General features: G+C 67.0%; 50 protein-coding genes and 3 tRNA genes (1 of these 53 cut by a window edge). 18 read left to right on the top strand and 35 right to left on the bottom strand.

Annotation, left to right across the window (positions count from 1 at the left end):
* Positions 1-101: 101 nt before the first annotated feature.
* The 3 genes from tuf to XM1_RS09685 form a co-directional block, all read right to left on the bottom strand.
* Positions 102-1,292 (bottom strand): elongation factor Tu, encoded by a 1,191-nt coding sequence (gene tuf / locus XM1_RS09695; protein ID WP_068433039.1) that lies wholly within the window; start codon positions 1,290-1,292, stop codon positions 102-104.
* A 73-nt stretch (positions 1,293-1,365) separates the two neighbouring features.
* A tRNA-Gly gene (locus XM1_RS09690) sits at positions 1,366-1,439 on the bottom strand.
* Between the two features lie 103 nt (positions 1,440-1,542).
* Positions 1,543-1,628: transfer RNA gene (locus XM1_RS09685), tRNA-Tyr, on the bottom strand.
* A 113-nt stretch (positions 1,629-1,741) separates the two neighbouring features.
* Here XM1_RS09685 and rlmB point away from each other — a divergent pair.
* The 3 genes from rlmB (at position 1,742) to XM1_RS09670 (ending at position 4,496) form a co-directional block, all read left to right on the top strand.
* A complete protein-coding gene (gene rlmB / locus XM1_RS09680) occupies positions 1,742-2,539 on the top strand; it encodes a 23S rRNA (guanosine(2251)-2'-O)-methyltransferase RlmB (protein WP_068433037.1) in 798 nt (265 codons plus the stop codon).
* Complete coding sequence (locus XM1_RS09675; protein ID WP_068433035.1) at positions 2,536-4,371, top strand: hypothetical protein; 1,836 nt, start codon at positions 2,536-2,538, stop codon at positions 4,369-4,371. The genes rlmB and XM1_RS09675 overlap by 4 nt, the downstream gene beginning before the upstream one ends.
* Before the next feature lie 49 nt (positions 4,372-4,420).
* A tRNA-Thr gene (locus XM1_RS09670) sits at positions 4,421-4,496 on the top strand.
* A 122-nt stretch (positions 4,497-4,618) separates the two neighbouring features.
* Here XM1_RS09670 and XM1_RS09665 read toward each other — a convergent pair.
* Entirely contained in the window at positions 4,619-6,871 is a 2,253-nt protein-coding gene (locus XM1_RS09665) for a DEAD/DEAH box helicase (protein ID WP_068433034.1), read from the bottom strand.
* Between XM1_RS09665 and XM1_RS09660 the strand changes: the two genes are divergently transcribed.
* A complete protein-coding gene (locus XM1_RS09660; RefSeq protein ID WP_156428688.1) occupies positions 6,849-7,913 on the top strand; it encodes a hypothetical protein in 1,065 nt (354 codons plus the stop codon). The genes XM1_RS09665 and XM1_RS09660 overlap by 23 nt on opposite strands.
* A gap of 636 nt (positions 7,914-8,549) precedes the next feature.
* Here the strand turns inward: XM1_RS09660 and XM1_RS09655 are convergent.
* Both XM1_RS09655 and XM1_RS09650 read right to left on the bottom strand, forming a co-directional pair.
* Complete coding sequence (locus XM1_RS09655; protein ID WP_068433031.1) at positions 8,550-9,464, bottom strand: VacJ family lipoprotein; 915 nt, start codon at positions 9,462-9,464, stop codon at positions 8,550-8,552.
* Positions 9,465-9,555: 91 nt separating this feature from the next.
* The gene (locus XM1_RS09650; RefSeq protein WP_231920761.1) at positions 9,556-11,124 is read right to left on the bottom strand and encodes a PAS domain-containing sensor histidine kinase; all 1,569 of its coding nucleotides are present in this window, start codon (positions 11,122-11,124) and stop codon (positions 9,556-9,558) included.
* A gap of 252 nt (positions 11,125-11,376) precedes the next feature.
* Here XM1_RS09650 and XM1_RS23930 point away from each other — a divergent pair, with 252 nt between their 5' ends.
* Positions 11,377-11,538, top strand: coding sequence for a hypothetical protein (locus tag XM1_RS23930; protein WP_156428687.1), 162 nt, complete (start codon positions 11,377-11,379; stop codon positions 11,536-11,538).
* Positions 11,539-11,547: 9 nt separating this feature from the next.
* Here the strand turns inward: XM1_RS23930 and XM1_RS09645 are convergent, their stop codons facing one another.
* A complete protein-coding gene (locus XM1_RS09645) occupies positions 11,548-11,949 on the bottom strand; it encodes a bacteriohemerythrin (RefSeq protein WP_068433027.1) in 402 nt (133 codons plus the stop codon).
* 139 nt (positions 11,950-12,088) lie between these two features.
* On the opposite strand from XM1_RS09645, the gene XM1_RS09640 reads away from it, so the two are divergent.
* A complete protein-coding gene (locus tag XM1_RS09640) occupies positions 12,089-13,189 on the top strand; it encodes a chemotaxis response regulator protein-glutamate methylesterase (protein WP_068433025.1) in 1,101 nt (366 codons plus the stop codon).
* A gap of 119 nt (positions 13,190-13,308) precedes the next feature.
* Here XM1_RS09640 and XM1_RS09635 read toward each other — a convergent pair whose 3' ends face one another.
* The 3 genes from XM1_RS09635 to XM1_RS09625 form a co-directional block, all read right to left on the bottom strand.
* Positions 13,309-15,201 carry a hybrid sensor histidine kinase/response regulator gene (locus tag XM1_RS09635; protein WP_068433023.1) on the bottom strand — a complete coding sequence of 631 codons (1,893 nt, stop codon included), beginning with the start codon at positions 15,199-15,201 and terminating at the stop codon, positions 13,309-13,311.
* A complete protein-coding gene (locus tag XM1_RS09630) occupies positions 15,198-15,632 on the bottom strand; it encodes a response regulator (RefSeq protein WP_068433021.1) in 435 nt (144 codons plus the stop codon). Before XM1_RS09630 ends, XM1_RS09635 begins: the two co-directional genes overlap by 4 nt.
* A gap of 77 nt (positions 15,633-15,709) precedes the next feature.
* Positions 15,710-17,125 carry an ATP-binding protein gene (locus XM1_RS09625; protein ID WP_231920760.1) on the bottom strand — a complete coding sequence of 472 codons (1,416 nt, stop codon included), beginning with the start codon at positions 17,123-17,125 and terminating at the stop codon, positions 15,710-15,712.
* A 219-nt stretch (positions 17,126-17,344) separates the two neighbouring features.
* Here XM1_RS09625 and XM1_RS09620 point away from each other — a divergent pair, with 219 nt between their 5' ends.
* Entirely contained in the window at positions 17,345-17,770 is a 426-nt protein-coding gene (locus XM1_RS09620) for an NUDIX hydrolase (protein ID WP_068433017.1), read from the top strand.
* Positions 17,771-17,838: 68 nt separating this feature from the next.
* Here XM1_RS09620 and XM1_RS09615 read toward each other — a convergent pair whose 3' ends face one another.
* The gene (locus XM1_RS09615) at positions 17,839-19,290 is read right to left on the bottom strand and encodes a DEAD/DEAH box helicase (RefSeq protein ID WP_068433015.1); all 1,452 of its coding nucleotides are present in this window, start codon (positions 19,288-19,290) and stop codon (positions 17,839-17,841) included.
* A 260-nt stretch (positions 19,291-19,550) separates the two neighbouring features.
* On the bottom strand, positions 19,551-21,305 hold the full coding sequence (locus XM1_RS09610; RefSeq protein ID WP_068433013.1) for an SLC13 family permease: 1,755 nt from the start codon (positions 21,303-21,305) through the stop codon (positions 19,551-19,553).
* A gap of 252 nt (positions 21,306-21,557) precedes the next feature.
* On the opposite strand from XM1_RS09610, the gene XM1_RS25140 reads away from it, so the two are divergent.
* On the top strand, positions 21,558-21,686 hold the full coding sequence (locus tag XM1_RS25140) for a hypothetical protein (protein WP_255360613.1): 129 nt from the start codon (positions 21,558-21,560) through the stop codon (positions 21,684-21,686).
* 15 nt (positions 21,687-21,701) lie between these two features.
* Positions 21,702-21,911 (top strand): bacterioferritin-associated ferredoxin, encoded by a 210-nt coding sequence (locus XM1_RS09605; protein WP_068433011.1) that lies wholly within the window; start codon positions 21,702-21,704, stop codon positions 21,909-21,911.
* A 50-nt stretch (positions 21,912-21,961) separates the two neighbouring features.
* Here the strand turns inward: XM1_RS09605 and XM1_RS09600 are convergent, their stop codons facing one another.
* Together XM1_RS09600 and XM1_RS09595 are read right to left on the bottom strand one after the other, a co-directional pair.
* Positions 21,962-23,740, bottom strand: coding sequence for an AMP-binding protein (locus XM1_RS09600; RefSeq protein ID WP_231920759.1), 1,779 nt, complete (start codon positions 23,738-23,740; stop codon positions 21,962-21,964).
* Positions 23,741-23,933: 193 nt separating this feature from the next.
* Positions 23,934-25,100, bottom strand: a complete 1,167-nt coding sequence (locus XM1_RS09595) for an SGNH/GDSL hydrolase family protein (protein ID WP_068433009.1) — start codon at positions 25,098-25,100, stop codon at positions 23,934-23,936.
* A 74-nt stretch (positions 25,101-25,174) separates the two neighbouring features.
* On the opposite strand from XM1_RS09595, the gene XM1_RS09590 reads away from it, so the two are divergent.
* Positions 25,175-25,576, top strand: a complete 402-nt coding sequence (locus XM1_RS09590) for an HIT family protein (RefSeq protein WP_068433007.1) — start codon at positions 25,175-25,177, stop codon at positions 25,574-25,576.
* Between the two features lie 144 nt (positions 25,577-25,720).
* Here XM1_RS09590 and XM1_RS09585 read toward each other — a convergent pair whose 3' ends face one another.
* The 6 genes from XM1_RS09585 to XM1_RS09560 all read right to left on the bottom strand — a co-directional run bounded on the left by XM1_RS09585 (position 25,721) and on the right by XM1_RS09560 (position 34,803).
* Positions 25,721-28,606, bottom strand: coding sequence for a hypothetical protein (locus XM1_RS09585; protein WP_231920758.1), 2,886 nt, complete (start codon positions 28,604-28,606; stop codon positions 25,721-25,723).
* Between the two features lie 252 nt (positions 28,607-28,858).
* The gene (locus XM1_RS09580) at positions 28,859-30,772 is read right to left on the bottom strand and encodes an ATP-dependent helicase (RefSeq protein ID WP_068433003.1); all 1,914 of its coding nucleotides are present in this window, start codon (positions 30,770-30,772) and stop codon (positions 28,859-28,861) included.
* Positions 30,773-30,840: 68 nt separating this feature from the next.
* Complete coding sequence (locus tag XM1_RS09575) at positions 30,841-31,275, bottom strand: bacteriohemerythrin (protein WP_068433001.1); 435 nt, start codon at positions 31,273-31,275, stop codon at positions 30,841-30,843.
* A gap of 138 nt (positions 31,276-31,413) precedes the next feature.
* Positions 31,414-31,839, bottom strand: a complete 426-nt coding sequence (locus tag XM1_RS09570; protein ID WP_255360612.1) for a bacteriohemerythrin — start codon at positions 31,837-31,839, stop codon at positions 31,414-31,416.
* A gap of 53 nt (positions 31,840-31,892) precedes the next feature.
* Complete coding sequence (locus XM1_RS09565; RefSeq protein ID WP_068432997.1) at positions 31,893-33,674, bottom strand: EAL domain-containing protein; 1,782 nt, start codon at positions 33,672-33,674, stop codon at positions 31,893-31,895.
* A gap of 103 nt (positions 33,675-33,777) precedes the next feature.
* The gene (locus XM1_RS09560) at positions 33,778-34,803 is read right to left on the bottom strand and encodes a zinc transporter ZntB (protein WP_068432995.1); all 1,026 of its coding nucleotides are present in this window, start codon (positions 34,801-34,803) and stop codon (positions 33,778-33,780) included.
* Between the two features lie 163 nt (positions 34,804-34,966).
* Here XM1_RS09560 and XM1_RS09555 point away from each other — a divergent pair, with 163 nt between their 5' ends.
* A complete protein-coding gene (locus XM1_RS09555) occupies positions 34,967-35,704 on the top strand; it encodes an ABC transporter substrate-binding protein (RefSeq protein WP_156428686.1) in 738 nt (245 codons plus the stop codon).
* 70 nt (positions 35,705-35,774) lie between these two features.
* The gene (locus XM1_RS09550) at positions 35,775-37,289 is read left to right on the top strand and encodes an ATP-binding protein (RefSeq protein WP_231920756.1); all 1,515 of its coding nucleotides are present in this window, start codon (positions 35,775-35,777) and stop codon (positions 37,287-37,289) included.
* On the opposite strand, the gene XM1_RS09545 is transcribed toward XM1_RS09550, so the two are convergent.
* On the bottom strand, positions 37,263-38,015 hold the full coding sequence (locus XM1_RS09545) for a sulfite exporter TauE/SafE family protein (RefSeq protein ID WP_068432989.1): 753 nt from the start codon (positions 38,013-38,015) through the stop codon (positions 37,263-37,265). The two genes, XM1_RS09550 and XM1_RS09545, sit on opposite strands and share 27 nt — an antisense overlap.
* Before the next feature lie 100 nt (positions 38,016-38,115).
* On the opposite strand from XM1_RS09545, the gene XM1_RS09540 reads away from it, so the two are divergent.
* Both XM1_RS09540 and XM1_RS09535 read left to right on the top strand, forming a co-directional pair.
* Positions 38,116-39,027 carry a LysR family transcriptional regulator gene (locus XM1_RS09540; RefSeq protein WP_068432987.1) on the top strand — a complete coding sequence of 304 codons (912 nt, stop codon included), beginning with the start codon at positions 38,116-38,118 and terminating at the stop codon, positions 39,025-39,027.
* A 46-nt stretch (positions 39,028-39,073) separates the two neighbouring features.
* Entirely contained in the window at positions 39,074-39,754 is a 681-nt protein-coding gene (locus XM1_RS09535) for a hypothetical protein (RefSeq protein WP_068432986.1), read from the top strand.
* Here XM1_RS09535 and XM1_RS09530 read toward each other — a convergent pair.
* The 12 genes from XM1_RS09530 to XM1_RS09475 all read right to left on the bottom strand — a co-directional run bounded on the left by XM1_RS09530 (position 39,726) and on the right by XM1_RS09475 (position 49,790).
* The gene (locus XM1_RS09530; protein ID WP_156428685.1) at positions 39,726-41,288 is read right to left on the bottom strand and encodes a nitrite reductase; all 1,563 of its coding nucleotides are present in this window, start codon (positions 41,286-41,288) and stop codon (positions 39,726-39,728) included. The two genes, XM1_RS09535 and XM1_RS09530, sit on opposite strands and share 29 nt — an antisense overlap.
* A complete protein-coding gene (gene nirJ, locus XM1_RS09525; RefSeq protein WP_068432982.1) occupies positions 41,285-42,427 on the bottom strand; it encodes a heme d1 biosynthesis radical SAM protein NirJ in 1,143 nt (380 codons plus the stop codon). Before nirJ ends, XM1_RS09530 begins: the two co-directional genes overlap by 4 nt.
* A gap of 10 nt (positions 42,428-42,437) precedes the next feature.
* Complete coding sequence (locus XM1_RS09520) at positions 42,438-42,917, bottom strand: AsnC family transcriptional regulator (protein WP_068432980.1); 480 nt, start codon at positions 42,915-42,917, stop codon at positions 42,438-42,440.
* Entirely contained in the window at positions 42,914-43,357 is a 444-nt protein-coding gene (locus XM1_RS09515) for an Lrp/AsnC family transcriptional regulator (RefSeq protein WP_068432978.1), read from the bottom strand. Before XM1_RS09515 ends, XM1_RS09520 begins: the two co-directional genes overlap by 4 nt.
* Before the next feature lie 7 nt (positions 43,358-43,364).
* The gene (locus XM1_RS24510) at positions 43,365-43,871 is read right to left on the bottom strand and encodes an Lrp/AsnC family transcriptional regulator (RefSeq protein WP_068432976.1); all 507 of its coding nucleotides are present in this window, start codon (positions 43,869-43,871) and stop codon (positions 43,365-43,367) included.
* The gene (locus XM1_RS24505) at positions 43,862-44,311 is read right to left on the bottom strand and encodes an AsnC family transcriptional regulator (RefSeq protein ID WP_068432974.1); all 450 of its coding nucleotides are present in this window, start codon (positions 44,309-44,311) and stop codon (positions 43,862-43,864) included. Before XM1_RS24505 ends, XM1_RS24510 begins: the two co-directional genes overlap by 10 nt.
* Before the next feature lie 3 nt (positions 44,312-44,314).
* On the bottom strand, positions 44,315-45,481 hold the full coding sequence (locus XM1_RS09500) for a cytochrome D1 domain-containing protein (RefSeq protein WP_068432968.1): 1,167 nt from the start codon (positions 45,479-45,481) through the stop codon (positions 44,315-44,317).
* Positions 45,478-45,852, bottom strand: a complete 375-nt coding sequence (locus tag XM1_RS23170) for a cytochrome c (RefSeq protein WP_231920755.1) — start codon at positions 45,850-45,852, stop codon at positions 45,478-45,480. Before XM1_RS23170 ends, XM1_RS09500 begins: the two co-directional genes overlap by 4 nt.
* Positions 45,853-45,941: 89 nt before the next feature.
* Positions 45,942-46,715 (bottom strand): uroporphyrinogen-III C-methyltransferase, encoded by a 774-nt coding sequence (gene cobA / locus XM1_RS09490; RefSeq protein WP_068432965.1) that lies wholly within the window; start codon positions 46,713-46,715, stop codon positions 45,942-45,944.
* 23 nt (positions 46,716-46,738) lie between these two features.
* On the bottom strand, positions 46,739-47,071 hold the full coding sequence (locus XM1_RS09485) for a plastocyanin/azurin family copper-binding protein (RefSeq protein ID WP_068432963.1): 333 nt from the start codon (positions 47,069-47,071) through the stop codon (positions 46,739-46,741).
* 21 nt (positions 47,072-47,092) lie between these two features.
* Positions 47,093-48,103, bottom strand: coding sequence for an ethylbenzene dehydrogenase-related protein (locus tag XM1_RS09480; protein WP_082700435.1), 1,011 nt, complete (start codon positions 48,101-48,103; stop codon positions 47,093-47,095).
* A 73-nt stretch (positions 48,104-48,176) separates the two neighbouring features.
* Complete coding sequence (locus XM1_RS09475; protein ID WP_231920754.1) at positions 48,177-49,790, bottom strand: NapC/NirT family cytochrome c; 1,614 nt, start codon at positions 49,788-49,790, stop codon at positions 48,177-48,179.
* A 485-nt stretch (positions 49,791-50,275) separates the two neighbouring features.
* On the opposite strand from XM1_RS09475, the gene XM1_RS09470 reads away from it, so the two are divergent.
* The 3 genes from XM1_RS09470 (at position 50,276) to XM1_RS09460 (ending at position 53,557) form a co-directional block, all read left to right on the top strand.
* Positions 50,276-50,956 (top strand): Crp/Fnr family transcriptional regulator, encoded by a 681-nt coding sequence (locus XM1_RS09470; RefSeq protein WP_068432959.1) that lies wholly within the window; start codon positions 50,276-50,278, stop codon positions 50,954-50,956.
* Positions 50,928-51,767, top strand: coding sequence for a Crp/Fnr family transcriptional regulator (locus XM1_RS09465; RefSeq protein ID WP_068432957.1), 840 nt, complete (start codon positions 50,928-50,930; stop codon positions 51,765-51,767). Before XM1_RS09470 ends, XM1_RS09465 begins: the two co-directional genes overlap by 29 nt.
* Before the next feature lie 167 nt (positions 51,768-51,934).
* A complete protein-coding gene (locus XM1_RS09460) occupies positions 51,935-53,557 on the top strand; it encodes a nitrite reductase (RefSeq protein WP_068432955.1) in 1,623 nt (540 codons plus the stop codon).
* Positions 53,558-54,011: 454 nt separating this feature from the next.
* Here the strand turns inward: XM1_RS09460 and XM1_RS09455 are convergent, their stop codons facing one another.
* Positions 54,012-54,782: a DsbA family protein gene (locus XM1_RS09455; protein ID WP_068432953.1), complete on the bottom strand. Its 771-nt coding sequence runs from the start codon at positions 54,780-54,782 to the stop codon at positions 54,012-54,014.
* A gap of 69 nt (positions 54,783-54,851) precedes the next feature.
* Positions 54,852-56,222: a M48 family metalloprotease gene (locus XM1_RS09450; RefSeq protein ID WP_068432951.1), complete on the bottom strand. Its 1,371-nt coding sequence runs from the start codon at positions 56,220-56,222 to the stop codon at positions 54,852-54,854.
* Here XM1_RS09450 and XM1_RS09445 point away from each other — a divergent pair.
* Positions 56,209-56,673, top strand: partial view of a gamma-glutamyltransferase gene (locus XM1_RS09445; protein ID WP_068432949.1) — the 5' end (the start) only. It continues 1,164 nt past the right edge of the window; only the first 465 of its 1,629 coding nucleotides appear in the window; it begins with the start codon at positions 56,209-56,211; the stop codon falls past the right edge of the window. The two genes, XM1_RS09450 and XM1_RS09445, sit on opposite strands and share 14 nt — an antisense overlap.

The raw sequence follows: 56,673 nt of genomic DNA, 5'->3' as shown, positions 1-56,673 counted from the left end.
CCAGGATCAGACCCGGCATGACCGGAGCCACGCCTTATACAGACACTCGACGGCCTTGGCAACACCGCCGAAGCGATGTGGCCAAGGCCGGATCGAGAGATTTACTCGACGATCTTGGCAACCACGCCGGCGCCGACGGTACGGCCGCCTTCGCGGATGGCGAAGCGCAGGCCCTGGTCCATGGCGATCGGGGCGATCAGGGTCACGTGCATCTTCACGTTGTCGCCCGGCATCACCATCTCGGTGCCTTCCGGCAGCTCGACGACGCCGGTGACGTCGGTGGTGCGGAAGTAGAACTGCGGACGATAGTTGGTGAAGAACGGAGTGTGACGGCCGCCCTCTTCCTTGGTCAGAACGTAGGCCTCGGCCTCGAACTTGGTGTGGGGCGTGATGGAACCCGGAGCCGCCAGAACCTGGCCGCGCTCCACGTCCTCGCGCTTGGTGCCGCGCAGCAGGGCGCCGATGTTGTCGCCGGCCTCCCCCTGATCGAGCAGCTTGCGGAACATTTCCACGCCGGTGCAGGTGGTCTTGACGGTCGCCTTGATGCCGACGATCTCGACTTCCTCGCCAACCTTCACCACGCCACGCTCGACGCGGCCGGTCACCACGGTGCCGCGGCCCGAGATCGAGAACACGTCTTCGATCGGCATCAGGAACGGCTTGTCCTTGGGACGCTCCGGCTGCGGGATGTAGGCGTCGACTTCGGCCATCAGCTTCAGGATGGCGTCGCGGCCGATCTCCGGCTGCTTGTCTTCCAGGGCGCACAGCGCCGAGCCCTTGACGATCGGAATGTCGTCGCCGGGGAAGTCATACGAGCTCAGCAGCTCGCGCACTTCCAGCTCGACCAGATCCAGCAGCTCGGGATCGTCGACCATGTCGCACTTGTTCATGAACACCACCAGGGCGGGCACGCCGACCTGACGGGCCAGCAGGATGTGCTCGCGGGTCTGGGGCATGGGGCCGTCGGCGGCCGACACCACCAGGATGGCGCCGTCCATCTGCGCCGCGCCGGTGATCATGTTCTTCACATAGTCGGCGTGGCCGGGGCAGTCCACGTGGGCGTAGTGGCGGTTGCTGGTCTCGTACTCGACGTGGGCGGTCGAGATGGTGATGCCACGGGCCTTCTCTTCCGGCGCCTTGTCGATCTGGTCGTAGGCGGTGAAGGTGGCGCCGCCGGTCTCGGCCAGGATCTTGGTGATCGCCGCGGTCAGCGAGGTCTTGCCATGGTCAACGTGACCGATGGTCCCGATGTTGCAGTGAGGCTTGTTGCGCTCGAATTTAGCCTTGGCCATTTTTCAACCCGTCCGATCGCGGCGCTGCCGCATGTGTCAAACCATGGTCCCGGTCGGGTACGGCGGCGGGGAGTGGAGCGGGTGAGGGGAATCGAACCCCCGTCATCAGCTTGGAAGGCTGTTGCTCTACCATTGAGCTACACCCGCCAGATCGTCCCGCTGGGCCGCACCGCCTGGTGCTCGACCTGAAGAAACCGTTCCCCGTCATCCGGCCCGAACCGGGGCACCCGGCCCTATTGGGGAGGATATTTGGTGGAGGGGGGAGGATTCGAACCTCCGTACTCATAAGAGGGCAGATTTACAGTCTGCTGCCATTAACCGCTCGGCCACCCCTCCACACCGTCATCCGGTTTTTGCCGGGGCGACGGGAGGGCTGTACTTATGGGAATTTCCGGGGGCTTGTCAATCCGAAAAGAGCAGGTTAAATGCCGATGCAACAGGAGAGCCCCATGAAAAAGAGAGACGAACGCAATCGCCCCCACGCCCAGGGCAAGGGAAGGCCCCAGCAAACCCCGCGTGGTGGAGGCGGAGGCGGCGGTTCGTCCATCTGGCTCTACGGCATTCACGCGGTGACTGCCGCCCTGGCCAACCCCGAGCGGCGCGTCCGCCGGCTGGTGGCGACGGCCGAGGCGGCCAAGGCCCTGCCCCCCTGCAAGGTGCCGGTGGAAGCCATGGACCGGGCCGACATCGACCGGCTGGTGGCGCCGGGCGCCGTCCACCAGGGCGTCGCCCTGCTGGTCGAGCCCCTGCCCGCCGTCACCATCGAGGACGTCATCCGCAGCGCCGAGATGGCGTCTTCCGCCCTGGTGCTGGTGCTGGACCAGGTCACCGATCCGCACAATGTCGGCGCCATCCTGCGCTCGGCGGCGGCGTTCGGCGCCCTGGCGGTGGTGGCTCCCGACCGCCACGCCCCCGACGAGACCGGCACCCTGGCCAAATCCGCCTCGGGCGCGCTGGAGCGCATGCCGCTGGTGCGGGTCACCAATGTGGTCCGCGCCCTGGAGGACCTGAAGAAGGGCGGCTTCTGGACCGCCGGTCTGGCCGCGGACGCGCCGAAGACCCTGGCCGAGGCCAAGCTGTCGGGCAAGGTGGTGCTGGTGCTGGGCGCCGAGGGCGAGGGCATGCGCCGGCTCACCCGCGAGCATTGCGACCATCTGGTCCGCCTACCCATGTGCGGCGAGATGGAAAGCCTCAACGTCTCCAACGCCGCCGCCGTGGCGCTTTACGAGATGCGGCGCGAGGGATGATCCCCGTCTGGCTCCTGGGCGTCGGGCAGATCGCCGTCGCCTTCGCCGCCGTGACCCTGGTGGGACGGCTGGTCCTGGCCGGACGCTTCGGCATGGGCGTGCAGGCCCTGGCCGGCTGGGGGGCGCTCTGCCTGCTTCTGACCCTGTGGGGGGTGCTGACGCCGCTCTCGCTGCGCATCCCCGCCACGGGCTTCCTGGCGGCCGCCCTGGCCGCCCTGGTCCTGACCCGGCGCCTGGCCTGGCGCGAGGACCTGGCCGAGGTCGGCCGCCTGCTGCCGCTCGCCCTGCCGCTGCTGGCGGTGCTGGCCCCCATGGAGCCGTCCCAACTGGACGTCTTCGCCCTGATCCTGCCCAACAGCGCCTATCTGTTCGACCACGGGGTGTTTCCCACCGCCGCCGGCCCCCTGGCCCATTCAGACGCCCCGGTCGCCCCGTACAACGTCGCCCTGCTGCCGTTTCTGGGCTCCCTGGCCGGCGGAGGCTTCGCGCCCGCCGGCATCGCCCAGGCCACGGTCTGGCTGCATCTGCCCGCCGCCCTGATGCTGGGCCGCGCCTTGAGCGACGGCCGGCGCCCCGGCTGGGGCATGGCGGCGTTCGGATTGCTGTTGGCCACCGCCATCAATCCCGGCTTCGTGCCGCGCGTCTCCTTCGCCGGCTACGGCGAGGCGCCGCTGGCCATCACCCTGATGGCCGCCCTGTGGCTGGGATCGCGCCTGCTGGAAGCCAGGCAGCCCGAGCCCCGCCTGCCGACCGCCCTTGCCCTGGTGCTGGCATCGCTGATCGCCGTCAAGCAGCAGGGGATCGGCCTGTTCCTCTCCCTGGGCCTCGCCGGCCTGCTGATGGGTCTCGGCCAGCCGCGCCAGCAATGGTGGCCCCGCCTGCGGCCGCTGGTGCTGGCCGCCCTGCCCGCCCTGGCGCTGTACCTGGCGTGGCGTGCGCATGTCGTCCTGCGCTTTCCCACCGGAGAACTGGTCAGCGACGTGAAGGGCGCCTGGCGCGACGCCCACCTGGTGGAGATCCTGCGCGACATGGCCTGGGTCGCCAAGAACAAGGCGTTCCAGTTCGGCCTGTTCGCGGTGGTGATCGGCCTGGCGATCAGACCGCCCGCGGCGACATCGGCTATGACCCGGACCATGCTGCGGCTCACCGCGCTGACCATGGCGTTCTTCACCCTGTTCCTGATCGCCACCTATCTCCTGCATTTCGGTCGCGAGCATTCCTATTTCCGCTACAACACCCAACTGTCCCTGGCGGCGCTCCTGGCCCTGGTCATGGCGGCGCGCGACCTGGCACGAGGACGCCCCGCGCCGCCGCCCCTGGTCCGGCGCCTGCTGGCCGGCACCGCCATCGCGCTGATGCTGGGCACCCCGGTGGCCGCCGAAATTCTGCTGCGCTTCGACCGCGACCAGCCCCAGCCGCAATTGCGCTTCCTGGCCCGCGGCCTGGCCGCCGAGATTCCCTCCGACGCCCGCATCGCCCTGATCCTGCCCGGGGACAATTCCACCAGCGGCATGGCCTTGGAATCGCTGCTGCGCAACACCCATCCCCGCCGGCCGGATCTGACCGTGACCCACGTCCAGACGCCGACCAGGCGGACCCTGGCGGAAATGGAGGCGAAGGGCTTTACCCTGGCGCTGGTGTCGTGCACGGATTCGGCCGCCCCACTGGGACTTGGCCCCGACCTGCCGGCCCGTTCCGCCCTGCTGCTGCGGCTGGAGGGGGAAACCTGGAAGCCGGTGCGGACCTGGACCTATCCCGCCACGGGCAAGCGCGGCAAATGGGGCTGGACGAATTTCATCGCCGAGGAGCCGTTCTGCATGGGATTGGAGTAATCCGTTCCCCCTTGCGAAGGGCGGAGTTCGCCTCTAATTTCCCCCCGACGCCGGTTTAGCTCAGCTGGTAGAGCACCTGATTTGTAATCAGGGGGTCACGGGTTCGAACCCTGTAGCCGGCACCAAAAATTTGATGCATTTCAACACACTAAGAAGGCCCGATCTCGCGATCGGGCCTTTTGCTTTCCCTCGTCCTCAGGAAGTCCCCCTATTGCCCCCGTTGGGCAGAGGATCGGCGGACGCGAGGTTAGCTGGCCGCCTCCAGGGCCACATCCTCATCCACGATCGCCTGCATGTTGAACTTGGCGACCAGACCGGCCAGCGTGGCGTTCTCTGTCATCTCGTCGTGTGGGATCAGGACATAGCGCCAGGGCTTGCCGCCATAGGAGGCCGCATGCCGGGTGGCGTAGCCGACCCAGGTTCGGGCGGCGGTGGCCTTGGCCTGCACCGTGTCATCGGTCATGTCCTTGCGGGCCTTGATCTCGACGATCAGCTTCTCGGTGGCGGTCTCCACCACGAAGTCCGGCTCGTATTTTTCGTGGCGCCGGTACTCGATCTGAAACTGCTTCGGCCCAGGCTTCACCCAGCGCTCCACCTTCGGCTCGTGGGTGTCGATCAGGACCGCGAATAGGCGCTCCTCGTTCGACTGGAAAGACTGGTGCGGGAAGACGCACTTGGTGAAGCCGTCGAAGACATGCTTCCTGGTGTCGCCAGCCGGCACCACCGGCTTGCGGAAGTCCCGAACTGCCTTGGGGTCCGTCACCTTGAAGGCGAGCGGCTTGAGCAGGGTGAAGCCTTTGGACACCTTGCCAACGTAGCGCGTCGGCGTCTCCACGTAGTGCGCCATCATCTGGCTGAAGATGGTGTCGGCAAGCATCTTGCCCTGGGTCAGCAGGACGTTCTCGACGTCATCATCCTCGCTGAGATAACCGCGCAGGTGGGCGACCATCTGGCCCGCCAGCTTGTAGAGCAGATCGGCCGTGGCGTCGTAGTCCACCTCGTCGTGGTCGATCAGGTGGGTCACCAGATAGTCTTCGAACCGCTCCTCGCGGCGGTCGGCCAGCGTGCGGGCGATGGTGCGGCGCCGCTCGGTCCGAAGCTCGTGGATGGTGATTTCCATCGACATCGGCTGCGGCGTCAGACGATCCAGGCCGGTAAGATCGAAGTCGGAGAAGCTGAAGGTGACCTCGCTGGTCGGCAGAACCACGATCTCCGGGATCTCGATGGTCTGCTCGGCCACCTTGGTGGTGACGGTGGCGACGATGGCGCCGACATCGGCGGCGGCGATGACGCCTTCCAGGGTGCCCTGGGCCGGGCGAGTGATCTCGGCCACACGCTGGGCGATCTTCTCCTGCACCTCGGGCCTCTTCAACTGGTCGAGGTTGGGAAGCTCGCGCTCCATCTGGCGGATGACCTGCAAGGTTACGTTGGCCACCGTGCGGGCCTCTTGGGTGTCGAAGATCGGCGCCGGAGCAGGCTTATCCGGGGAGGCCTCCACCTTGCTGGTCAAGACGGTCTCCAGCACCGTGGGGGATTCAAGGAGAACCGCCCCTTCCAAGGACACGTCGCCGCCATTGCCGATCTGGACGGCCTTCACCTTGAGCGGCGAACCATCCTCGCGGGCCTGGCGAATCACTTCATCGAATCGGTCATGCGCGATCACCGTCAGGGTGTCGACCGCCTCGACGCCGGTACGGGCGCCGTAGGGCAAGCGCAGGCCACGGCCAAGGGTCTGCTCGGTCAGGATTTCCGAAGCCGAGGCCCGCAGGGGCACGATGGTGTAGAGGTTGGTGACGTCCCAGCCTTCCTTCAGCTTGTTGACGTGGATGACGATTTCGGTCTTGCCGTCCTTCTCCAGTCCAACCAGCTTCTCGGCGGCCTCGTCGCTCTCCTCGCCTTTCAAGGCCGAGTGAACCTCGATCACCCGGTCCTTGTAGCGCCCGCCAAAGAACTTGTCGTCCTCGACGGTCTCTCGGATTTCCCGCGCATGGGCGGTATCCTGGGCCACGACCAGCATGAACGGATGGACCAGCGGGCGCCCGGTCTCGCGGGCATAGATGTCCAGTTCGACCTTCACGTTTTCGTGGGCGTGAACGCCATCCTCCAGCTTGATCCGCTCCAGTTCCTTGGGGCTGACCGAGGACGGGTTGAAGTTGGCGCGGGTGGCAACGGCCGGTTCCTTCACGAACCCGTCTTCCATGGCCTCGGCCAGACCGTACCGGTAGATGACGTTGGCGAAGTCGACGGACTTGGCACCCACGGTCTTGGGCGTGGCGGTCAGTTCCAGACCCAGGATCGGCTTCAGTTCGGCCACCGCCTTCATGCCCGCCTTGGCGCGGTAGCGATGGGCCTCGTCCATCAGCATGACAAGATCGGGCAGACCTGCCAGGTAGTCGAAGTAGCTTTCGCCGATGTATTCCTGCAGGGCCTTGATGCGGCCTGCGTCCTTATTGATCTTGTCGACGTTGAAGATGTTGATGATCACGTCGGCGTCGAACATCTCGCCCTGGCGGCGCAGGCCCTTGCCCTGGTCCCAGTTGTCGCCCGTGACGATGACCGGCGGGTTCTGGGCAAACTCGGCGATGCCCCGGAAGACGTATTTCGCCCCAGTGGGCGACGGTTCCTCGCTGGCGCCACTTTCACCTGTCCGAGCTTATGTCACGCTATACGCACTCCACAGATCTCTCGACAACGGCATCACCCTCGAGCTCTACAACATTGCGCGCAATGAGGTCGGCGGATTGGTGGCGCACCGGATTGACAGCTCTCCCGAAGCCTACGAACGCGATTTTCAGCCCCCACGGACGGCCGACGCCACCTGGGCGACGGTCGAGCGCAGGGAGGTTTCCGCAGCTGCTTTCATCAAGAACAAAATCAAAGACCGCTTCTACAGAACGGCTAATGAGTACCGCGTCGCACGCATCAAGGTGTTGCCGTCGGTCCTCTACTACGATGCAAGTCCGGGCCTGGCGCCTTTTGGAGACCTCCATCAGGTCGAGCGGTCCCGGCGTGAGGGGTGTTCGCCCGTCATGCCGAACCTGAAACTATTGGCAGCGACTGGAAACCCGTACCCCCGCGACCGATTGGACCGGAGTGTCCTAACTAACGAAAGCTATCGGCCGATGGTCGACATAGCATTCCACACATGGGAATTTTTGAAGAAAAGGGGGGGCGTCATCGAGCTTGCATGCCTCGCGGACCACCTTTGGTGCTACGGCATCGGCCGCGATGACCACCCGACACTTTCCATTCCGCAGGTTCTCAACCAGGGCAGCCCGCAGATCGTCAGACGTCCAACAGGGAAGGCCCGTGCGCACCATATGCCCGACACCCTTCGAATCTGGATACCGGGAAGCCAGTTGTGCCAGGGAACGATGCAGGTTCTCCCCCACCTTTACCGGGTTGGAGAACATCGCACGGGCGTATCCAAGCGCCTGATCGAGCACCCCAGCCATCGTCGCGTTGCCGTGGAGCTTGGCTTCCACCACGGTCGGGGTGCCATCAGCTTCGACAAGCGCCACGTCAATCCTGCCCCGACCTAATTGGGCTTCCATCTCCGCTTCTGGCCCCACGCCTTTCACGGGCTCGTCCTGCACCGCGATTTCGCGCCCCAGCAGAAGCCTTGGCCCAGAGAAACGGGGGGAATTTAACAACTCCGGCGCCCCAGCGAGCGCATCTTGAAGACGCTCTTCAAAAGCAAAAGACATGAGATGCATCGCTCCTTCGCCAAAATCCATCGCGTTGCGGTCTGCCATTTGGGCTGGCAAAAGTTCTCACGACGGCGCCCCCCCCCCCCCCGTAAACACCGCACCACCCAACGCTTGCCAGCCCCGAAAGCCGCAGTCCATGCTCGCCTTCTCCGGCGCGGCGAACGCTGTTGGCATCGCGATAATCTTTCCTCCTCAACAGCCCTGGCGGTCCCCGGTTAGTCCTCGGGGGACAGTAGGGGACATAGGTACCCCATGGTATGCAGGGGGGAGGAGTGATGTCGCGGGTCAGTCCTTGCACATCCTCGTAAGCCTTGCCCTCGAGCTCTTCTTCACCGCATGGTCACCCTTGGTTCCGGGACTTTGTAATCAGGGGGTCACGGGTTCGAACCCTGTAACCGGCACCAGAATGCAAGAAAGGGGCGGTCCCGTGGGACCGCCCCTTTTGGCTTTCGGTCCGGCTGGCCGATCCTATTTGCCGGGCTCGACGAATTCGACGGCGCTGGGCTTGACCTCGTCGTCCTTGGGCGTGGCGGTGCCGTGGCCCTCGGCCGCCTTGGACGGTGCGGCGGCGGCGGCCGGAGAGGTCCCGGCGGCGGGGCTGGCGGCGGGAGCGCCGTTCGCCGATTGCCCCGGCGGCGTCGCCCGGCTGTCCTTCTGGCCGTTGAGCGCGGCCTGGATGGAGGCGTTGCGGAACTGGCGATACAGGCTGCGGATGGCGGCGTACTCGTCAATGGAGGTCCGCCGGATCTCCTTCATGGCGTCCAGATGCTCGGTCCTGGTATCGACGATGTCGGCGCCCATGGTGACGTTGTTGACCACCCCCAGCCCCTGGGAGGCGAAGACCGCGCCCGTCGGCTCGGCGAAATAATCGGCGACCCGCGCCGTGCCGTCGCGCAAGCTGGACGGACCGAAGAACGGCAGCATCAGGTAGGGGCCCTCATCCATGCCCCACACGGCGAAGGTAACGCCCATATCGGTCTTGTGGCGCTTGGCCCCGCCGCTTTCGGCCACCACGTCCTGGGTGCCCAGCATGCCGAAGGTGGAATTGATCATGAAGCGGCCCAACGCGTCGGCGGCCGCGGCGGGATTGCCCTGCAGCAGATCATGTCCGGCGGTGTAGGGTTCCTGCAGATTGGCCAGGAGGTTGTGGACGGCCTGGCGGAACCAGGCCGGAAGCGCGTCGCGATAGGCCTCGGCGACGGGCTCGGCGATATTGCTGTCGAGGAACATGTTGACGTCGTAGATGGCCCGGTTGGTCGGTTCCAGGGGGTCGTTGACGGCCTCGGCCTCGGCGCGATCCTCGGGATCCTCGGGCAGCGTCGCGCAAGCCGACACCATCGAGACCGCCATGGCAGCCGCCACGGAAAGCAGACGACGCCTCATCGTAAAAGACCTCCAACCGGTGGAACCCCGGCGGGCACATCCAATGCACACCGCCCCCCGGGCCGGCATAATATCCACTCCGGCCCCGAGGTCAAACGTCATATGGGCAGGGCAAGTCCAGGGCAAAGACCGAACCTCTCCCAAAGACAGAGCGGACCGAAACGGAGATACCCAGGATTCGGGCGATTCGCTCGACAATGGCCAGTCCCAGTCCTAATCCTTGGTCGGCGCGCCGGGTCGGATTGTTCAACTGGTAAAGCTCTTCGAAGATGAACGGCAGGTTTTCCTCGGCGATGCCGATGCCGCTGTCCCAGACTTCGATGCGGATGCGGCCCTGGCGGCGGCGGCAGCCGATGACCACTCCCCCCCGTTCGGTGTAGCGGACGGCGTTGGACACCAGATTGCCCAAAAGGCGCTCCATCAATGTCGCGTCGCTCTCGCAGGCCAGGGCGGTCTTGACCACCCGCAGGCTCAAACCCTTGGCTTCGGCGGTCGGACGGCTGGCGGCGGCCACCTGGTCGAGCAACTCTCCCAGCGGGATGCGGCTGCGGGTCACCGTCATGCCGCCGGCATCCAGGCGCGACATGCTGAGAAGCGCCTTGAGCTGGCGCGACAGCTGATTGGCGCATTGCTTGGCCTTCACCCCCGGTTCGGGCTGGCGCTCGGCCAGGATGGCGCAATACATCTGCAGCGCCTGCATGGGCTGGCTGAGGTCGTGGCTGGCGGCGGCCAGGAAGCGCGACTTGGAGGCCGAGGCGCGCTCGGCCGCCTCCTTGGCCTGACGCAGCTCCAATTCCGTCTGCTTGCGGTCGGTGATGTCGATGGCGGCGCAAATCAGGCCGATGGTCTCGCCCCGGGCGTCGTAGAGACGGCGCGCGATCAGGTCGAAATATTGCGGCCTGGGCATGGCCAGGCTTTGGACCTGCACGTCGCAGCGCACCGAGACGCCCGTCTCGATCACGCCGCGATAGATGGCGCACAGCTGATCGGCCGTGTCGCGGGTGAAAAGGTCGTATTCGGTCTTGCCGATCAGTTCCGCGTCGCCGAATCCGACCTGGCAGGAATGGGCCCAGGTGTAGCGCAGATCCAGATCCAGGGTGAAGGCCACCGAGGTGCCCAGCTCCATGGCCAGGCGGAAGCGCTGCTCGCTTTCGGCCAGGGTCTCCAGCGACACGTCCAGCTGACGCCCGAGGAACTCCGCCAACCGCTCGGTCAGCGACTGCTTGGCGGCGTGGGCCTGTTCGAGCCGCCCCAGAGCGTCGCTCAGGCGGGTCTTGGATTCGATCAGATCGGAAATCTCGGTGAAGGTGATGAGCACGGCCCGGGACTCGCCCGAATCGATATGGATGGGCATCGCCTGCAGCCGGAGCCAGACCCGCTCGCTTCCCCGGAGGATTCCCATCACCATGGGTCCCGCCGGCTGGCCCGTGGTCAGGGCCAATGTGGCGGGATGGTCGGCATTGGTCAGCGGCGGCCCCTCGAAACGGGTGGCGTCCCAATCCTCGACGTTGCAGGTCTTGCCGATCAGGTCCTCCAGGCTTTGGCCGAGAATCCGCGACGCGGCGGCATTGGCGAAGATGATGCAGCGCAGGGCGTCCTGAACCACCACACCCTCGGCCATGGTCGCCAGCAGGGTCCGATGAAAGTCGGTAGTTGCCATGGAGGGCTGCACGCTTGCCTCTCGGGTCGAAGGAACCGGCCGGAATTAGGGCCCCTTGCCATCGGCCGCGTCAAGCCCCCTCGCCGACCGGCCCCGCCGCCGACCGCAAGCCGTGGTGGTTTTACCCCCGGGAAGGTCTCTCCGGCGTCATCGTTGCGATATCCCGACCCGAAACGGTCATGGCGCCGTCATGGATCCGTCGCACTCCACCGCTATTCTCCGCCGCGCCAACGGCAAATAGGGAGAGGTACTGTGGCGGGCGAAAAAGCCAAGCGGCGCGAATGCCGGGACTGCACCTACTGGAGCGGATGGAATTGCACCATCGGCGACGTCTTCACGGAGAAAAAAGAAAGTCGCGGATGCGATTTCTTCATCCGCGACAGTCTGCGATACGCCTTCTTCGCGAAGGTCTGATGCTGGGGCTCAGCTCCCCGCCTTGACGACGGGGACGAATTTCATGTCTTCGACCAGAATGTGGTCCAACAGCCATTCCCGCAGATAGTCGTTCACCCGGATTGCGGCCTCCCGGCTGGGATTGACCATGCATCCTCCCACCAACTCGCCGAGGAAATGGCCGAACTCGGTGTGGGTCAGGGCATGGTCCGCCGCCTCGGCATAGCCCACGCCGGCCATCAGCCTCTCCTCGCGGCTGAAGTGGTAATCGGTATAGTCGACCAGGGCGTCGATGATCATGCCGATCCGCCCCAGGTCGCCGGTACCGTCGAGCATGGCATCTAGATCGTTGATAAGATCCACCAGCCGGCGATGGTCCTCGTCCACCTCGGCGATGCCCGTCTCGTATCGTGCGTTCCACTCGATCTTCATAGGGCCAGATACTTACATACCTAGGACATAACATCAAGCCACCGTAGCGCATGCCGGCCCTGCCCCACCCTGCATGGACAAGCGCGGAAAGGGGGCGCTACCATCGAACATGAGTGAATTCCGCATCTAAGGGCTCTGCATGATTCCCGGGTCTCCCACGCCTTCCGCCGCAGGCGCCGTCAAGGTCATGCTGGTCGATGATTCCGCCATTGTCCGTGGCCTGGTGGCCCGCATCCTGGCCGAGGACCCGGCCATCACGGTGGCGGCCCAGGCCTCCAACGGCGAGCAGGCCATCGCCGCCCTGGCCCGCACTCCGGTGGACGTGGTCGTCCTGGACATCGAAATGCCGGTGATGGACGGGCTGACCGCGCTGCCCGGCATCCTGAAGGCGGTGCCCGGCATACGGGTGATCATGCTGTCCTCGCTGACCCAGCGGGGTGCCAGCGTGACCTTCCAGGCGCTGCGAGCCGGCGCCGCCGACTACATCCCCAAGCCCTCGGCCAGTTCGGAAATGTCGGGAGCGGGCGGGTTCAAGCGCGAGCTGACCGACAAGATCAAGAGTCTGGCGGCGCGCAAGCTGCGCCCCACCGTGACCGCCCAGCCGGCCGCCGCCCTTCGTCCGGCCGCCGCTCCGCCGCCCCGGCCCGCGTCCATTCCGCCATCGGGGCCGGTGGAGGTCCTGGCCATCGGTTCGTCCACCGGCGGACCGCAGGCGCTGTTCGACATCTTCGGCAAGCTGCGGGGAACAAAGCCCCGCATCCCCATCCTGATCACCCAGCACATGCCGCCGACCTTCACCGGCATCCTGGCCGAGCATATCACCCAGACCAGCGGGCTGGTCGCCGCCGAGGGCAAGGATGGCGAGAAGATCGTCGCCGGCCGGGTCTACGTCGCCCCGGGAGGCAAGCACATGCTGGCCGAGCGCAAGGGGGGCGAAATGCTGATCAGGCTGTCGGACGCGCCGCCGGAGAACTTCTGCAAGCCGGCGGTGGACCCCATGTTCCGCAGCGTGTCGGCGGCCTGGGGCAACCGCGCCGTGGCGGTGGTGCTGACCGGCATGGGCAGCGACGGAGCCAAGGGCGGCCGGGTGGTGGCCGAGGCCGGCGGCCAGCTCTATGCCCAGGACGAGGCCACCTCGGTGGTCTACGGCATGCCGGGCGCCACCGCCCAGACGGGGCTGTGCAAGGCGATCCTGCCGCTGGCCGAGATCGGCGATCTGATCCGCAAGCTGGCCGGCTGAGGGGGATGCGGGCGGGACGCCCGCGCTCCCAGGTCGGCTGAGGGATGCGGGCGGGACGCCCGCGCTCCGGCCACGGCCTTTTCCCTTGGAGCGCGGGCGTCCCGCCCGCATCCCCTTTGTCACAGATCGAGCACGCGCCCCACCGCCGCCAGCGATCGGGTCCACAATTCGGCCAATTCCTCGGCCTGGGCGGCGGTGTTCGGATCCTCGGCCCGCGCCGCGTCCTCCACTGCCCGGCATTTGGCGGCCAAAGGCCCCAGATGAAGGCTGGAGGCGGCGCTGGCCATGCGGTGGGCCAGTTGCCCGGCTTCGGCCAGCCGCCCGGCCTGGGCATGGGTGCGCAGCGCCGCCAGATCGGCCGAGGACGAGGAGCGGAACAGCTCCACCAGCCCCACCAGGCGGTCGCGGCCCAGGTCTCCCATGTCCGACAGCAATCCGGGCACGCCCACCAGCCGCGGCTCGGGGGGCGGTTCCGCCGCCCCCTCCCCCAGTTCGCCCAGCAAGCGTCCGATATGGTCGAAGTGGAACGGCTTGGCGAGGCAGCCGCGAATGCCGGCCTCGCGCCAGCGCGCCTCGTCCTCCTTCACCGGATTGGCGGTCAGCAGGTAGAGCGGCGGCGTTCCGGCATCGCCGGGCAGGGCGCGGATGGCCCGGGCGGTCTCGATGCCGTCCATGCCGGGCATGCGCATGTCCAGCAGCACCAGATCGAAGCCGCCTTGCGCCGCCGCCTCGACGCCTTCGTAACCGTCGCGGGCGCACACCACCTGATGGCCGCGCCGTTCCAGCAGACCGGCCGCCACCTCGCGGTTGACCTCGTTGTCGTCCACCAGCAGGACGCGGCAGGGCCGCTCCGCCGCGTTCCGTTCGCCGGACGGCGCCTCGGCGGGGGCGAGCGGCAGGTCCACCCGGAAGGTGGTGCCCTGGCCCGGCAGGCTGTCATAGCCGATCACGCCGCCCATCAGGTCGACCAGACGCTTGCAGATGGCCAGCCCCAGGCCGGCGCCGTCGAAGCGCCGGGCGGCGCCGCTGTCGCCCTGCCAGAATTCGGTGAACAGCTGCGCCCCGATCTCCGGCGCGATGCCGATGCCGGTATCCTTGATCAGGAAGCGCAGAACCTGCCCTTCGCTGGCGGCCAGAGGCTCGACGCCGATCTCCACGCCGCCGCGATCGGTGAACTTGATGGCGTTGCCGACCAGATTGAACAGGATCTGCCGCAGCCGCAGGCGGTCGCCCGCCACCTCGCGCCGCACCCCCGGCCCGAACCGGCACGACAGCGCCAGGTCCTTCTCGGCGGCGCGCGACGCCAGCACCAGACGCACCTCCTCGACGGTGTCGAGCACGTCGAAGGGCTCGACGGCCAGGGTCATGCCCTCGGCGTCCAGGCGGGAAAAATCGAGGATGTCGTTGACCAGCCCCAGCAGCAGCTCTCCCGACGACACCAGGGTCTGGGCGAAGGCCTGCTGGCGCGGGTCCAGATCGGTTTCCAGCAGCAGGCGAGCCATGCCCAGCACCCCGTTGAGCGGGGTGCGGATCTCATGGCCCATCATGGCCAGGAACACCGACTTGGCCCTTGCCGCCTGCTCGGCGCTGTCGCGGGCGTCGCGCAGCACCTCCTCGCCCATCTTGCGCTCGATGGCGTAGCGCACCACCCGAGACAGGATGAAGGCGTCGCCCAGGCCCTTGACCAGATAATCCTGGGCGCCGCGCTTCAAGGATTCCAGGGCGATGGCGTCGTCGTCGTTGCCGGTCAGCACCACCACCGGCAGGCTGGGCGCCGCCTGGGTCAGGGCGTCCAGGGTGGCGATTCCCGACGAATCCGGCACGCCCAGATCGGCCAGCACCACGTCGAAGCTGGAGATGCGGTCCGACAGCCGCTCCACCGCCTGGGCGAGGCGCCCGACCACGGTGACCTCGAAGGACGTGGTCTTGACCCGGCGCAGCATCTGGACGACCAGCCTGGCGTCGGCGGGATCATCCTCCAGCAGCAGGACGCGGATGGGCAGCGTGCTCATGTGGGCAACTGGGCGGTGCCGAACCAGAAATCCCCGATGGAATGGATGGCGGCGGTGAAGGCCTCCACGTCCATGGGCTTGGACACGTAGCTGCTGGCTCCCAGGGCATAGGCCTTCTTGATGTCGCGCTCGGCCCCCGAGGTGGAGAGAATCACCACCGGAATGGAGCACAAGGCGGAATCGGCGCGGATTTCCTCGAGGATCTCGTGGCCGTTACGGCCCGGCAGGTTGAGGTCGAGCAGGATCAGGTCGGGGCGCGGGGCCTGGGAATGGGCCTCGTCCCGGCGCAGGAAGCCCATGGCCTCGTCGCCGTCCTTGACGTGATGCAGGCGGCAGCTATGCCGTGATCGCCGCAGGGCGATGCGGACCAGACCGGCATCGCCGGGGTCGTCCTCCACCAGCAAGATGTCGTGAATGTCCCTGGAAGCCACGTCGCCGTCCGGATGATTGGATACCCATAGAGACCCTGTCTCAATTCACCTTCCGGCGCAAGGCCCGGCTCGGTGGATCAGCTCTCCGCCTCGGGGTGGCGGGGGGCCTTGGGCCAGTTGAAGGCCATCACCGTCCCCTCGCCCTCCCACGGCTCCACCCGGATGGAGCCGCCATGGCGGTCGATGATCTTCTTGACGATGGCCAGCCCGACGCCGGTGCCTTCGTATTCGTCGCGGGCATGCAGGCGCTGGAAGATGCCGAACACCCTCTCGGCATATTCCTGCGGAATGCCGATGCCGTTGTCACGGACCCGGAACAGCCATTCATCGCCGGCGTCCTCGCACTCGACCGAGACATGGGGCGGATGGTCGGGGCGGCGGTATTTCAGCGCGTTGCCGATCAGGTTGAGGAACAGGCGCTCCATCTCGCCCCGGTCCCCGTAAAGGATGGGCAGGTTCGAGGCCACGCCGACCACGGCCACGGAATCCTCGATCTCGATCTGCAGGTCGGAAAGCGCCGAATCGACCGCTTCGGCCACCGGGAAGGGCGCATCGCCGATGACCCTGCCGACCCGGGAATAGGCCAGCAGGTCGGTGATCAGCCGGTCCATGCGCCGCACGCCGTCGCGCACGAAGCCCATGTATTCCAGGGACTCGCCGCCCAGGCTGCCCATCAGTTCCTCTTCCAGCAGCGAAACGTAGCTGCCGACCACCCGCAGCGGCTGGCGAAGGTCATGGGACGCCACATAGGCGAACTGCTCCAGCTCCTCGTTGGAGCGCCACAATTCCCGGATCAGGCCGTCCAGCTCGTTCTCCAGCCGCTTGCGCTCGGTGATGTCCTGAATGGTCGAATCCAGCCGCACCGGCCGTCCGTCGGCGTCGCAGGCCACCTCGACGCCGCCGCGCAGCATCCGGACCTCGCCGTCGGGACGGACGATGCGGAATTCAGCCTCGCGCCGCCCCCCGCCTTCGGTGGCCGAGCGCAGGATTTCGGCCACGTCGGCCCGGTCGCCGGGATGGACCACCTCGAGAAAGACCTCTGCCGATGGGACGCAGCTGCCCGGCGTGATGCCGAGGATGGCGTGGAACTCGTCCGACCAGCGTCCGATCCCGGTCAGCAGGTCGCGCTCGGCCGAGCCCAGCTGGGCCACCCGTTCGGCATTGGCCACCAGCGCATGGCCGCGCCGCTCCACGTCCCGGATGGATTGCTCGTAGCGGCGCGCCAGCGAACGGAAGGCGGCGTCGAGGCCGAGAGGGTCGTTCCACCACTCGGCCCCGGCCTGCGGCGACGAAGGATTTGCCGCCGCCAGACGACGGTCGATTCCTTGCCCGATCACCATGCCGATGACGAATGACACGCCCACCAGCATGGGCACCAGCCCGGCCAGCAGCCAGCCGAGGCTGCGCTCGGCCTCGTCCGGCCACGAGACCCAGACCGCCAAGGCGGCGATTCCGACGACGAACGCGGCGAGCGCGGCAAAAAGCAACCCCATCCGCACGGCGACACGCTCGTGCGGTTTCGGCATCGTGCCGGCTGTCACGTCCGGCGCCCGCAAGGCGGCCAACCCCATGAGAACCCCGTCGGCCCACTTGACCAGAGTGAAAATTCAAGAGGTTCCATACTAGAGCCGCCCCCGCCGCGTGGCAAGCCGTCCGGAAGTGACATCGACGCCGGTCGCCCCTATTGTCGGAAGAATTGGAGAGAGAGCCCCATGGCGCGAGAATATCCGTCCCACCCCCTGCCCGGCGTGCTGGCCCTGGTCGAGCGCGGCGGCCGCCTGCTGATGGTCCGGCGCGCCAAGGAGCCCGATCGCGGCAAATGGGGCTTTCCCGGCGGATTGGTCGAGGTGGGCGAGACCCTGGCGGCGGCCGCGCTGCGCGAACTGGCCGAGGAGACCGGGCTTGCCGCCCAGGCCAAGGGCGTGGTCGATGTGTTCGAAGTGATCAGCCCCGATGAAGAGGGCCGCATCCGCTACCACTACGTCCTCAACGTGGTGCGTTGCCTGGAGCCCAGGGGAGAGCCGGTGGCCGCCGACGACGCCGAGGCGGTGGGCTGGTTCACCCTGGCCGAGATCGAGGGCGGCGCGCTGCCGGTCAGCGTCAACGCACCGCGCCTGGCCCGCATGGTGCTGGGCTGAGACGGTAAGCGGGCGAGACGCCCGCGCTCCATGGGATTTACCGGAGCGCGGGCGTCCCGCCCGCAAGATCAGCCCCTGGCGGCGTTGCGGCTGCCGCCGGGCATGCCCTTGAAGCCGCCCTGGGGACGGGCTCCACCCGGCTTGCCGGCGGGCTTGCCACCCGGACGGCCCGAGGAGGGCTTGGCCGAAGACGGCTTGCCCGCATGGGTGTGCTTGGCGCCGTCGCGGCCCTTGGCCGGATGGGAGCCGTGCTCGCCGTGGGGATTGCCGCCGCGGCTCTGCTGCGGATGGCCGCCCCTGCCGGCGCCGCCGCCGCCACGGTGCGACTGCGGCGGCTTGGTGGCGCGGGGACCGCCGGGCAGGCCGCGGGTGGCGATGTGGGGCGCGTGGTAGGGCTGCTCGTAATCCACCGGGATGGCCTGGCGGATGGTCTTCTCGATATCGCGCAGATAGGCCACTTCGTCGTTGTCGCAAAGCGACAGCGCGATTCCGGAAGCGCCGGCGCGCGCGGTGCGGCCGATGCGGTGGACATAGCTTTCCGGCTCGTTGGGCAGCTCGAAATTGATGACGTGGGTGATGCCGTCCACGTCGATACCGCGCGCCGCGATGTCGGTGGCGACCAGCGCCTTGATGCGGCCGTCACGGAAATCGGCCAGGGCCTTCTGGCGGGCGCCCTGGGACTTGTTGCCGTGGATGGCGTCGGCGTTGATGCCGGCCTTCTCCAGCAGTTCGGCGACGCGGTTGGCGCCGTGCTTGGTGCGGGTGAAGACCAGGGCGCGGACCACGTCGCCGCCGGCCAGGATGTCGGTCAGCAGGGTGCGCTTGTGCTCGCGGTCGACGAACAGCACCTTCTGCTCGATCTTCTCGGCGGTGGAGGAAACCGGGGTCACCTCGACGCGCACGGGGGTGTGCAGCACGGAATTGGCCAGGCCGACGATGGAATCGGGCATGGTGGCCGAGAACAGCACGGTCTGGCGCTGCTTCGGCACCATGGCGACGATCTTGCGGATGGGCTGGATGAAGCCCATGTCGAGCATGCGGTCGGCCTCGTCGAGGACCAGCGCCTCGACCGAATCCAGGCGGATGGCGCCCTGGTCGATCAGGTCGAGCAGGCGGCCGGGAGTAGCCACCAGCACGTCGACGCCGCCGGCCATGGTCTTGATCTGCGGCACCATGCCGACGCCGCCGAACACCAGCGCGTGGCGCAGCCGGTAATGGCAGCCATAGGTGCGGAAGCTCTGGCCGACCTGCACCGCCAGTTCGCGGGTGGGGGTCAGCACCAGGACGCGGCAGCTCTTGGGCATGGCGCGCTTCTTGAAGGCATCCAGGCGCTGGAGCAGCGGCAGGGCGAAGCTCGCCGTCTTGCCGGTGCCGGTCTGGGCCAGGCCCAGGACGTCGCGCCCCTCGATCAGGTGGGGGATGCTTTGTTCCTGGATGGGGGTGGGGGTGGTGTAGCCCTCGGCCTCGAGCGCCTTGAGCAGGGGCTCGGCCAGGCCGAGTTCGGAAAACAGAACGGTCATCAGGTCTCTTTCTTCAACAGGCCGTCATCCCTCGCGCCCACACGGGGCGGGGACGGACGGCGGGACGAGCGCCGCCAAGATGCGGTTTTCGTCTGGCTCCTCCCGGACGCGCGGCCAGGAAGCTATGGGCAAGGGAAAGAAGGCTCGGGGCGAAGGGCGGTCCATCGGGGGGACCAGGCCATTGCGCGCTGCCCGCGAGCAAGCCGGACGCGAATCGTCCGGACCGGCGGACCCTGCGCTTTCGCAGACGCGAAGTCAAATCAAATCGGCCAGAACATCAGGATCAGCAGGGTCCCCGACACCAGCACGATGATGCTGAGCGGCAATCCCAGCCGCCAGTAATCGCCGAAACGATAGCCGCCGACGCCCATCACCAGGGTGTTGCACTGGTGGCCGATGGGGGTGAGGAAGTCGCTGGCCGCGCCCAGCGCCACCGCCATCAGGAAGGGATCGACGGCCAGTCCCATCTTCATGGCCATGCCGGCGGCCACGGGGCCCATCAACAGCACGGTGGCGGCGTGGTGGAGGAAGGGAGCCAGGAGCATGGAGGCCAGCAGCACCAGCCCCAGCGCCATGTGGACCGGCACCTGGGAAGCGGCCATGGCCAGCCATCCGGCCAGCAGGTCCGACGCGCCGGTGCTCTTCATGGCGTCGCTGATGGGGATCAGCGCGCCCAGCAGGATGATGATGGGCCAGTGAATGGCCTCGTAGGCGTCGCGCGGCGGCAGGCAGCCGAGCAGCACCATGGCCACCGCCCCCAGGAAGAAGGCCGGCGCCACCGGCATGACGCCCACCGCCACCGACAGCATGGCGGCGAAGGCGATGCCCACCGGCAGCCAGGCCGACTTGCGGGCAAACGGCATGGCCTTCTGACCCAGCGGCAGGCAGCCCAGCTGGGCCAGGGTGCCGGGCATGGCCTCGCCATTGCCCTCGACCACCAGCACGTCGCCGGCCATGAATTCGGTCTGGCGCAGCCGCTCGATCATGTGCCGCCCGCCCCGGCTGATGGCCAGCAGCGCGATGCCGTGACGCCGCCGCATGGCGCTCCGGACGGCGGAGCTGCCCACCAGCGGCGAATTGGGCATCACCACCGCTTCCATCACCGTGGTGTCCTCGCCTCCCAATCCGCCGCCGCCCATCAGCACCAGCCCGGCGGTGTCCAGCAGCGGCTTCAAGGCCATGGGATCGCCTTCGAGCACCAGGACGTCGTTCTCGGAAAACTCCCAATGCCCGCCGGGGACATAGCGGTGCCCCTGGTCACGGATGATGGCGGCCACCGTCACCGCGCCGCCCGAGAACAATTGCTCGAGATCGGCCACCGTGGCGCCGATCAGCGGGGAATGGGCCTCGATGCGCACCTCGGCCAGGTAGTCCTCGATGCGGAAGCCGCCGCCCGCCGCGCTGCCCTGGCGGTCCTTGGGCAACACCCGCCAGGCGAAGGCCAGGAAACCGATGCCGGCCAGACAGATGCCGACGCCCACGGGGGTGAAGTCGAACATGGTGAAGGGCTTGCCGGTCAGCTCCAGGCGGACGCGCGACACGATGATGTTGGGCGAGGTGCCGATCAGCGTCATTACCCCGCCCAGCAGCGAGGCGAACGACAGCGGCATCAGGATCTGCGACACCGGAATTCCCCCCGCCCGGGCCAGACGGATGGACAGCGGAATGAAGATGGCCAGCGCCCCGATATTCTTCATGAAAGCCGACAGCACCATCACCAGCGCCACCAGGGTGCAGATCAGGGCGTCGGGGGATTTCAGCGCCGCCAGCGGCTTCATCAGATGCTCGATGACGCCCGAACGCTCGATGCCGGCGCTGACCACCAGGGCGGCGGCCACAACCACCACCACCGGATCGGAAAAGCCGTGGAAGGCCTTTTCCGGCGGCACCAGCCCCGCCAGAATCCCGGCCGACAGCGACAGCAGCGCCACCAGGTCGTAGCGCAGCTTGTCCAGCGCGAACATCAAGATGGTGGCGCCCAGGATGGTGAACGCCAGCCCCTGTTCGAAGGTCATCGATCGCCCTTCAGGCTACGGAAACGCCGAAGCTACACCAGCCCATGCCGGTTCGCCAGGGTGGCTGCGGCCTTGGGGCCAAAGAGCGGCACCGGAACACAAGCCTCCCCATCCCGCCCCCTTCCGCCATGAGCCTTTCTCATGGCTGGGTGTCGAGTTGCGATTGCGTATCACACAAAATAACTATTGGCGTCGAAGCTGCGAGTGATTATCATCTGCATCAGATCGTGGCCTACACGCTCGGAGCGTCACATGATTTCGGTTCGCCTGCTGGTCTTCACCCTGTTGCTCGGCCTGTGCGCCGGCACCCTGCAAGCCATCGCCTGGGAATCGGACAGCGCCGCGGAACCCCGCGCCATTCATTCCAGCACCCGGCAGTAGGAAGGAGGCACCCCCATGTATGTCTGTCTCTGTCACGGCTTCACCGACCGTCAGGTCCGCGCCGCCGTCACCGAGGGCGCCGGCAGCACGCAGGAGGTGTTCCGCCACTTCGACTCCAAGCCGCGCTGCGGCAAATGCGTCTCCACCGTCCGCGAACTGGTGGACGAGGGCAAGGGCGGATGCGGCGGCGGTTCGGGGGGCTGTCCCTGCGGCAAACGGGGATAAGGCGACGACGGAAACTAAAAACGGGGCCTTTCGGCCCCGTTTTCTTTTGGTCACTCGTCGTCGTAGCGCCCCGGACAGGGCGGCAGGGTGGACAGGATGTCGCCCCCTTCCGGCTCGCCCATGGCCTTGGCCTTCAGCACCCGGCGCATGATCTTGCCCGAATTGGTCTTGGGCAGCTCCTCGACGAAATGAATTTCGCGCGGCGCCATGCCCGCCCCCAGTTCCTGGCGGGCATAGGACAGCAGCTCGGCGCGCAGCGCGTCGCCGCCCTCGAAGCCGGGATTGAGCGAGACGAAGGCCACCGGCACTTCGCGCACCAGCATGTCGGGCTTGCCCACCACGCCGATCTCGGCCACCGCCGGGTGGTCCATCAGGCTGCCTTCCACCTCGAAGGGGCCGATCTGCAGGCCGCCGCACTTGATCATGTCGTCGGCGCGGCCCACGAACCAGATGAAGCCGTCCTTGTCGCGCTTGACCAGATCGCCGGTGAAGTACCAGCCGTCGCGGAAGCAATCGCCATAGCGCGCCTCCTCGCCCAGCGCGCCGGAGAACATGGAGGGCCAGCAGGTGCGGATGGCCAGTTCGCCCACCGCGTCGATGCCGTCCACCGGTTTGGGCGTTCCACCCTCGCAGCGCATGATCATCGCCTCCACCCCCGGCAGGGGGCGGCCCATGCTGCCCGGCCGGCGGTCGGTGCCGGGGCCGTTGGCGATGGTGATGGCGCCGGTCTCGGTCTGCCACCAGGTGTCGAGGAAGGGTACGCCCAGCGCCTTCTGGCCCCACATCACCGCCTCGGCGTTCAGCGGCTCGCCGACGCTGGCGGCCACGCGCAGCGAATTCTCGCGGTACGAACGGGCGAGCGCCGCGCCATAGCGCATCATGGTGCGGATGGCGGTCGGCGTGGTGTACCAGGCGGTCACCTTCTCGTCGTGCAGGATGCCGTACCAGCGCCGGGGCTCCAGCTCGGCCTCGTCGGCGATCAGGGCGGCGCCGCACACCAGCGGCGCGATGATGCCGTAGGAGGTGCTGGTCACCCAGCCGGGATCGGCGGTGCACCAAAACACGTCGGCCTCGGACAGGCCGAACACCTTGCGCCCGGTGACCAGATGGGCCAGCACCGCCCGATGGGGGTGCAGCACGCCCTTGGGCGTGCCGGTGGTGCCGCTGGTGAAATGCAGGAAGGCCGGGGCGTCGGGCTGGGTCGCCACCGCCGCCATGGGCTGGGCGGCAGAAGCCAGGGCCAGCAGGTCGGCGCAGCCCGGCGCAACGTTCGGGGCGGCCCCGTCCTCGCCCACCAGCAGGACATGCCGCAGATGCGGCAGCGCGGCCCGCGACGACGCCACCTTGCGGGCGTAGAGATCGTCGGAGGTGATCAGGATCGCGGCCTTGCCCAGTTCCAGGCGCGCCTTGACCGGGCCGGGGCCAAAGGCGGCGAACAGCGGACAATAGACCCCGCCGGCCTTCCAGATGCCCAGGGCGGCGCCATAGAGTTCGGGAACACGGCCCAGCAGCACGGCGACCGTCTCGCCGGGCTTCAGGCCCAGGTCGGCCAGCACGCGGGCGATCCGTCCGGATTGATCGGCCAGCTGGCCGTAGGTGATGTCGCGGTTGCCCTGGCGGCGGCCCAGCCACCGGACGGCCGTGCGTCCGCCCCGGCCCAGGCCCACCTGGCGATCGGAGCAGACCGCGCCGATATTCAGCGGCGCATCCGGCGCCCCGGCCAATTCGACCAGGGCATCGTTCCAACGGAAAGCGGCGTCATCCCACGCCCCGGCCCCACCCGCCGGAGCCGTTGCGGCAATGGTCTTGCCCGGCTTGGCCGAAACCATGCGTCCTCCCAGACGTTATCTTGATCGACGACCCTCGAGGCGATCTTTGCACCCCGAGTCTCCCGCCCCCGATTGTGGCCGCCATTCTGTCCGCCTCGGCCACTGTGTGCAACAAAAGGAATTGCAGGGCACCGATGCACCGGAGCGATAAATTATGTTGCGGAAGTGCCGCATCGCGAAACGCTACCGGAGGTTATTTTCCGGCCAGCATCCCGCCATCGACCAGCACCGAGGCGATGCGTTCGCCGATGACCTTGTTGAAGGCCGGCGAATAATGGGTGGCGTCGATATAGGCGTTGCCCTCGGCGGGCTCCAGCTCGGCCAGCCACAGCAGCCCCTTGTCCCACAATTGCCCGGCGGCCTTCATGTCGGCCATCCGGGGATAGCCGCGCGCCGCGTTCATGTGATAGCCCAGGGCCTCTTCCTTGACCGGAAAGGGCCGCTTGCGGTTGTCATAGGAATAGGTGGGCACCGGCTGCTGCACGAACAGCGCCCGAAATCCCATGCGCTCGGCCAGGGCGTCGATCATGCGGCGATTGGCGTCGAGGCGGCGGACAACGGCGTCCACCTCGGAATCGGTCTCGCAAAAACGCCCCCATTCGCGCACCAGCACCGACTTGTCGCCGGCCAGATGGCGGATCATCTGCATCACGTGCGAGCGGGCGGCCAGATCGCGCCACAGGGGCAGACGCGACCGGGCGCCGGTGATCTGGCTCAGGCGGTCGTTCCAGGCGCTGCTGTCGGGAACGGCGCAATGATAGAAGTCGGCGTCGCCGTCGATGAACACCGCGATATCGGGCTTCACTCCCACGGTCAGCAGCCGTTCCAGGGCGATGCGCTCCTGGGTGGAGTAGTAGGAAACGGTGCCGAAGTTGAACACCTTGACGTCGCCGCGTCCCACCGCGCCCAGCGCCTGTTCCAGATAGGCGGGGATGGTTTCGGAATCGGCCACCCCGGCCCCCAGCGTGGTCGAGGCGCCGAAGACGAAAACCTTCGGCCCCTCCGCCGCCAGATCGGGCAGAGCGCCGCCATTGCCCCGGACGCCGTCATCGGTGACGGTGAAATGAGCGCTCTGATACGGCGCGGTGCGATACTCCACGAAGGGGGTGTAGACGGTGTCGAACTGCCGCCAGCCCTGCTTCAGGATGGCGCGATAGCGGGCCACGTCGGTGGTGTTGTAAAGCTTCCCCAGATCGTCGTCGGACAGATTGGCGGCAAAGACCGGACGCTTGTCGCGGATCAGCTTCACCGCCCAGCCGGCCAGAAATTCCAGACTCCCGACGCCAAGCGCCACCACGAGCAGAATCAGGCCCAGTCCCGAGAACAATCGGCGGAACGGATTGGTGCGATGGCGGCGCATTTGAAAGCCCTTTCGTCAGCGGCGCTTCCTGATACCTTGAACACCAAGGCCGGCGCAACGTGGAGACTGAATGCATGTTTGAGATCAACTCCAGGATTCAGGCCGATACCGTGCCGGTAACCCAGTGGCCGCTGTGCAGCGTCCTCTTGATGAACGACAGCACCTATCCCTGGCTGCTGCTGGTGCCACGGCGCGAAAGCGTGGTGGAGATCACCGACCTGGAGGCCCAGGACCGCGTCACCCTGCTCGACGAGATCGCGCGGGCCTCGACGGCGCTGCGCCAGGCCGTTTCCCCCCACCGCATCAACATCGCCGCGCTGGGCAACGTGGTGGCCCAGCTGCACGTCCACGTCATCGCGCGCAACACCGACGACGCCTCCTGGCCCAAGCCGGTCTGGGGCGCGGTTCCCGCCCGCCCCTACGGCCCGGAGGAGTTGGAGGCGCGGCTGGCCCAATTGCGGGCGGTGCTGGGGTAAAACGGGGCTCCCGCCCCGTACCCCGGTTGGAGGCCAAGCCTCCCTTTTATTTATGAATCAAAATGGGGTTCGGGCGATAGCCCGATCATAGAAAAACGGCGCCGGATCACTCCGGCGCCGTTTTCATTGGACCCAGGCCACAGCCTATTCCAGGCGGCCCAGCGAGCGGGCCAGGACCAGGTACAGCTTGCCCACCTCGGACGAGGTGAAGGTGCCGGTCAGCACGTCCTGGTGATCGGAATTGCGGGCCTGGTTGAGCAGGGCCTCGAACTCCGCCAGATAGCGGGTGACGTATTCGCGGAAATCGCCGTCGTCCTCGAACTTGTTCTTGATGGACGCCATCTGGTGCTTGTCGAGATTCTTGAGGATCTTGCGCACGAAGATGGACTGGTCGCCGGCGTGGAATTCGCGCCAGGCCTTTTCGTCGATGTTGGCGTTGAAGATGCGGCCGATGTCCACCGACAGCGACTGCAGCTTCTCGACGATGAAGGCGGCGTTCTGCAGGAAGTGCTCCACCGACAGCTGGGCGCGCTTCTCTTCCAGCTGGGCGCCCCGGATCTCGGCCAGCTTGGAGGCGTTGACCAGTTCCTCCACCTGACGCGAGAAGCTGTTGGAGAAGCTCTCGGCCTGCTGGGCCAGACGGTCGCCGGTGATGCCCAGGTCGTTGGACTTGGTGCGCACCATCTCGAAGGCGGCTTCCAGCTTGGCGCCGGTCCGTTCGGTGGTCTCCTGCATCTCGCTGGCGTGGCGGCGCAGGCCGTCGCCGGCCGAGCGCACCTGGGCGGTGATCCGCTCCGCCGAGGCGGTGAGCTCGCGGATGCCGGCGCGCAGCATGTCGCCGGCGGCGGTGACCTGGGCGGCGGTCTTGTTGGAGGCTTCCTCGAAATCGCGGCTGATGGAGCGCAGCGCGTCACCCGCCGTCTGCGACTGGGCGAAGACCTGCTGGGCGGCTTCGCCCAGCTGCACCGCGTTCTGCTGGATGGAGGAGCCGAAAGCCTTGAGCACGTCCGACGAATCGTCGGCGACGCGGGCCAGGGACTGGGCCTGGACGCGCAGCGCCTCGCCCACCGCGCCGACCGACGCCTCGGCCTGATCGGCGCTGGCCACCACCTGCTCGGTCTGCTTGCGCAGCACCTCGGTGGCGGCGCGAACGCGCGAGCCCAGCTGGTCGGAGACGTTCTGCAGCTGCTCGGAGCGCTTCTCCAAGAGTTCGGCCACGCCGCCGGAATCCGAGATCGCCTTGACGGCGGCGGCGGACACGTCGGTGGTGCGCTGGCGCAGCGTCTCGCCCACCGCATCCAGCTCGACGCCGACCTTGGACGAGGTGGCGATCAGGTCGTTGGTGCCCTGGCGCAGCGTGTCGGCGATGGTCTTCACCTTGGCCATCACCTGATCCGAGGTGGCGATCAGGTGGCGCGACTGCTGGTTCAGCGAGGCTTCCGACAGCTTGGACTGGGTCGAGACCACGTTGGCGGCGTCGGCCAGTTCGTCCGCCTGCTTCCGGAGCGAGGTGCGGATGTTCTCGGCCTGGGCGGCGGACTTCTCGGCGCCCTTGTTGAGGTCCTCGATATAGAGGCGCAGCGTCTCGGAGACCTCGCGGCCGCGGGCGGTCATCTGGTCCGAGGCGGCGGCGACGGCGCGGGTCTGGCCCTGGAAGGCCTCGCCCACCTCGCGCACCCGGGCCATGGCCCGCTCGGCCGCCTGGTCCACGTCGTCGCGGCGCTGGACGAACACTTCGCCCACCGCGCCCAGCTGGCTGGACGCGTCGTCGGCGGCGGTCTTCAGGTTGTCGGTGTGGCGCGCCAGGGTTTCCTCGATCTCGCGGAAACGGCCCATGGCCTGATCCGAGGCGGAGCCCAGCTCGCGCGACTGCACGCCCAGGGCTTCCTCGACGATCTTGACGCGCGACAGCACGCGCTCGGTGATCTGGTCGAGGCCGGTGGCCTGCTGCTGCAGCGAGGCGGAAATGCGGGCGGTCTGCTCGGCCAGACGCTCGGCGGCCTGGTCGAGGTCGGTGTTCTGGCGGGTGAACAGGCTTTCCAGCGCCTCGACCCGCTCGGCCAGGGAATTGGCGACCACTTCGGTGCGGGTGGTGGCCTGCTCGGCCGAGCTGCCCAGCTGGCTGCTCTGGCGCTCGAACATGGAAACCACCTGCTCGGCGCGGGCGACCGCCGCCTGGGAGACCTTGTCCAGGGACTCGGCCTGGGTGCGGACCTGCTCGGCCACGGTGTCGGCGCGCGACGCGGCGCGGGCCGAGGTGGTGTCGATGCTCTCGATCTGGCCGCGCAGCAATTCGCCGAACTCGCGGATGCGATGGGCCGAGGTGTCGGTGACGGTGGTCAGGTCCTGGGTCTGCATGCGCAGCAGGGTTTCCACCTCGCGGGCCCGGGCCGTGGCGCCGTCGGCGGCCTGGGTCAGGCGGTCCACTTCCTTGCGCAGCGCCTCGACCGCCGTCTGGGCTTCGTCGTTGACGCGGCCGACCACGCCGGTCATGGCCTCGATCTGCGACGCCATGATCTCGCGCACGGCCTCGCCCTTGGCGGCGGCCTCGGTGGAGGCGTTGGTCAGGTCGCGGGCCTGGGCGCGCAGGGATTCGGCGATGCGCGACACCCGGCCTTCCGCGCCCTCGGCGGGATAGGTCAGGCGGGCGAGCTGCTCGCGCATCTCGGCCGACAGCGAGCGCAACTCGCGGCCCCGGTCGAAATAGGCGACCAGCAACCAGAGGAAGGCCAGCGGCAGGAAGGCCGCGCCGACCATGCCGCCGATCTCCTGGGGCTGCATGAACAGCAGGTTGCCCCAGCCGATGGAGGTGTTGGCCCAGTAGCCGCAAAGCCCGATCCAGGCGACGGTCACCAGCAGGGCGAGCAACTGGGAGGACTTTCCGCCCGAAGACGGCGCCTCGCCACCGGACGACAGCGGTTCGGGCCGAAGGACCGCCAGAGGGGGCGCCACCGGGGTCGCCGCGTCCTTGGCCTCGGTCTCGCCGGCACCCATCCCCTGCGCCGCCGCCTCGGTCTCGCCTCTGGTCATGTTTGTATCGCCCATGAGTCCGCCCTGACCTTCGTGAAAATTCACCACTCGCCGTCCACCCGAGCCATCCGCCGACGCCTTGGGCGCGGACGGATCGCAGCAAAAAAGGCGGCGCGGCTCACAAGCCGCTTCCGCATCGTCCTCCCAGAATTTGGGCGGGACTTGCCCCCCTCCCCCGGACCTTGGACAGCGCTAGGCAGGATGCCCTGTTCACGGGGGAAAATCAAACACTCCCTACCCCTGCCCAAGGCCCTATGCGCGCGTCCTGCGGGACGGGGACCGCCCCTTGCGCATCGGGGCCGCGGCCTTCAGTTCGGGACGGAGCCGGAGCGGCTTGGGCGCCCTTGTCTCGGGGAGCGGGGCGGCGTGCAGAAGCGCCCGGCTCCGGGCGTCGTGATAGCGCACCTGATCCTCGTCCAGCCCGCCGATCATCTCGGCGATGTAGGGCGATGGGCGGGCGGCGGCCCGCCGCAGGGCGGCAAACGACAGCACCAGCCAGCGCTTGGCCCTGGTGGCGGCCACGTACATCAGGCGGCGCTCCTCCTCGAGATCGGGCGAGGAATCGTGGGGCATCAGGTCTGCCTCGCAGCCGGCCACCACCACCGCCGACCATTCCAGCCCCTTGGCGCCGTGAATGGTGGACAGCACCACCGCGTCGCCTTCGGTCTCGGCCCGGCGCAGCGAGCGCCGCTGCTCCTCCATCCTCGCGACGAAGGCGGCGGCGCCGTCGCATTCGGCCGCCAGGTCGGCGGCGGTGAAGGCCAGATCGCGCCATTGCAGCCCTTCTTCCCCCGGCGGACGCGCCGTCGCCGAGACCAGACGCCCCACCTGACGGCACAGCGCCGGCCAGGGCACGTCGGCGTCGATCTTCTCGGGGGCCTGTTGCAGCAGGCGATCGACGCGCTTGCCATGGCCCAGCATGGCCCGGGCGTCCATGTCCTTGGGGTCGGCGAGCAGACGGGCCAGCCCGGCGACAAGGCGCACCGGCCCCAATTGCCAGAACTCGCCCGCGCCGCGCACCACCAGGGGCACCCCCGCCTCGGCCAGCCGGATCTGGATGCGCGAGCCCACATGGCCGGCGCGGTAGAGCACCGCCATCTCGCGCCAGGGCATGCCGCGCCCGGCCAGTCCCCGCACCACGCTGAGCACGTATTCGGCCTCGGCCTCGTCGTCGTCCAGCCCGGCGATGGTCATCGCCAGACGCGAGGCGCTGCGGGGAACCTGATCCTTGGCGTGACGCTTGCGGTTGGCGCCGATCAGGGCGCCGGACGCGGCGACGATGGTGGCGGTGCTGCGGTAGTTGCACGACAGGCGATACAGCGCGGGATCGGGCCATGCCGCCTCGAAGCCTAAGATGAAGGCGGGATCGGCCGAGCGCCAGGCGTAGAGGCACTGGTCGTCGTCGCCCACCGCCCACAGCCGCGCGCCCTGGTCGCGCAACAGGCGCAGCATGCGCTCCTGGGCCGGGTTGATGTCCTGGTACTCGTCGATCAGCAGGTGATCGAAGAAGCCGGCGAGGCGCGCCCGATAGGCCTCGTCGGCCTCCAGCCCGCGCACCAGTTCCATGATCAGGTCGCCGAAATCGAAGCCCCCTTCCTCGGCCAGCGCCTTCTGGTAGCGGCCATAGGCCTCGGCCGCCTCCAGCAGGGCGGAATCATTCCTGGCCTTGGCCTCGGCCAGCGCCGCCGCCGGGTCCATCAGCCTGTCCTTGTAGGCGCCGAACACGTCGCCGGGCTTGCGCACGTCGTCGCCGAGATAGAGGCGGTGCCGGGCGATCACCCGGGCGCAGGCCTGCTCGTCGAACACCTTGAAGGGCGGACAGCCGGGCGGCGGGTGACGCTGCAGCAGCCGCAAGGCCATGCCGTGCAGGGTGGCGATGGGCATGCGGCGAAAGAATTCGGGCTCGATCCCCCGCCCCGTCGCCTCCAGGCGGGCGCCGATGCGCTCGCGCAGTTCGCCTGCGGCCCGCGCCGTGAAGGTGGATACGAAAATGCGCGCGGGCTGCGCCCCCCGCTCGAGAAGATGGAGGTAGCGCCCCACCAGGGTGGTGGTCTTGCCCGTCCCCGGCCCGGCCAGGACCAGCACGGATCGCGCCTCGGCCTCGGCGGCCAGACGCTGTTCGGGATCAAGGGGAAGTTCGGCCGCCGACGGGGCAGGGTCGCTCATGGCCGGCAGAGTAGCGACGGGACCGGACGGTTACAACGCCGCTTGCGCCGCTCCTCGGCACTTGGGTCCTAGCACTTGGGCTCCAGCACCCGGCGGGTCACCGCCCAGCGGCCCAGCGGGCGGTCGCAACGCTGGGCGTGCTCCACCACCCAGTGGGCGATGAAGTCGTGGACCTTGACGGCGTCCTTGTCGGCGCAGACCTGGGCATGCAGCATCACCCCCAGGTGATCGAGCAGGCCGGCATGGTCGTCCAGATGGCGCCGCGCGTCGGGATAGGCAGATTCGGCCATCACCTCTTCCTGCTGGGCGAAATTGCGCTCCACATAGCGCATGATCGCCTGGATGCGCGAACAGCGGCTGAAATCGCAATCGCCGCGCCCGGCCATGCCCCGACGGCATTCGACGCCCGGCTGGAACACCCGGCCGAGCAGGAAGCGCAGCCCCTCGTTCCCGGCATCGATCGCGGGCACGCCGGTCTCGTGTCCCTGAGTAAGGGGCGCCATTGGACCTCCTCGCCTTCCCTGGAATACTTTTATTTCTTTTGAGGGAAAACATAGCAGGATAGGCCCGAAATATCAATCAAGGCCCCATATGCAACATTATTTTTGCACGTGCGAAGGGATACTTTGGCAGGGAGAAGCTTAGGCACCACCAACCAGGAAGGGGCGGTATTCGAAATCCTCGATTTCGATGTGGTGAATCAGCCAGCCGGTCAGGAAACCGTGCAGGTCGCGGGCGGCGTTCTCCATTCCAGCGGCGGTCAGGGCCGCGGCCATGTCGGCGACCCGCATGGCGATGGTCTGGTGGGAATGGCGGTGCAATTCGAGGAAGGGGAAGCCGGCCCGCTCCATCATGGCCTCCTCCTCGGCGAAGTGATAGGCGATGTAGCTGTTCAACTCGGCGAAGACCGTCCCAAGGCCGTCGAGGGTCAAGCCCCCCTCCTCGACCATTGCGGCGATCCGGGCCAGCAAGGAGAACAGATGGCGGTGATGCTCATCAAGCGTGGGAACCCCGACGCTCAAGCTATCCGTCCACGCCAGCACAATACCCCCCTTAGCGACCTTCATCGGTCCTGCATTAAGACCAGCGACGAAGGAATTCAACATACAAGTCGTGACGCCTAAGTGCCGGAGGCGTTGCCGTTGCCGGTCCCGTTGCCGAAGAACAGCAATCCGTTGCGCCATTGGGTGAGCGGCGTCGCCCACGGCGCCTTGTTGCCGTGCAGCTTGGGCGACGGCCGCATGGGCTTGCCGAAATAATAGCCCTGGCCGTAACGCACGTTGTAGACCCGCAGCAGGTTGGCGGTGGCCTCGTCCTCGATGTGCTCGGCGATGGTGGCTACCCGCAACTCGCGGCACAGCTGGGTGATGGCGCGCAGGAAGGGCAGCGAATCCCCCTTGCCCGCCGCCTCACGCACATAGGAGCCGTCGATCTTGACGTGGTCGACCTTTAGGCCGCGCAGATAGTGGAACGCCGCCGCCCCGGCGCCGAAATCGTCGATGCCCACCGGATGGCCGCGCCCGCGGATTTCCTGGATGACGGCGTTGGCCGCCACCAGGTCGGCGATGGCCGAGCTTTCCGTCACCTCGAACAGCAGCCGGCCGCGCAGGTCGGAGGCGGCGTGAATCATCTGCAGCAGACGCGCCGCCATGCTGGGGCTGGACAGCGAGCGCCCCGACAGGTTGACGGCGAAGCGCAAGGACGGTTCCGAGCCCACCCCCTGGCGCATGAACTCGATGGCGCGCGCACAGATGGCGAGGTCCAGTTCTCCCACCAGGCCGGTGTCCTCGGCGAACACCACGGTGCTGTAGGGGGAATTGCCGCTGCCGCCGAAGCGCACCAGGCATTCGAAGTGGTGGACCGCGTTGCTCCACAAATCGACGATGGGCTGGAAGTGCAGCTGGAAGTCGCCCTTGCCGATGGTCTCCTTGACCTCGCGCATCTTGGACACGGTCTGCGACAAGGTCGGACGCGCCATGGCCGACAATTCGTGGATGGTGGCGTCGCTGTCGGTGGTGAAGCGGTTCAGGGTGTAGATCAGCGCGCTGGTGGCTTCCTGCGCCGAGATGCCGCCGCCGTCGATGGCCACCGAGGCGGATTCAGGCGCCATGGGCGCGCCCATCACCTGCTGGGCCAGGCCGCTGATGGCGGTCTCGATCTCGCCGGCGGTGACCTCGGGGCCGTGGATCAGGCCGTACTTGCTGTTGCCCAAATCGGCGGCGGCCCCGCCGCCCACCGAACACTGGCGCAGGTAATCGGTGAAGCGGGAGATGAAGTCGGCGGTGGCCTCGGCGCCCACCTTGCTGCGCAGCTCCGCCAGTTCCGGCAGGTCCAGCAGGGTCATGCGATAGGATTCGTCGCCGTCCTTGGCGCTTTCCTTGATCAGGTCGCCCGCCAGGGCCTCGAAGCCCTCGCGCCCCAGCAATCCGGTGTCCTTCTGGCGGATTGTGGGCGACATCAGCGTGCCGGAATGGGTCAGCACCAGCAGCAGGCGGCCCTGATGGTCGGGATGGGGATAGCCCGACAGCGCCACCGGCGTGCTGCCGCCGCCCGGCAGGCTGACGTGCAGCAGGGTGTGGCGGACGCGGTCGCCCTTGGCCATGCGCTTCAGGGCGTTGCGGACGCGCGACTGGTCCTCGGAGCGGATCAGTTCGGGAAGGGTCATGGAGGCCAGCAGGCGGGCCGGACGCCCGACCAACGACATGGAGGCGCCGATTGCGAAGATGATCCGCCCATCGTGGTCGGCTTCCATCAGCAGGTCGGCGGCGGCGAAGGCGAAGGCGACATAGGCCTCCTGCGGCGGCCCCAGAGCCGAGGCGGCCTTGCCCTTGCGGCGGGCGTGCCCCGCCCCGCCGTCGGGCACGGCCCCGCCGCCGTCGCCGCTGTCGTCGGCCTTCTTCATCGTTCCCCGACCCCAAATTCCGGGCGATATCCCCGGACACCTTATGCAAATTGCACAAATCCGTGAGCAACAAAAAGAAACGATTTATTTCATTGCCGCCTGACTATAGCCATTTGATCCACTTCAGGATCAGGTAGGTGACCGGCATCATGCCCAGCACCGCCCCGCACAGGATCAGGAAAGCCAACGGTTCCTGGGCTCCCGGGATGCCGCCGATATTGGTGCCCATCATGCCGGCCAGCAGCGAGGGCGGCAGCACCATGGCGGCCAGCGCGGTCAGGCGGTTGGACGACTGGGCGGCGCGCTCGGCCACCAGATTGGTGAAATCCTCGTGCAAGATGGTGGCGCGCTGGCGCATTTCGTCCAGATCCTCGATATGGCGGATCAGGCGGTCGTTGACCTCGCGCAGGCGCATCTTGGCCTCGGGGTCGAGCCAGCTGGCGTCGTCGTGGCGCAGGCGGTAAAGGGCGTCGCGCTGGGGTGCCAGATAGCGGCGCAGCTGCACCACCTTGCGCCGGGCCGAGGCGATGTCCTCACGCAGGTCGGTACCGGCCAGCCCCTCGCCGATGCGGTCCTCCAGATCGGAAATGCCGTCCTCGATCTCGTCGGTGAGAATTCCCAGATGGTCCACCACCTTCTCGGCGATGCGGGCCAGCAGGGCACCGGCGGTGCGCGGTCCCTTGCCCATCATCATGGCGATCCGCAGGTCGCGCAGCGCGTTCAGCGAATGGTCCTTGTCGCGCAGCGAGATGCAGCGGTCCGCCTCGATCCAGATGTGGACGGGGACCAGTTCGGTCTCGGCCGTCGGGTCCTCGCCCTCGCCGGCGCGGGCCTTGTTGACGCCGCGCAGCACCACCATCAGCGCGTCGCCCACATCCTCGACCCGGGGCCGCGATTCCTCGGCGGTCAGCGCCATGGCCACCAGCGGATCAATGCCGGAGCGCTCGCACAGCCAATGGGAGGCCCGGGGCTCGTCCCGCTCCAGGTGAACCCACAGGAAGCCGTCGGCCGGCCGCCAGGTCTCCACCTCGGGCCAGCGCAGGTCGCGGACGCCGCCGTCGGGACCGATCAGCATGGCGAAACGCAGGCCCGGTTCCAGCCCGGCGTGCAACTCCTGGTCCATGGCCATGCCGGCCCCTCCTCGCTGCGGCGTCGAAAGCGAGGATATGCCCCCCGGAACAGGAAAACCATCGGGAAACACAAGAGGCCGGATGACGAGTCCGTCGATTGTGAAGTTTCGGCTCTTGCGGTATTCTCGACGAAGACTTCAGGAAATGAAACGGAGACGGATGATGAGCGGACGCGGATCATCCCTCTTTCTGGCGGGAATTCTTCTGGTCATTTGCGGCACGGCAGCAGCCGAACCCCGCACCCTGGAATACTCCTATCCTGATCAATCGGTCTGGACCACCCGCCTGGACGCAAGGGGCGAACCCGACAATCCGTTGTTGCGCCTCGCCGCGCCGCTGTTCAAGCAGGCCGGCATTCCCTGGCGGGCGCGCGGACTGCCGGCGGCGCGCATGTTCGAGCATCTGCGCGACGGACAGACCGACTTCTCCATGCTGGTCAAGGGCGCGGCGCTGGAAAAGTGCTGCCTGATCAGCAAGCGGCCGGTGGCCGGCACCGAACTGCGGGTCTACCGCCGCAAGGACCTGCCCCCCGTCACCTCGCAGGAAGGCCTGGCCGGCAAGGAGGTGATCACCGTCCACGGCTACAGCTATGGCGGCATCCTGGCCTATATCAAGGACCCCGCCAACCGGGTCGGCAACAATCCCACGGTCAGCCACGAATCCGCCTTCGCCATGCTGGAACGCGGGCGGGCCGGGTATCTGCTGGACTATGCCGGTCCCGCCCAGGAAATCCTGGCCGAACGCCCGATCCGCGACCTGGAGTTCGACGTCATCGACCGGCTCGACGTCCATCTCGTCCTCAGCCGCTCCTATCCCGACGCCGAGGCGGTGATGGCCAGACTGGAAGCCATCGCCGAAACCTTGCGGGTCGATGGCGTCCCCAGACCAAATCCAAAGTAGGCCATGCGAATGTTTTAGGCTCGTATCCATTCCGGGATACGGGTAGGCTGCGCGCACCATGATGATGATGATGCTCCGCAAGAAAGGGCGCGAAAACAAGATCGGCCGTCGCCTGATCGTGCTGATTGTCGCCTTCAGCTCTTTTTTGGCCATCCTGGCGACAGGCTATCAACTACTTCACGAATACCAGCAGCAGCGCGCCGACATGGACGACCAGCTGGAGAACGTCCGCATCTTCCTGCCACCCATCACCGGCAGCGTCTGGACCTTCGACGAACGCCAGATCACCCTGGCGCTGGACGCCCTGACCCGGCTTTCCCATGTGGAATACGCGGTGATCACCACCGTGGACGGCCGCAACGTGTGGACGGCCGGAGCCGTCGCCTCCAAGCGGCACATCCACCGCCAGTACGACCTGTCCCGCGAGGTGCGGGGCGAAACCCGCCAGCTCGCCACCATGGAGGTGACGGCCAGCCTGGACGGCATCTACGACCGCCTGCTGGGCCAGGCCGTCGCCATCTTGGTCAGCAACGCGCTCAAGACCTTCCTGGTGGCGGCGTTCATGTACGTGATCTTCAGCCGCATCGTCACCCGCCGGGTGGAGGAACTGGCCCGCAACGTCGGCAGGCTGGTGCCGGAATCCCTGGTCTCCCAGGCCTCGCTGTTCGACGAGACGCTGGGCTTTCCCGAAAACGGCGACGAGATCGACCGCCTGCGCTGGGCCTACGACAACATCGCCCGCCAGCTGAATCTGGCGGTGCAGGACCTGCACGACCGCAACGACGAGCTGCGGCACGAAATTCACGAGCGCACCCGGGCGGAAAGCGACCTGCAGGAGGTCATCGCCGAGTTGTCGCGGACCAATGCCGAGCTGGAGCGCTTCGCCTATGTGGCGGCCCACGACCTGCAGGAGCCGGTGCGCGGGCTGGTCAGCTTCTCGCAATTGCTCGAGCGCAAGTGCCGGGACAATCTGGGCGACGAAGGCCGGGACTACCTGCGCTTCATCGTCAACGAGGCGCTGCGCATGTCCAATCTGGTGCGCGACCTGCTGGAATACAGCCGGGCCGGCGGCGCCGGCCTCGCCCTCGAGGCGGTGGATTGCGCCGCCATGGTGGACGACGAGAGGGAAAGCCTGCGCCCGCTCATCGAGCAGAAACAGGCCGAAGTCCAGCGGGGCGAGCTGCCCAGTGTCCAGGCCGACGGCGCCCAGTTGCGCCAGGTTTTCCACAACCTGATCGGCAACGCCCTCAAATATTGCAGCGAAGCGCCCCTGATCCGGGTGGAGGCCGAGCGCGACGGCGACGCCTGGCGTTTCGCGGTCAGCGACAACGGCATCGGCATCGATCCCCAGTACCACGACTATGTCTTCGAGGTGTTCCGCCGCCTGCACACCGGCATCGCCTATCCCGGCACCGGCATCGGCCTGGCCATCTGCAAGCGCATCGTGGAAAGCCACGGCGGCCGCATGTGGCTGGCTTCCGCCCCGGGCCAGGGCACCACCTTCTTCTTCACCCTGCCCGACCGGGCGGCGGAGGAGGAGGAGAAAGAGGCGGAACCGTCAGCGCCCGGCCAGCACGGCCAATGAGGTCGCTGCCAGCATCACGGCGAACAGCCGCCGCATGACGGTCTCGGGAAAGGCGTGGGCCAGGGCGACACCGGCCGAGACGCAGGCCATCCCCCCCAGGCCGAGGGCGGCACCGATTCCCCAGTCCACATTGCCGGCCCGCGCATAGGACAACAGCGCCGCCGCCGAACAGGGCAGCACCAGGGCCAGGGCCAGACTCTGGGCCGCCCGCTGATCCAGCCCGAACCAGCGGATCAGGAGCGGCGTCGCCACCAGCCCGCCGCCCACGCCCAGCAGGCCCATGCTGCCGCCGCCGGCCAGCCCCACCAGCGGGATCAGCGCCGGGCGGACCCGGCCGCCGCCGCCGCCGGACGATGCGGGGCGGATCATGCCCCAGGCGAGGACGGCCAGGAACCCGGCGAACAGCAGCCGCAGCACGTGCTGGTCCAGGCCCTGGGCCAGCTGCGCCGCGCCATAGGTGGTCAGCGTTCCCACCACGGCGAGGCGCAGCGCCACGCCCAATCCGACGGGATTGCGCCGCATGTAGCGCCACCAGGCAGCCAGCAGGTTGGGCACCATCATCACCAGGGCGGTGCCCTGGGCCAAGGCCTGATCCATACCGTAGACGGAGGCCAGCAGGGGAATGGCGATGATGCCGCCGCCGATACCGAACAGGCCGCCCAGGAACCCCAGGGCGCCGCCCAGCAGCAGCATGGGCATCAGGGAGAGAAGCAGGGACACGGTCACGGGGGCTGCCTTCGCCGATCAGGAACGCCCCATGATTATCCTTGCCACAGACGCAATCAATGGCGTCAAATTCACGATACTAATGCGTTTGGAGCATTAATTGAGCATCGACCTGGATATCGGCTTCTTCGCCCTGGTGGCCCGCCATGCCAGCCTGACCGCGGCGGCGCGCGAGATGGGGCTGTCGCCGCCGGCGATCAGCCGCCGCCTCGCCGCCCTGGAGGCCCGGCTGGGGGTGCGCCTGCTCAACCGCACCACAAGGCGTCAGAGCCTGACCCCGGAAGGCGAGAAATACCTGGAGGAAGGCCGCCGCATCCTGGGCGACATCGAAAGCCTGGAGCGCGATCTGGCCGCCGGACGGCAAAGTCCGCGCGGCAGCTTGCGCATCAACGCGGGCTTCGGCTTCGGCCGGCGTCACCTGGGCCCGGCGGTGTCGGATTTCGTCCGCCTGCATCCCGAGGTGGAGGTGATCCTCCACCTCTCGGACCGGCCGCTGGACCTCACCGCCGAGGCCATGGACATCGGCATACGCTTCGGACTGGGGCCGGATTCGGGCCTGGTGCGCCGCAAGATCGCCGCCAACCGCCGCCTGCTGTGCGCCGCTCCTGCCTATCTCGCCGCCCATGCCCCGCCGCTTCTCCCCACCGATCTGCGCGACCACCAGTGCATCGTCATCCGCGAGAACGAAGGGGCCTTCAACACCTGGAATCTGGTCTCGGCCGAGGCGAACGCCTCGGTCAAGGTGGGCGGCGCGCTGTCGGCCAATCACGGCGAGGTGGCGGTGGATTGGGCGCTGGCCGGGCACGGCATCCTGCTGCGTTCGGAATGGGACATCGCGCCCTACCTGCGCTCGGGCGAACTGGTGCGCGTGCTGGACGGCTGGTCGGGGGTGGAGGCCGACATCCACGCCGTCTTTCTCCAGCGCCATCAGCTGTCGGCCAAGGTCAGAAGCTTCCTCGACTTCCTGGCCGAACGCTTCGCCTCGCAGCGGGCGGGGCCGGGGGCGTGGTGAACACGCCCGATAGGCTGGCGTCAGGTGCCGATGGCATGGTGAGCCCATGATCAATCGCATCCTTCTGGCTCTGCTCTGCCTCCTCGCCGCCGCTCCCGCCTCGGCCGAGAACCGCCTGATCCTCTACACCGTCGGAACGGATTCCCCAGATGTGCCGCCGCCCGTGCTGGCCCGCTTCGCAGCAGAGGGCTGGACCATCCGGGTCAACCGGGTGCCGGTCGACTTCAAGCGCGAGCATGAACTGGGCAAGGCCCTGTTCGCCCAGGCCCGCGCCGCCCGCGCCGAGGGCTTTTCCCGCGTGGTGCTGGCCGGCCGTTCGTTCGGCGCCTGGATATCGCTGATCGCCAATTCCTCGTGGTCAACCCCGGTGGACGGCAGCGGCATCCACGCGGTGATCGCCATGGACGCCACGGCCAGCGGCGAGACCGCGCGGATCGGCCGCCAGTGGCACGACTACAAGTTCATGGACGTGATCAAGACCCAGGACCCCACCCGGCTGGCGGTGATCGTGTTCGATGCCGATGCCGAGGAGGGCGAAACCCGCGAATTCGAGATTCGCCGCACCATCCGCCGCCCGGCCATTCCGCACGTGGCGGCCTACGAGCCGGCGCCGCCCTCCATCGATAGCGAGGATTTCGCCCGACGCTGGGGAGGATGCCTCGCCACCCTGCTGGGTGACGAGGCCCCCTCACCGGCGGCTAATGGCTGGTGCCGCTTGAATAATTGATCTTGTTGAAGACGTTGTACTTGCCCACCGGCCGCTTCATGGGCATGCGGGTCACTACCTCGAAGCGCTCGGAATCATAGACGATCAGTTCGCCGTCCTGCTCCATCACCGAAATCAGCACGTGACGACCCGAGCGGTCGAACTCGGCATGGGCCGTGGTGCGGCCGGGCGCGGGGCGCAGCGTCTTGACGATCTCCATGGCGTTAAGGTCGATGACCTGGATGGCGTCCTTCTCCTTGCCCATGGAGACGTCGATCCAGGCGTAGTTGGTGTTCTCGTGGCTGCGCATGAAGAAGCCCGGCCCCAGGGTGGGGATGCGTTTGACCGTCTTCCAGCTTTCCATGTCGATGATGCTGATCACCGCCTCCTTCAGGTGCGGCGTCGCCATGTAGTCGCGGCCGTCCTTCCTGAAGATTATCCCTGAGCCCAGATGCGGCATGCCCGGCAGGTCGATCTCGGCCACCTTGCGCTTGATGTCGAGGTCCATCACCAGGCCCTTGGTGCCGTCGCGCGACGCCCCCATCAGCTTCTCGTAGGTGCGGTCGAAGAAGAAATCGTCCAGATAGTCGGGCGTCCGGATGCGGATGGCCTGGAAGCGGCCCTCGGGGCTGATGCCTTCCTCGTGCCCCTTCTCGTAGGAATGGACGAAGCCGTTCATCACCGGGCCGGCGTCGTCGGCATAGGGAATCTCCCAGACCTCCAGGATGTCCTTCAGCGCCACCACGAAGCTGGAGCGCATGGGCGCGGTGTAGACCGCCGAAACCCGCGAGGTGGGCGCCTTGCCGTCCACCTTCTCGCCCACCACCGGAATCACCTGCATGGGCGTAAGGTCGCGGGCGTCCAGCGCCACCAGGGTGTGGGGCAGCATGTTGCCGACCATCAGGAAGCGGCCGTCATGGGACACCGCCACGTTGCGGGTGTTCACCCCGGCCCGGATCTCGGCCACCACCTGCAGGGTGTAGAGGTCGTATTTGGTGATCCAGCCGTCGCGGGACGCGAAATAGACGAAGCGGCCGTCGGGCGAGTACTTGGCGCCGCCGTGCAGGGCGAAGCGGCTTTGGAAGCGGACCAGCGGCTTGAACGAATCGCCGTCCAGGATGGTGACATGGTGGTCGCCGGTCTCCACCACCGTGAACAGGTTGAGCGGGTCGGCATTCCACTGCGGCTTGCCCGGCAGCAGGTCCACGTTGACGTTGACCACGTGCGACGCCTTGATCTCGGCCATGCCCCAGGTGGGGACGGCGGCCAGCGGCGTGAAGACGTAATCGGCCAGCGCCTTGACCTGCTCCGGCGTCAGCTTGTCGGCGTGGCCGGGCATCTGGGTGGCGGGGCGGCCCTGGGCGATGACCTTTTCCGCCTCGGCCTTCCGCAGGCGTCCCAGATTCTCCGGCAGCAGAGCCGGGCCGATGGCGCCCAGGCGGTCGCCGCCGTGGCAGGCGGCGCAATGCTCGGCGTAGAGACGGGGCGCGTCCTCGGCGGCCAGGGCGGGAAGGGCGGCCAGCAGCAGGATTGCAGCAGTCAACGAAGCCTTCATGCCAGTCCGATCTCCTCGTCGCTTAAGTAACATCCCGGATCTTCGGCCCAGGCGTTGCCGGTCACCCGTTGGGCCCGCACCCGGGTGTTGCCGTTGCACATATCGAGATGGGCGCAGGCCTTGCAGCGGCCCTCCACCGGCCGGGGCCGCGCCTTCAGGCCCGCCATCAGCGCATCCGAGGTATCAGGCCAGATGGAAGAGAACGGCCGGTCGCGCACGTTGCCCAGCTTGTGGTTCCACCACATGGTGTCGGGGTGGACCTCGCCCAGATTGTCGATGTTGGCGACGTTGATTCCGGACGCGTTGCCGCCCCACTGACGCAGCTTGCCCGCCACGTGGTCGGCCTTGTCCGGGTGGTTGCGCCGGACCCAGGACAGGAAATAGGGGCCGTCGGCGTCGTTGTTGCCGGTGACGAACTCCCGCTCGCGCCCGGCCGCGGCATGGGCCCAGGCGACGTCGAACAGATGGTCCATGGAATTACGCGTCACCTGCATGGTGGCGTCGTCCAGGCGGTTCTTGTTGCCGCGCCCGGCATAGTTCAGGTGCGAGAAGTAGAACTTGGCCACCTTCTCGCTTTCCATCAGGTCGATCACCTGGGGCAGCTCGGCGGCGTTGTCCATGGTCATGGTGAAGCGCAGGCCCACCTTGACGCCGCGCTCGACGCAGCGGCGGATGCCGCCCATGGATTCGGCGAAGGCCCCTTGCCGCGCCCGGAAGCGGTCATGGGTGGAATCGATGCCGTCGATGCTGATGCCGACGTAATTGAAGCCGATCTCGGCGATGCGGTCGGCGATCCTGTCATCGATCAGGGTGCCGTTGGAGGACAGCGCGGTATAGAAGCCCATCTCCTTGGCGCGGATGGCGATGTCGAAGATGTCGGGGCGCAGCAACGGCTCGCCGCCCGACAGGATCAGCACCGGCACGCGGAAGGACTTCAGATCCTTCATCACGCCGAACACCTCGTCGGTGGACAGCTCGCCGGCGAAATCCTTGTCGGCCGAGATGGAATAGCAATGCTTGCAGGTGAGGTTGCAGCGGCGGATCAGGTTCCAGATCACCACCGGGCCGGGCGGATCGCGGCGCGGCCCCACAGCAGTGGGGGCGACGAGTTCGTGCATGAACTGGGAAACGCGGAACACGGGCGAACTCCTACAGCCGAAGGCCGGTCTTCTTGAGGATGCGCGACGAGAACAGCACCATGTGGCCGCGCGACAGCGGACCCAGGGCGTCGGCGACGCGGGCCACCAGGGCGTCGGCGTCGGCCTTCTCCTTGGCGTGGATCATGGCGAACAGGGAATAGGGCCAGTCGGGCAGATGGCGCGGCCGGTGGTAGCAATGGCTGACGAAATCCAGCTCGCCCACCCGCTTGCCCGCCTCGGCGATGTCCTCGTCGGCCACGTCCCACACGGTCATGCCGTTGAACTTGTAACCCAGCGCGTAGTGGTTGGGCACCACGCCGATGCGGCGGATGACGCCTTCATGCAGCATGCGCTCCATGCGGTTCATCACCTCGTCGGGCGTAACCCCCACCTGGCGCGCCACCTCGTGATAGGGCTTGTCCACCAGGGGCAGCCCGTCCTGGGTGGCCACCACGATGGCGCGGTCGATGGGGTCCAGCGCGGTGGTCATGCCTCGAACCTCAGTCCCACGTAGAACTCCTGGATCTTCGGCATGTCGTGGACGGCAATGCCGGTCCGGGTTTCGATCTCGGCCAGCACCTCGGCCTTGCGGCCGGGCTTTTCGGTAGCCACCACGAACCACATGTTCAGCGCGTGCTCGCGGGCGTAATTGTGCGCCACCTCGGGGAAGGAATTGACGATGTCCGCCACCTCCTCGAAACGCTCCTGGGGCACCTTCATGGCCGACAGCGTCAGTTCGCCGCCCATCCGCTCGGCATGCCACATGGGGCCGAAGCGCGAGATGACGCCCTCTTCCCGGAGCTTGCGGATACGGGCCATCAGCTTGGTTCCGGTCAGGCCCAGGGGCTCGGCGATGGCGGAAAACGGCTGATCGCAGATGGGAAAGCCGCCCTGCAGCGAATTGATGATGGCGCGGTCGATGTCGTCCATGATCCCCCTACTCCGCCGCCGCCGCCCGCGGGATGGGCCGCCCGTAGCGCGCCCCGGTCTGCTTGAAGCGCCGGGTGGAGAACAGCACCGCATGGGGGTATCGGGCAAGGTCGAAACGATGCACCAGGGCGGCGATGGTCTCCTCCACCGCGCTCCGGTCGCGACCGTGGATCATGCAGAACAGGTTGTAGGGCCAGTCGGGCAGACGGGGCGGCCGGCGATAGCACAGCGTCACCTCCGGCGCGTCGCCCAGACGGCGGCCGATCTCGCTGACCTCGCCGTCGGGGATGCTCCACACCGACATGGCGTTGGCCTTGAAGCCCAGTTCGTGGTGCCGGACGATAATGCCGAAGCGGCGGATGATCCCGGCGTCGCGCATGGCCTGGATGCGCCCGATCACCTCGGCCTCGTCCATGCCCAGCGACGCCCCCACCGCCCGGTAGGGATGGGAGACCAGGGGCAGACCCTCGGCCAGGGCCGAGACCAGGGCGTGATCGCGGTCGCTCAAGTCCATTTGAGGTCGAATCCCAGATCGATGTGGAAATGCTCGAGCAGCGGCAGGTCGAGGACGGCAAGCCCGGCGGCGGCGGCAATCTCGGCCAGCACCTCGGCCACCCGCGCCTTGGACTGCGCCGTCACCACGAACCACAGGTTCAGCCGGTGCTCGCGCTGGTAATTGTGGTTGACCTCGGGAAAGGCGTTGACCAGTTCGGCCACCTCTTCCAACCGGTGGTCAGGCACCGCCATGGCCGCCAGCGTCGAGCCGCCCACCGTATGGGGACGGAACACCGCGCCCACCCGGCTGATGGACCCGCCGCGGGTCAGCCGCGCCAGACGGTCCATCACCTCGTCCTCGTCGATGCCCAGACGCTCGCCCAGCACGGCATAGGGCCGCGCATCCAGCGGAAACTCCTGCTGGAACTCGTTGAGCAGGCGCCGGTCAATCTGGTCCATCCCCTACAGCCCCGTCTTGTGGGCGCGGTTGGTAAAGAAGATGCCGCTGGGCTTGACGGCCGGCATCTCGGCCACCTGCTCCAGGGTCTCGGTGTCGTAGACCACCACCTTGTCGGAATCCCTGGCCGACAGCCACACCCGCTCGCCCTTGGGCGTGAATTCCATGTGCAGAATGGCCAGCCCCGGCTCGAGGGTCTTGATCACCTTCTTGGTCTGGGTGTCGATCACCTGGACCTTGGAATAATCGGGAACCGCGAAGTTGACCCACACCTGACGGCCATCGGGCCGGGCCATGGCGAAGACCGGCTGGCCCGCCACGTCGATCCGGGCCTTTTCCGTCCATTTGCCCTTGTCCACCACCAGCACCTGATGATGACCGATGGCGGGCAGCCAGATTTCGTCGCCGGCCGCCGCCCAGCCGCGCAGATGGGGCATCTTGTAGACCGGCAGCGCTTCCTTGCCCTTGCCGTAATGGTCGAGGATGCGCCGCACCCCCTTGTCGGGGTTCCACAAATCGAACATGGCGATGCCGTCCTCGCCGAACAGCCCGGCCAGGTACCAGCGCCCGTCGCCGGTGATCAGCGCGTCATAGGGCAGCTTGCCGATATTGGTGTGCTTGGTGATTTTCGGCGCCTTGAGGTCCGAAAGGTCGGCGATCCAGATCTCGCCGGCGTCATAGAGCGTGTAGATGAAGCGCTTACCCGACAGGTCGGCGATGCCGATCACCTTGCTGGCCTTGCCGTCGGCGCCGATGGCGGGAATGTCGGCCACCTGTTGCAGGGTGGCGGCGTCGAACACCTTGATGCCGCCCGGCGTGTAATTGGCCACCGCCACCAGGGTGCCGTCCTGGGAGATGGCGCCACCGATGGAATTGCCCGATTGCATGACCCGGCCGGCGATGGAAGCGGTCAGCATGTCCACCTTGGTCAGCCCGCCGTCGCGGCCGAACACATAGGCGAAGCGCTGGTCGCGGGAATAGACCAGGGCGGCGTGGGACAGATCGCCCAGCCCGGCGATGCTGGCCAGCTTGGTGGAGGTGCTGTTCTCGACCACCATCAGGCGGCCGTCGGCGCGCTCCACCACCAGCCCCAAATCACCGGTGCCGCGAAGCACGGGCTGGCAGGCCGACAGCAGGCCAAGGCCCAGCAGGGCGGCGGCAAGACGCTTCATTTCTGCTCTCCCATCAGATAAGCGGCGATCCAGGCGGCCTCTTCGCGGCTCAGCATGGCCTTCCACGGCGGCATGGGGGTGCCGGGGCGCCCCTCCAGGATGGTCTCGATCACCGCCTCGGCCGACAGCTTGGCCAGATCTTCGGCCAGCAAGGGCGAGCCCAGGCCGCCATGGCGGGTCATGCCGTGGCACGAACCGCAATCCTGGTCCACCATGTCTTTCAGTTTCGCCTGACGCGCAGGCGTGACCTCGGCCCCCGAGCGCGAAGGCGCGACCTCGCCCCCCGAGCGCGCAGGCGCGACCTCAGCCATCGACGGCCACGCCGCCAACGCCATCACCACCGCTCCCGTCAGTGCCCCAAGCATACGCATCCTCAGCCCTCCCACAGGCTAAGCGAGGAATAGCATTCCCGGCCCGGCTTTGGCTTGACGTTGAGCAAGAGATTGGAACGTTGCCAGCCTCACGCCTCGACGGCGCCGCACCACTCGGCGACCTCTTGCTCGGCGGCCAGGGCGACCACCTTGCCGATGATCAGCAAGGCGGGCGGCTCCACCTGCCAGCGGGCGACGTTGGCTTCCAGTTCGGCGAGCGTGCCGCGCAGGACGCGCTGGGCCGCCGTGGTGCCCTTCTCCACCACCGCCACCGGGGTGGCGGGGTCGAGGCCGGCATTGATCAGTCCCTGTGAGATCAATCCGGTGGTGCCCACCCCCATGTAGACCACCAGGGTGCAGGAGGGGTCGGCCAGACGGGCCCAGTCCAGGTCGAGGCTCTGGTCCTCCTTCAGATGGCCGGTGACCAGGCGGACGCTGCGCGCCACCTCGCGGTGGGTCAGCGGAATGCCGGTGGCGGCGGCGCAGCCGGCGGCGGCGGTGATGCCCGGCACCACCTCGGTGGCGATGCCGTAGCCGGCCAGATACATGGCCTCCTCGCCGCCGCGCCCGAAGACGTAAGGGTCGCCGCCCTTCAAACGGACCACCCGGCGGCCGGGGCGCGCCAGACTGACCAGCAGGTCGTTGATCTGGTCCTGGGGCAGCAGGTGGCGGCCCTTCTCCTTGCCGACGCAGATGCGGGTGGTGCCCGCCGGAATGAGATCGAGAATGCCGTCGCCCACCAGGCGGTCGTAGACCACCACGTCGGCCGACTGGATCAGGCGCAGCGCCTTGACCGTCAGCAGATCGGGATCGCCCGGCCCAGCCCCCACCAGATGAACCAGCGGCCTCACATCATCGGCCATGTCGCCCTCATTCCCCCTGTTGCTCACGGCGCCACCTCGACGGTTCCGACCATTTCCGGATGCGGTCCGCAGCGGTACGGATAGGTGCCCGCCTTGTCGAAGGTCCGCTTCCAGCTCTCCCCCGGAAACAGCCGGTCGGATTCGGCCAGGCCTTCCGCCTCGAAGAACACGCTGTGGCTGGTGCGCTTTTCATCGTTGACCCATTCCACCGTGGTGCCCGGCTTGACCCTGAGCACCTGGGGAACGAACAGATTCTTGTCCATGCCGACCCGGGCGGTCTCGCCCGCCCAGGCGGGCAGGCCGGTCAGGACCACAGCCGCGCCGCCGAGAAGGTTCAGCAGGAATCGACGCGTCATGACCGGCCTCCATCGACAGGACTAGGGCAGCTTCACCGCCTTGATTTCACCCTCGGCGTCGAGTCCGAGCTTAAGGTCAAGGGAGACGTGGTGGAAGCGGCCATTGGCGAAATCGTCGTGAACGGCGAAACCGACGGTGTAGCTCTTGCCCGGCTCCAGGGTCACCGAGCCCGGCTGGCCGCCCTTGAGCTTGCGGCTCATGATCACCACCCAGTTGGCGCCTTCCTTCTTGCCGACGGCGGCAAAGTCGGTGGCGGGCTTGAGCACGCGCTCGGCCAGGACATAGCCCTGCTCGGCGGCGCCCGACGACTTCCAGCGCAGCAGTTCCAGGAACCCGCCGCCCTTCAACAGGGCGTCCAGGTCGGCCTGGGGCTTCACCTTGTCCCAGTTGTCGCGCTTGGAGGTATCGAACTGGGTACGGCTTTCCGGCACGTATTTGGTGACGTAGCCCGCCTTGGTGTCGATGCCCTTGGCGGCGCCGAGCTGGGCCGCGGCCGGCGCGGTCGGCATGTCGCGGGCGTCGGAATGGCAGCTGGTCCAGCAGCCCGAGCGGGCGGCCATGTCCACCTTGCCGCCATCGATCATCATGGCGACCTTGACCTCGTTGTCGGGGTCGAGCTTGCCGCCCTTGGCGAAGGGCACGTCGGCATGGGAGCCGGCGGGAAACTCCAGGCGCAGATAGACGTTCTCGGCATCATAGGCCGCCTTGACCTTCAGCGGAAAGGCCGGGCGCTTGCCCGCGATGGGGGTCTTCTCGGCCTTGGCGCCGGTCACCATCTTGGTGCCCATGTCCTGGGCTTCCTGGGAATGGCACTCGAAGCAGCGGTCGCCCTTCTTGAAGGCGCGCCCCCCGCCATGGTCCGAGCCGGTCAGGATCCATTCCATGGAAGTCTGGCCGGGATAGAACAGTATGGTTTCGGAAGCGGGAACGCTGTCCCAGCCGACCGCCTTGGGGGCGGCATGGGCGGCACCGGCCGCCAGGGTGGAGACGGCGAAAGCCGCCGCGGCGGCATGAAACGCGAACTTACCCATCGGCTTATCCCTCCCAGGATTGGAATTACCGGATGCGGACGTCCCCACGTCCGCATCCGGTCCTTTGGTCAGACTACATCTTGACCGCCTTGATCTCACCCTCGGCGTCCAGACCCAGCTTCAGGTCGACGGAGACGTGGTGGAAGCGGCCGTTGGTGAAGTCGTCGTGGACGGCGAAGCCGACGCTGTAGGACTGACCCGGCACCAGGGTGACCTCGCCCGGCTGGGTCGCCTTCAGACGGCGGATCATGGTCACCACCCACTTGTCGCCTTCCTTCTTGCCGGTATAGGCCACGTCGTTGCCGGGCTTCAGCACGCGGTCGGCCAGGATGTAGCCCTGCTCCGAGGCGCCCGAGGACTTCCAGCGGGTCAGGTCGAGGAAGGTGCCGCCGGCCAGCAGGGCATCCAGCTCGGCCTGGGGCTTGACCTTGTCCCAGTTGTTGCGCGCCGTGGTGTCGAACTGCGTCCGGCTTTCCGGCACGTACTTGGTGACATAGCCGTGCGAGGTGTCGATGCCGGGCACCGCGCCGGGGGCGGCGGGAGCCTGGGGCATGTCGCGGGCGTCGGCATGGCACGAGGTCCAGCAGCCCGAGCGGGCCGCCATGTCAACCTTGCCGCCATCGATCATCATGGCGACCTTGACCTCGTTGTCCGGGTCCATCTTGCCGCCCTTGACGAACGGCACTTCGTTGTGCGGGCCGGCCGGGAACTCGAAGCGCATGTACAGGTTGTCCGCGTCATACGCCGCCTTGATGGACAGCGGAATGGCGGCGCGCTTGCCGGGAATGGGGGTCTTTTCCGCCTTGGAGCCGGACACCATCTTGGCGCCCATGTCGGCGGTCTCGTTGCTGTGGCACTCGAAGCAGCGGTCGCCCTTCTTGAAGGCGCGGGTGCCGCCGTGATCGGTACCGGTCAGCACCCACTCGATGGCGGTCTGGCCGGGATAGAACAGCACGGTCTTGGTCTCGGCAGCCTTGCTCCAGTCCACGGCCTTGCCGGTGACGGGGGGCAACTGGGCGCCGCCGGTGGCCGGCGCGGCGGCCGGAGCCGAAGCGGGAGCGGCGGCAGGAGCGGCGGCGGTGGCGGAAGCGGCCTTCTTGGCGTCGGCCTCGGCCTTCTTCTTGGCCTCCTCGGCGGCCTTCTGCTCCTCCTCCTGCTCCAGCAGGTGGTGGACCGGCTTGTGGGCGATGCCCTTATGGCAGTCGATGCAGGTGCCGCCCTCGGCCTGGGCGTTCTCGTGCTGCTTCTTGGCGCGCTGCTTCTGCAGGTTGGGATTCATCTGGTCGAAGGCATGGCAGTTGCGGCATTCCCGCGAATCCGTGCTCTTCATGGTCGCCCAGACGCGCTTGGCCAGCTGGTAGCGCTTGGCGTCGAACTTCTCGGGGGTGTTGACGGTCCCCATCAGCCAGTGGAACACTTCGCCGCTGGCCTGAATCTTGCGGACGAACTTGTGGACCCAGTCCTTGGGCACGTGACAGTCGGAGCACGCCGCCCGCACACCGGAACGATTGGTGTAGTGGATGGTCTTTGTGTACTCCTGGTAGACGTTGTCCTTCATCTCATGGCAGTTGATGCAGAAGCCAAGCGTATTGGTGGCTTCCATCGCCGTGTTGAAGGCGCCCCAGAACATGATGCCGCCGACGAAGATCACCCCGGCGCCGAACAGCGACGCACCCAGGATTTTCATCCTCAGCAGTTTTCCGAGCAAGGATTCAGTAGCCATTGCGCTCCCCAGCGTACCCTAGTTGTCCACCCTCAAGCGGAACCGATACCACGGGGGACCGATTCCCGACTTGACCTTGGACAATGATTGATCGGGACACAGGGCCTGAACCAAGGCCCCGGCATCCCGGACACATGTCCGGTCAGGCCCGCGCTGCGCCCCAATCCCGCTCGCGCGGGCGCCCTTCCGGAAAACAGCTCGGGCCCCGGAATGTGACGGACTGTAATCATTGGCCCAGGCAATCGACGTGATCTTGATCAATTTACCTTGGATTTGCTGGGCTTCATAAATATTAGAATTACTTAATTAAGTTGAGCCGCCAATGCCGCGGCTCCTTTCCGCCCCGCCGCCCCCTTAACCAAGATCAAGTCGCCCGACTCTATTTAGAGAGATGATAATGAAAGTTCGGGGGCGACATCGGCGAATGCACCCCGGCGGCGGGAGGGACGATGAACTCCGACACCGTGTGCGCGATGAGGCGAAGCCTGCTGTTCTCAGCGGTTCCGGCTGGGGACGCCGCCGTCCTGCTGGACGGCCACGGCACGTTGAGCCTGGACGACGGCGACGTGGTGTTCGCCGAGGGCACGCCCCCCGATTTCCTGTTCCTGGTGCTGTCCGGCGAAGTGCTGATCGACGCCTCGGCCTCGGCGCCGCAATTGCGGCTGTCGGCGGGCGACACGGCCGGCGAGGAGGCGGTGCTGACCAGCACCCCCCACGCCGCCACCGCCCGGGCGGCCGGACCGGTCACCCTGCTGTCCATGCCGGCCGGCACGCTGATGGGCTATCTCGAATCCCATTTCGACGTGGCCATCGCCATGATCTCGGCCATGGCCGGCAACCTGCGCGAACAGGTGCGCGAGATTACCGAGTTGAAGATGCAGTCCACCGCCGAACGCCTGGCCAGCTATCTGCTGGCCCTGGCCGGCGACGCCACCGGCAAGGCGGTGGTGCGGCTGCCCTACGAGAAGCGGCATCTGGCCGATCACCTGGGCATGGACCCGGCGACCCTGTCGCGGGCCTTTGCCAAACTCCGCGACAAGGGTGTGGTGGCCAGCCGCACCGACAAGGTAGAGATCGCCGATGTGGCGACGCTGAGGAATTATGGCGACTGCGCTGCGTTCACCGCCTAGCGGCCCCGAGGAAGCGAAGGCGACGGGCGGCCCCGTGTCGTGCCCGTGCCGACCGTCCTGCGAAGGCCCCACCGCCGATTGCGACCGCACGCTGACCACGCCGCAGCGGGTCTTCAAGGGCTCGCGCAGCGCCCAGGAGGTGGTGGCGGCGCTGCCGCTGTTCGACGGCATCCTGCCCGACGTGCTCAACCGCCTGCTGGCCGATTCGGCCACGGTGGCGCGCCGGCGCAGCACCTTGCTGTTCGGAGCCGGCGACGAGGCCGACTGCTTCTACATCGTGCTCGACGGGGCGGTGAAGCTGTTCGCCCTGGCCCAGGACGGACGGGAAAGCATCGTCGAGATCTTTGGCCCCGGCACCTCGTTCGCCGAGGCCGCCATGCTGTCCACCGGCCGTTTCCCCCTGCATGCCGAGGTGATCGAGGACGCCACCCTGATCCGGGTCGGGCGCCGCGCCTTTCTCTACACCCTTCATTCCGACCACGCCCTGGCCTACCGCATGCTGGCCGCCCTGGCCAAGTGGAACCGCCGCCTGGCCAGCGAGATTTCCGATCTCAAGGGCCTGACCCCCTGGCAGCGCGTGGCCGAGTTCCTCCTTGCCCAGGCGCCGGCCGCCGAGGGGCGGGTCGAGGTACTGCTGCCCTTCAACAAGGAAGTCCTGGCCAGCCGGGTGGGCATCCGCCGCGAAAGCCTGTCGCGCGTGCTGGGCCGGCTGCGCGTGCTGGGAGTCCATACTTCCGGCAATGCCGTCCGGATAGACGATGTAGACCTGTTGCGCCGCGCCTGCTTCGAAGCCGCAGGCGGCCGCGGTTGAGATGCACTGAGGCCTGCTTTCAAGACTTTCCTCGACGGAATTTGACGATAGTCACATCCCAGCCGTCCTTGGAAGGCCATTGTACCCGGACCTTTATTGCTTTGGTCGCCGCCCACGTGAAGGGTCCGGCCACGGTGTAGTTTGACGTATCTAGGGAGGGTTGCCGTATGTGGAAGGGTGTTCGGAACGCATTGTTGCTGACGGCGCTGCCGTTCGCGATGGGTGGTGCCGCGATGGCGCAGGAAGCGACCTTGAGCAAGGAAGCCAAGGATGCCAGCGCGAAGATTTACTTCGAGCGTTGCGCCGGCTGCCACGGCGTGCTGCGCAAGGGCGCCACTGGTAAGAACCTCGAGCCGGCCAACACGACCAAGCTTGGTCAGGCCCGCCTCGAGAAGATTCTGACCAATGGCACCGATGGTGGCATGGTGAACTTCGATGACATCCTGACCAAGGATGAAATCAAGAACATGGCCACCTACATCCAGATGACCCCCGACGTTCCGCCGGAATGGGGCATCAAGGAAATGACTGCGTCCTGGAAGGTCACGGTGAAGCCGGAAGACCGTCCCAAGAAGCAGATGAACAAGGTCAACCTGAAGAACGTCTTCTCGGTGACCCTGCGTGACTCCGGTGAAATCGCCCTCATCGACGGCGACACCAAGAAGATCTGGACCATCATCAAGACCGGCTATGCCGTGCACATCTCGCGCCTGTCCGCTTCGGGCCGCTATGTTTACGTCATCGGCCGCGACGGCAAGCTGGACATGATCGACCTGTGGATGGAGACCCCCGCCGTGGTGGCCACCATCAAGACCGGCATGGACGCCCGTTCGGTGGACACCTCCAAGTTCAAGGGCTTCGAGGACAAGTACGCCGTGGCCGGCACCTACTGGCCGCCGCAATACGTGATCATGGACGGCGCCGACCTGAAGCCGCTCAAGATCGTCTCGACCCGCGGCGTGACCGTCGACGGCGAGTATCATCCCGAGCCGCGCGTGGCCTCGATCGTCTCCTCGATGATCAAGCCCGAGTGGGTCATCAACATCAAGGAAACCGGCCTGATCAAGCTGGTGGATTACTCCGACATCAAGAACCTGAAGGAGACCACCATCGAGTCGGCCAAGTTCCTCCACGACGGTGGTTGGGACGCCTCCAAGCGCTACTTCCTGGTCGCCGCCAACGCCTCCAACAAGGTGGCCGTCGTCGATACCAAGGAAGGCAAGCTGGCCGCCCTGGTTGAAACCAAGTCCAAGCCCCACCCGGGCCGCGGCGCCAACTTCAACCACCCCAAGTTCGGTCCGGTGTGGGCCACTTCGCACCTCGGTGCCGACGTGATCACCCTGATCGGCACGGATCCGGCCAAGAACAAGGCCAATGCCTGGAAGGTCGTCGCCGAGCTGAAGAACCACGGCGCTGGTTCGCTGTTCGTCAAGACCCACCCCAAGTCGAACAACCTGTGGGCTGACGCCCCGCTGATGCCGGAAGCGGCCGCCGCCGAGTCGGTGACCGTGTACGACATCAAGAACCTCGACAAGGGCCCGGAAGTGATCAACATCGCCAAGCTGGCCGAGCTGCCGGAGACCAAGGCGGTGAAGCGCGCGGTGCACGCCGAGTACAACGAGAAGGGTGATGAAGTGTGGTTCTCGATCTGGGCCGGCAAGACCGACCCGTCGGCCATCGTCATCATGGACGACAAGACTCGTAAGCTGAAGGCCGTGATCAAGGATCCCAAGCTGATCACCCCGACCGGCAAGTTCAACGTGTACAACACGCAGCACGATATCTACTAAGACACTTTACTCCACCCTACACACCCCGGGGATCGCAAGGTCCCCGGGGATTTTTTTGTCCCGTCGCCGTCCCGAGCCGAAGCCCAGAACTGTCGGGATCTTGATCATAGGACACCGAGGGGCACGGATGCCGCTTCGCGGCCACAGATGAACGCGAAGACCGAATGCTCCCAGGTCGTCGTCCCGACCACAGAGCCGGGAATCAGGAGCGGCTCTCCCCGCCCCCCGGACCAATCCCGGGGTGACTGCCAAAGAAATGCCATATCCGTGTTGATCCGTGAGCGGCGCATGGCGCCGCATCCGTTTCATCCGTGTCCTGTGGCTCTCTTCCCACCGCTTTGAACTGAGCCTGACAGCAATGGGTCGGACCCGGCCATGACGGCAAGGGGGCGAACAAAAAGCCCCCGGCCTTGCGACCGGGGGCTTTCGCCGTCTTGACCAAAAGGGATAGGGATCAGCCGCCCTGCTTGGCGGCGGAGCGCCGCGCCGCGTCCATCAGCTGCTTCAGGGTCTGCTGGTCGAGCGCGCTGGAGATGATGCGGTCGCCGACGATGAAGGTGGGCGTGCCGCCGATGTCCAGTGACCGGGCCAGGTCGAAATTCTTCTTCAGCTGCTTCTCGATCTCGGCGCCGCCGACATCCTTCTTCAGCTGCTCGACGTTCATGCCCTGCTCGCCGGCGATCTTGTAGATGGCCTTCTCGTCCAGGCGGCCGCGAAACTTCATGAAGGCGCGATGAACGTCGTCGTACTTGGCCTGGCTCTGGGCCTTGGCCACCAGGGCGACGCGGGCGGCCAGCACCGAATCCGGGCCGAGGATCGGGTATTCCTTGACCACCACCTTAACCTTGCCGTCGGCCTTGACCGCTTCCCACAGGGGATCGAAGGCCTGCTTGCAGAAGCCGCAATTGTAATCCATGAACTCGACCACGGTCAGGTCGCCCTTCAGGTTGCCGCCCTGCGGGTCCTCGGGGGCCTTGAAGATCTCGTCCTTGCGGGCTTCAAGCATCTTGTGGGCGTCGGCCTCGGCCTGGGCGCGCATCTTCTCGCGCAGCGCCTCCAGGGCCTCGCCCAGCACCTCGGGATGCTCCATCAGGTAGTCGCGCACCACCTTCTTGACCGCCTCGGTCTGCTTGGGCGTCAACGGCACCTCCTGAGCGGAGGCCGGCAGGGAAGCAAGGGCGAGCCCGGACACCATCAGGGCTGCGGCGAAAGTCTTGGCGATCATTGATGAAACACCCTCAAGAGGCGGAATGGTGGCGGGCATATTGGCCGAACCGACGGCCAGGGGCAAGGGCTACCACCACTTGCGGCCCCGGTCGCGGTCGGCCTTGACCTGGGAGGCGCGTTCCTTGATGTCCTGGATGCGCAGCCATACCGACCCCTGCTTGCCCAGCAGCTGTTCCGCCTTGTTGGCATGGAACTGCGCCTCGGCGAGCTTGCCGGTCAGCATGTAATGTTCGGCCAGGGCGTAGGAGGCCATGCCCTCCTTGCCGTCGCGGCCGAAGGCGATGGCCAGCTGCTGCCAGGCGAACACGTCCTCGGGCTCGAGGTTGACGGCGGCGGTCAGGTTGGTCTGGGCCTCGCCCAGCAAGGCCGGGTCCTCGGACTCGATCAGCACCTGGCCGAGGGAAATGCGCAGCAGGGCACTGTTGGGCAGCAGCTTGACCGCCTTGCGATAGGGCTCCATGGCCTCGGCGCCGCGCCCGTTCTCGAACAGCATCTGGCCCTTCAACTCCCAGAAATAGGGATCGTTGGGCCTGTCCTTCAGCAGCCCGTCGATCAACCCCAGGGCCATGGGGATATCGGGCTTGCGATAGGCGGCGACGGCGCGGGCGTAGCGCGCCACGAGGCTGGTGTCGGATTCCTTGTAGCGCTGGAAGGTGCGGATGGGCGGCTCGATGAAGGCGAACAGCTTGGCCTTCATGCGCTGGTGCATCTCGATCCATTCCGCCGGCCACGGGGTCTTGGCGTAGGGGGAATGCTCCACGGAGTTGCGCACGAAGGCGACGCGGTCGCGGGTCAGCGGGTGGGTGCGCACATAGGGGTCCTGGCGCGACGAGACCAGCGCCTCCTGGTCGCCCAGGATCTCGAAGAACTCGACCAGCCCCTTGCCCGACTGATGCGTGTCGTCGAGGAAGCGCATGGCCATCTGGTCTGCCTGGCTTTCCTGGCTGCGGGAAAAGGCCAGCAGGTTGCGCATGGCCAGCTCGTTGCCGCCCATGGCGCCGGCCATGGCCACGTCACCGCGCCCGGTGGCGGCGCCGGCGGCGGCGGCCAGCAGGGTGGCGATGATCGCCTCGGTCGAGGCGTTGGCCATTGCGTCGTTGCCGCGGATCAGGTGGCCGCCGGCGATGTGGCCGGTTTCGTGCGCCATCACGCCGATCAGCTGGCCGGGATGCTCGGAGCGCACCAGCAGGCCGGTGTGGAAGAAGATGTTCTGCCCCCCCGCCACAAAGGCGTTGAGCGTCGGATCGATGATCAGGTTGATGCGAACCGCCGCCGGATCCAGACCCGCCGCCTGAAAAATTGGCGTCCCGAAAGTCCGGATGGTATTTTCCACCTCCGCGTCACGGATGAACTGCCGTTTGGGCTGCGACTGGGCCAGAGCGGGCGGCATCGAAGCGACCAACAGGAACGTCACCAGAAGGATTATGCGCGTGAGCAAGGAACACTCCTCATCGGTCAATTCGGCACGCGGCCGTAACTCCGCCCTTTCCCTCACCGCCCTTGCGGCGATGCTGGCGCTGACCGCCTGCGGCGATCCGGCGCGCCCGATCGGGCAGATCGGTCACATCACCGGCTTCGGCGGCATGGTCGCCGCCGACGAGCCCCGCGCCGCCGTGCTGGGCCGCGACGTCCTGTCGGCGGGCGGCAACGCCGCCGACGCGGCTACCGCCATCTATTTCACCCTGGCGGTCACCTATCCGTCCACCGCCAGCCTGGGCGGCGGTGGAACCTGCATAGTACATGATAGCGGCAAAAAGAAGACGGAAGTCATCGATTTTCCCGCCATCGCCTCAACCATGTCCGGCCCCCTGCCCTCGGCCGTGCCGGGCAACCCGCGCGGTTTCTTCGCGCTCCACGCCAAGTACGGCAAGCTGCGCTGGGAAAGCCTG

The organism is Magnetospirillum sp. XM-1, assembly GCF_001511835.1.
Taxonomy (GTDB): domain Bacteria; phylum Pseudomonadota; class Alphaproteobacteria; order Rhodospirillales; family Magnetospirillaceae; genus Phaeospirillum.
This window is presented reverse-complemented; position numbering and strand designations above follow the sequence as displayed.

Excerpts from the sequence above, each read along its gene's own strand:
- tuf (WP_068433039.1), bottom strand. The coding sequence starts at position 1,292 with ATGGCCAAGGCTAAATTCGAGCGCAACAAGCCTCACTGCAACATCGGG.
- rlmB (WP_068433037.1), top strand. The coding sequence starts at position 1,742 with ATGAAAAAGAGAGACGAACGCAATCGCCCCCACGCCCAGGGCAAGGGA.
- XM1_RS09675 (WP_068433035.1), top strand. The coding sequence starts at position 2,536 with ATGATCCCCGTCTGGCTCCTGGGCGTCGGGCAGATCGCCGTCGCCTTC.
- XM1_RS09660 (WP_156428688.1), top strand. The coding sequence starts at position 6,849 with ATGATCACGTCGGCGTCGAACATCTCGCCCTGGCGGCGCAGGCCCTTG.
- XM1_RS09665 (WP_068433034.1), bottom strand. The coding sequence starts at position 6,871 with ATGTTCGACGCCGACGTGATCATCAACATCTTCAACGTCGACAAGATC.
- XM1_RS09655 (WP_068433031.1), bottom strand. The coding sequence starts at position 9,464 with ATGAGGCGTCGTCTGCTTTCCGTGGCGGCTGCCATGGCGGTCTCGATG.
- XM1_RS09650 (WP_231920761.1), bottom strand. The coding sequence starts at position 11,124 with ATGGCAACTACCGACTTTCATCGGACCCTGCTGGCGACCATGGCCGAG.
- XM1_RS09645 (WP_068433027.1), bottom strand. The coding sequence starts at position 11,949 with ATGAAGATCGAGTGGAACGCACGATACGAGACGGGCATCGCCGAGGTG.
- XM1_RS09640 (WP_068433025.1), top strand. The coding sequence starts at position 12,089 with ATGATTCCCGGGTCTCCCACGCCTTCCGCCGCAGGCGCCGTCAAGGTC.
- XM1_RS09635 (WP_068433023.1), bottom strand. The coding sequence starts at position 15,201 with ATGAGCACGCTGCCCATCCGCGTCCTGCTGCTGGAGGATGATCCCGCC.
- XM1_RS09625 (WP_231920760.1), bottom strand. The coding sequence starts at position 17,125 with ATGGGGTTGCTTTTTGCCGCGCTCGCCGCGTTCGTCGTCGGAATCGCC.
- XM1_RS09620 (WP_068433017.1), top strand. The coding sequence starts at position 17,345 with ATGGCGCGAGAATATCCGTCCCACCCCCTGCCCGGCGTGCTGGCCCTG.
- XM1_RS09615 (WP_068433015.1), bottom strand. The coding sequence starts at position 19,290 with ATGACCGTTCTGTTTTCCGAACTCGGCCTGGCCGAGCCCCTGCTCAAG.
- XM1_RS09610 (WP_068433013.1), bottom strand. The coding sequence starts at position 21,305 with ATGACCTTCGAACAGGGGCTGGCGTTCACCATCCTGGGCGCCACCATC.
- XM1_RS25140 (WP_255360613.1), top strand. The coding sequence starts at position 21,558 with ATGATTTCGGTTCGCCTGCTGGTCTTCACCCTGTTGCTCGGCCTGTGC.
- XM1_RS09605 (WP_068433011.1), top strand. The coding sequence starts at position 21,702 with ATGTATGTCTGTCTCTGTCACGGCTTCACCGACCGTCAGGTCCGCGCC.
- XM1_RS09600 (WP_231920759.1), bottom strand. The coding sequence starts at position 23,740 with ATGGTTTCGGCCAAGCCGGGCAAGACCATTGCCGCAACGGCTCCGGCG.
- XM1_RS09595 (WP_068433009.1), bottom strand. The coding sequence starts at position 25,100 with ATGCGCCGCCATCGCACCAATCCGTTCCGCCGATTGTTCTCGGGACTG.
- XM1_RS09590 (WP_068433007.1), top strand. The coding sequence starts at position 25,175 with ATGTTTGAGATCAACTCCAGGATTCAGGCCGATACCGTGCCGGTAACC.
- XM1_RS09585 (WP_231920758.1), bottom strand. The coding sequence starts at position 28,606 with ATGACCAGAGGCGAGACCGAGGCGGCGGCGCAGGGGATGGGTGCCGGC.
- XM1_RS09580 (WP_068433003.1), bottom strand. The coding sequence starts at position 30,772 with ATGAGCGACCCTGCCCCGTCGGCGGCCGAACTTCCCCTTGATCCCGAA.
- XM1_RS09575 (WP_068433001.1), bottom strand. The coding sequence starts at position 31,275 with ATGGCGCCCCTTACTCAGGGACACGAGACCGGCGTGCCCGCGATCGAT.
- XM1_RS09570 (WP_255360612.1), bottom strand. The coding sequence starts at position 31,839 with ATGAAGGTCGCTAAGGGGGGTATTGTGCTGGCGTGGACGGATAGCTTG.
- XM1_RS09565 (WP_068432997.1), bottom strand. The coding sequence starts at position 33,674 with ATGAAGAAGGCCGACGACAGCGGCGACGGCGGCGGGGCCGTGCCCGAC.
- XM1_RS09560 (WP_068432995.1), bottom strand. The coding sequence starts at position 34,803 with ATGGCCATGGACCAGGAGTTGCACGCCGGGCTGGAACCGGGCCTGCGT.
- XM1_RS09555 (WP_156428686.1), top strand. The coding sequence starts at position 34,967 with ATGAGCGGACGCGGATCATCCCTCTTTCTGGCGGGAATTCTTCTGGTC.
- XM1_RS09550 (WP_231920756.1), top strand. The coding sequence starts at position 35,775 with ATGCTCCGCAAGAAAGGGCGCGAAAACAAGATCGGCCGTCGCCTGATC.
- XM1_RS09535 (WP_068432986.1), top strand. The coding sequence starts at position 39,074 with ATGATCAATCGCATCCTTCTGGCTCTGCTCTGCCTCCTCGCCGCCGCT.
- XM1_RS09530 (WP_156428685.1), bottom strand. The coding sequence starts at position 41,288 with ATGAAGGCTTCGTTGACTGCTGCAATCCTGCTGCTGGCCGCCCTTCCC.
- XM1_RS09520 (WP_068432980.1), bottom strand. The coding sequence starts at position 42,917 with ATGACCACCGCGCTGGACCCCATCGACCGCGCCATCGTGGTGGCCACC.
- XM1_RS09515 (WP_068432978.1), bottom strand. The coding sequence starts at position 43,357 with ATGGACGACATCGACCGCGCCATCATCAATTCGCTGCAGGGCGGCTTT.
- XM1_RS24510 (WP_068432976.1), bottom strand. The coding sequence starts at position 43,871 with ATGGACTTGAGCGACCGCGATCACGCCCTGGTCTCGGCCCTGGCCGAG.
- XM1_RS24505 (WP_068432974.1), bottom strand. The coding sequence starts at position 44,311 with ATGGACCAGATTGACCGGCGCCTGCTCAACGAGTTCCAGCAGGAGTTT.
- XM1_RS09500 (WP_068432968.1), bottom strand. The coding sequence starts at position 45,481 with ATGAAGCGTCTTGCCGCCGCCCTGCTGGGCCTTGGCCTGCTGTCGGCC.
- XM1_RS23170 (WP_231920755.1), bottom strand. The coding sequence starts at position 45,852 with ATGCGTATGCTTGGGGCACTGACGGGAGCGGTGGTGATGGCGTTGGCG.
- cobA (WP_068432965.1), bottom strand. The coding sequence starts at position 46,715 with ATGGCCGATGATGTGAGGCCGCTGGTTCATCTGGTGGGGGCTGGGCCG.
- XM1_RS09485 (WP_068432963.1), bottom strand. The coding sequence starts at position 47,071 with ATGACGCGTCGATTCCTGCTGAACCTTCTCGGCGGCGCGGCTGTGGTC.
- XM1_RS09480 (WP_082700435.1), bottom strand. The coding sequence starts at position 48,103 with ATGGGTAAGTTCGCGTTTCATGCCGCCGCGGCGGCTTTCGCCGTCTCC.
- XM1_RS09475 (WP_231920754.1), bottom strand. The coding sequence starts at position 49,790 with ATGAAAATCCTGGGTGCGTCGCTGTTCGGCGCCGGGGTGATCTTCGTC.
- XM1_RS09470 (WP_068432959.1), top strand. The coding sequence starts at position 50,276 with ATGAACTCCGACACCGTGTGCGCGATGAGGCGAAGCCTGCTGTTCTCA.
- XM1_RS09465 (WP_068432957.1), top strand. The coding sequence starts at position 50,928 with ATGGCGACTGCGCTGCGTTCACCGCCTAGCGGCCCCGAGGAAGCGAAG.
- XM1_RS09460 (WP_068432955.1), top strand. The coding sequence starts at position 51,935 with ATGTGGAAGGGTGTTCGGAACGCATTGTTGCTGACGGCGCTGCCGTTC.
- XM1_RS09455 (WP_068432953.1), bottom strand. The coding sequence starts at position 54,782 with ATGATCGCCAAGACTTTCGCCGCAGCCCTGATGGTGTCCGGGCTCGCC.